Here is a 42,710-nt window from a genome sequence, read left to right as displayed (position 1 = left end):
GCGTCCATACACTTCATCACCCACCACCCACGCGGGCTTCAACCCCGAGGCCAGCGCTCGTTGCAGCAGGCCCTGCGCCAAGGCGGGCTTGGACTCGAAGCTCACCTCGTCTGGCACGCCTCCCGCTCTGCGACGCTCCTCGTCCTGCGCCCATGCCTCGGGCAGGTACAGCTCCCGGTCCACCAAGGCATGACCTCGGGGCGTCGGGTAGGAGAGGAAGACGCCTACCTGGGCATTCTCCACCTTGCCCGCGGTGCCGGTGTACTGGCGTGCCACGCCCACCGACTTCTCACCCTTCTTCAGGAAGCCCGTCTCATCCACCGCGAGGATGCCTCCTTCTCCGAGCGTCCTGCGTGCGTACTCCAGCACGCCGTCGCGCACCTCTTCCGAATCCCACTTCGCGCGCTCCAGCAGGTGCTGAAAGGCATACGGCGCGCGATGCCCCACGTCCTCGGAGAGGCCCCAGGTATTCTTGCGTTGTGCCCGCCCCAGCAGGGCTTTGACGTATTCGTGGGCCGCGGCATGCGCTTCGCGACGGCGGAAGTAGGGCGCCAACCAGGCACCCACTCCCTCCAACTCCATGGCGAGCTGGCCCACCAGTCGCACCTCTGGGGCCTGCTGCTTCGGGTCTGCCGAGGACTGCATTGGAAGCATCGCTCCTCCCCCTCCTGTTCCTTCGACAGAAGGGATGCTCACGCTTCTTCCGAACTACAACTGTAGGATTAGGTGCCGGATGCCGCTATGTTGCGCGGCTACTCCTGACATGCCCTGGGATTTTCGGACCACGTGAGGATTGAACGGATGCCGTTCCTGAGCAAGGTGTGAGTCATGGGATGGTTTGAGACGGTGGCCCCGGCTCCTGCTGAGCACCGCCTTCGTCACCTCATTCTGGTAGAGTCCGTCCACCCTATGATTCTCCGCGACGTCGTCGATGAGGACCTTCCTATCTTCTTTGAGCACCAGCGCGAACCGGAAGGGCTGCGCATGGCCGCGTTTCGTTCGCGCGAGCGCGATGCGTTCATGACTCACTGGCGGACCAAAGTGCTCCGCCCTGAGAACATCACTCGCACCATTGTCGTGGACGGCGTGGCTGTTGGAAACATCGTCAGTTGGGAGCAGGAATCCAAGCGCCTCATTGGCTATTGGATTGGACGCGAGCATTGGGGCAAGGGCATCGCGACCCGAGCCGTCTCTGCGTTTGTCGAACTTGTGCCCACCCGGCCGCTTCATGCGTGGGTCGCTCTCCACAACGTCGCATCCATTCGCGTCCTGGAGAAGTGTGGCTTCCGTGCTGTCCTCACCCAGGAACCGCATCGCCCGGATGAAGTCGCCGAGGTCCTGATGGAGCTTCGCTCGACGTAGTCGGGTTCTCGTGACATCCATCCGTGGGTCGGTCCCCCTGGCACACATGGCTCCTGAGAGAGACGCGCTTCTGCCGCTCGTCCCTGGCTCGCTGGCTTCACCTGCCGGGGAGCCTCGGTTCGGCACGTACCAGGGGGAACTGGCGGAGGTGGACCTCCCCAGCCTTCAGGGACCGTGGACTGTCTCCGCGCTGTATCGGCTCCATCGGGCGCGGTGGCACTCCGCCTTCGTGGCCACCCCCGAGGTCGCCGCCTTCTTCTCGGTCCTGAATCTGGGGTACAGCGCGAGCGCGTCCATGGTGGCGGTGGACCTGCGCGAGCGAAAGCTGCTGTGCGACGTGAAGCTTCCGGGTCGGCCCATCGAGTCGCCCGCCGCGGATGAGATGCAATTGATGAGAGACCGGCCTGGTACAAGCCTCGGAAACTCCCTGAGGTGCCCGGGTGCGAGCCTGTCGATTCATCGGGGATCGGCTGACGCGCCCTATCAGATGGACGTGGATATCAGTCGCATCCGTACCTTCAGCCCTCACGGCGTTCGATGGAGTGGGGCGCTCCATGTCGCGGGCGCTCCGCCTGGGCTGACGGTGATTTCCCCGGTGGACAGGGACCACTGCCGGGTGAACGTGACGATGAAGCGCACCCGCTTGTCATCGTCCGGAAGCCTGGACGCGGGTGGCAAGCACTTCAGTCTGGAGGGCGGCCTGGGCGGTATCGATTACACGCAGTACAGCCTGACGCCCCACACGGCGTGGCGCTGGGCCTTTGCCACCGGACGACTGGAGGACGGGACGCCTCTGGGACTCAACCTCCGGGAGGACTTCATGCCAGAGGGGCCCGTGGCGAATGAGAACGCGCTGTGGCTGGGGGACAGCGTCTACCCGCTGGCTCCCGTCACCTTCGAGTACCTCGACATGAAGTTGCTGTCCCCATGGCGGGTGAGGGCAGCGGATGGCTCGGTGGACCTGTGTTTCCAGCCCATCCATGTCCATTCCGAGAACCGCGAGGAGCCCCTCTGCCGCAGTCGGTTCGATCAGCCCTTGGGCCTCTTCGAGGGCACGGTGACCGTGGGCGGACGGACACACCAGCTCTCCAACATCCCTGGCGTCACCAAAAAGCAGCACACGACCGTGATGTAGCCGTCCACCTGCCTCACGTCTTGAAGCCCGCGGTTCGCCTGGCTTGGGTGACCAACGCCTCAAGGTCGCCCTGCCCGTGTCTGGCGAACCAGTCGCCCGTGCAGCGCACGCAGTAGCCGCTTGGATCCGTTCCCCAATCCAAGTCGTACCCTTTTCCTTGATGGGTGGGCTTGGCTCGGAGGTTCTCCTGGGCGATGGCTCGGCAGGAATCACAGAGCAACAGGGGCATCCCCCATCCATCCACGAGGATGTGGACCGAGATGAATTGATTCAGCTCTACCGCGTCCGCAACCTGCTCACAGGCGACCTGTACATCCTCCAATTCGTGGTGTGGACAGCGAACCATGGGCATTGTGTGCTCGTGCTGAATGCGCGTTTCGGATGAGCCTAGGCAAATACGTCAGTCTTCGCTCGCGGATTCCTCCAGGCTCACGGCCAGCTTTCGCAGGAGTGTTGCGAGGGTTGTTCGGTCGTTCTTCGACAGACCCCGGAGGAGCCTGGCCTCGACGGCCATGTCGGCTCGGAACGCTGCTTCGGTGCGGGCTCGGCCCTCGGGCGTCAGCTCCACGGGGAGGCTCCTTGCGTCCCCCTCTGCCTCCGCGCGACGAATCAGTCCTGCTCGGGTCAGTCGGGTCAGTCGGTCGGTCAGTCCTCCGGAGGAGATCATCAGCGACTTGTAGAGTTCGGTCGGGCGCATCCGGTAGGGCGGTCCCGCGCGCAGCAGCGTGGACACGACGTCGAACTCGCCCGTGTCCAGCGCGTACTCCTCGAACACCGCTTCGATGGCGGGACGCACGCTCAAGGTGATCCGCCGGGCTCGCCCCAGTATCTCCATGCCCTGGGTGTCCACGCCGGGCAGCTCCCTGGCCCACTGGGCCCGCAGGCGGTCGACCTGGTCTTCGGCTGTCTTGCTCATGGCTGGATTCTCGATGTCTTGACGTCGAGATACTTCGAGGCATACTGTCTCGACATCAAGATAACGGAGTTTTGAAGATGAGTCCGCGTCCTTTCCAGCCTGTCACCGTCGACCACCTCGTGCTGCGCGTTGTGGACCCGGAGCGGATGACCGCCTTCTACCGAGACGTGCTGGGCTGCACCGTGGACCGGGTGGTGCCCCACCTGGGCCTCACGCACCTGCGCGCGGGAACCGCGTTGATCGACCTGGTGTCCCTGGACGGGAAGCTCGGCAGCGCGGGGGGCGCGGCGCCAGGGCGCGAGGGTCGCAACGTCGACCACTTCTGCATCACCGTGCGGCCGTTCGACGAGGACTCGATTCGCGCTCACCTGGAGGCTCAAGGCGTGGCCATCTTCGCTCCAGGGGAGCGGTATGGCGCCACCGGCGATGGCCGCTCGTTCTACCTCCAGGACCCCGAGGGCAACACCGTCGAGCTGAAGGGGGCGTAGGCGTCACCGCCCCCCGTGCCTCAGTCCGGGACGAGGCCGGTAGCAGTCACATCGGAACAGCTCAGCGCGGAGGTCCCTGGCGTTCGCCGCCCGCCTCCGCGCTCCAGATGCTGCAAGCCCCAGACACGCGCGCATTCCACCAGCGGGAGCGCCGTGCGCCCGTACTCCGTCAGGTGGTAGCGCACCGGCGCGGGTACGGGCCCTGATTGCTCGCGCTCCACGAGGCCATCGGCTTCCAGCTCACGCAGTTGGTCCGTCAGGACCTTGTGCGAGATGGGCGCGGCTCGGCGCAGCAGGCCCGAGAAGTGGTGCTCCTCGTGCGCGAGCCAGTAGATGAGGGTCAGCTTCCACTTGCCTCCCACCGCCGCGAGCGTCGCGGTGAGAGGGCATTCCTCCAAGGGGTTGCGCCGCGCGGCTCGGGGATACGCACCTTCAGGTGCGTTCTTGTGGTGGGTCATCGGGGCTCCCTAGGGTCCTGGCGCTTCACACTCACCTCGAGAATGCCATGGACCATCCTGGACGCCCCGCCTCAACGCGCTGGTTCGCCAGTGCCCTGTGCGCCTGTCTGGCGCTTCCCTCATGCGCTCAACTCCCACCCCAGGTGTCGAACCCCGCGAAGGAGGCGCAGGCCGGCGACGACGGCAGCCATGACTTCGACTTCGAGATAGGGAATTGGAGGACGCACCTGAAGCGCCGCCTCCATCCCCTGTCCGGCTCCAACGCGTGGACCGAGTACGACGGCACCACCGTCGTTCGCCCGGTCTGGAATGGCCGGGCCAATCTGGTCGAGCTGGTCGTGGATGGCCCCATGGGCCATTTCGAGGGACTCAACTTGCGGCTCTACAACCCGCAGTCCCGCCAATGGAGCCTCAACTACTCCAATGTGAAGGGCGGCACCCTCACCCCGCCCATGTTGGGGAGCTTCAAGAACGGCCGGGGAGAGTTCCAGGACCAGGAAGACTTCGATGGGCGCAACGTCCTCGTTCGCTTCGAAATCATTCCGCTCGACGCCAATACCATCCGCTTCGAGCAGGCCTTCTCCGAGGATGGTGGCAAGTCCTGGGAGCTGAACTGGATCGCGACCGACACGCGGATGCCCTGAGTCCCCGCCGTCCTCCCCGAGGACGGATGTGAGGGTTTGAGGTGCGATGCCGGGCGACATGTCCAGGCCTGCCTGGTTGCCCGGCACGCGGTCGTGACGGAGAGGGCATCGCGCTGGCTGGCAAGCAGATTCGTCCCGGCCGCCAATGAGAGGCATGCGGCGGCCCGGGCCTCTCGCAAGCGTTGAGTGGTGCACAATCTGGCACCCCGGCCCCATGGTGTTTGCATTGTGATGGCCTTGGGGCCGGCAGGTGTTTGACGGACGACAGAAGGCAAAGGGCGCGGAGTGTTCGCTTTTGCCTGTCATTCGGCGCTGGCTCTGTTAGACCCTTGCGCCGCGCGCGACCCGCAAGGGTTTGGACGGAAATTCCTGCCAATGTGGAAGATTGACGAGGGCCTGGATGCATCCGGGCCGGGTTGGGTGTGCTGGGTATGTCAGGGATATGTGTTAGGGTCTGGACACGGAATCTGGCGGGGATTCCTTGAGGTTGCCATTGATGAATCCAGAACAGAATTCCAATTTCACGCATGAGAGGGTTGCCGCACTGGATCCTCTCGATGCGGTGGTGACCTTGCGGCGCCTGCCCGTCCTCAACCAGCAGCGTGACGTGCCTGGGGTTCTGGCGTTGCTGCGGGGAATCCTTCCCACGTTGGAGCAGGCCGAGCGGTGGGAGTTCCTCGAGGCCGCGGCGGCCATGCGCGACATTGGCTTCTTCCTCGGGTCGCTCAAGCGGCACGGGCACGAACCCGTCGAGGTGGTCCCTGGCCTGGAGCCTGTCCTGCTCGCCCTCGCTCGCACGACGCAGCTCCCGCCTCGGGAGACCTTGCTCCACGTGACGGTCTGGAATCCGTCCGCGGACCACCTGGAGCGCCGGTACACCACCTGCGCCGATGAGATTCACCTCTTGGAGAGCGTGCGCATCTCCATGGCGGCGCTGGATGACGCGATCCTCCGCACGGTGGAGCTGTACGACGTGCGGCTCGACTCCGCTGAGTTCGCGCCCCGCTGCGACGACATCACGGAGCTGCTCAAGAAGATGGTGGACTCCATCGTCTACGCGTACCGCAACATCTCGCCGCGCAACTTCATGCACGAGCTGCGGCCCTACTACGAGCCCATCCGCGTAGGAGGGCAGTCCTACCTGGGCCCTGGCGCCGTGGAGATGCCCCTCTTCGTGCTGGAGCATGTCCTGTGGGGCGCTCGCTCGGAGCATGCGAACTACAAGGACTTCAAGGAGACGTACCTGCCCTACGTGCTCCCTCGGTTCCGAGACATCTACCGCCAGTTCCTCGACCAACCTTCGGTGTTGGACCGTGTGCTGGAGGAGGTGGGTTCGCCTCCCGCGCTGACGGATCGGCATCGGGCGGGCTTGAAGTCGCTCGACAAGATTTTCGACGTGCTGCTGCGCTTCCGGGCGCCGCACGTGAAGCTGGCGGAGCAGGCCTATCTGTCGCAGCGAGAGGCCCACTCCGTGGGGAGCGGCGGCTACGCGCCCAGCATGCTCGATGAACTCCTCACGCTGACCCGAGACGCCCGGCTGCGGCTGACCCTGGCCTTGCGCGCGCCCTCGGTGAGCGAGGAACCCTTGATGAAGCGCAACGCGCGCTGAACTCGCGGCGCTCACTCCTCAGCAGCTCGACGTCCCATCCTTGGGAGAAATGCGGCCATGAAATCGACGGTCAATGAGGTTCGAGACAGCAATCACTACGACGTCATCATCCTGGGCTCGGGGATGTCCGGCAGCCAGATGGGCGCCATCCTCGGCCGGCAGGGTTTTCGGGTGCTCATCGTCGAGGAGGCGACCCACCCGCGCTTCACCATCGGGGAGTCCTCCATCCCCGAGACGTCGCTGATGAACCGCATCATCGCGGACCGCTACGGCGTGCCCGAGATTCAAGACATCACGTCGTTCTATTCGACCTTCAAGAAGGTCTCCTCCAGCACTGGCATCAAGCGCAACTTCGGCTTCGTCTTCCACAAGCCGAACGAGGAGCACAACCCCACGCACTTCACCCAGTGCGTCATCCCCGAGCTGCCCTGGGGACCGGAGAGCCACTTCTACCGCCAGGACGTGGATGCCTATCTGATGCACGCGGCCATCCGCTACGGCTGCACGGTCAAGCAGAAGACCACCATCAAGGACTACGACCTGAGCAAGACGGGCGTGGCCGTCACCACCACCCAGGGCGAGCGCTACACCGGGCGCTACATGATTGACTGTGGTGGCCCCCGCGCCCCGCTGGCGCTGAAGTTTGGCCTGCGCGAGGAGCCCTGCCGCTATCGGACCCACTCGCGCACCCTCTACACGCACATGGTGGGGGTGAAGCCTTTCGATGACATCTTCAAGCCCAAGGGGCAGCGCTGGCGCTGGCACGAGGGCACGCTGCACCACATGTTCCACGGCGGCTGGCTGTGGGTGATTCCCTTCAACAACCACCCGCGCGCCACCAACGGGCTGGTCAGCGTGGGCTTGCAGTTGGACCCCCGCGTCCACCCGAAGACGGACATTTCCGCGCAGCAGGAGTTCGACGAGTTCCTCGCGCGCTTCCCCACCATCGCGGCGCAGTTCAAGGACGCGAGGCCGGTGCGCGATTGGGTGAAGTCGGACCGGCTCCAGTACTCGTCCAAGACGACCGTGGGCGACCGCTACTGCCTGATGCTCCACGCGGCGGGGTTCATTGATCCGCTCTTCTCGCGCGGGCTGGAGAACACGTCGGTGGCCATCCACGCGCTGGCGGCGCGCCTCATCAAGGCGCTGCGCGACGACGACTTCTCGCCGGAGCGCTTCGAGTACATCGACCGGTTGCAGCAGAAGCTCCTGGAGCACAACGACGACTTCGTGAGCTGCTGTTACACGGCCTTCTCCGACTTCGAACTCTGGGACGCCTTCCACCGGCTGTGGGCCGTGGGCACGATGCTCGGACAGTTCCGGCTCATCCAGGCGCACGCGCGGTTCAAGGAGGACCGCAACGAGGCCCACCTGGACCACCTGGACGACAACCCGCCGCACCTGGGTTACCTGTGCGCGGACATGGATGACTATTGCCGTCTGTTCGACTCGGCGAAGGCCGAGGTGGACGCCGTCTCGGAGAAGCGGAAGTCCCCGAAGGAGGCCGCGGCCCGCATCCACGAGCTGATTGAGAAGGAGGAGTTCGCGCGTCCGCTCTTCAGCTTCGGCTACTGCATCACCGGCGCCAACCGGCACCTCAACAACTCCAAGTACAGCCTCGTGCCCGCCCTGCGGCTCCTCAACTGGACCCAGCGCGGCGCGCCGCCCGAGGTGCAGAAGTACTTCGACTACAACCCCATGTTCTCGCTGCTGAAGTCCTACGTTGGGCACCGATTGGAGCTGGCGCTGAAGTAGGCGCGCGCGGCCAGCGCATGGGGCGGGCACATCCACCACGAACTCGCGGGAGTGGGACACATGAGCGGCGACAGTCGCCAGGAGCAGGAGCGCATCCGACCAGCCCTGGGGGTGAATGACATCACCGGACAGACGGCGGCGAGCTGGTACGTCGCCATGCGGTCGGATGCATTGAAGGACAAGCCCGTCGCCCTCAAGCTCTTCGGGCAGCCGCTGGTGGCCTGGCGCAACGCGTCCGGCCAACCGGTCGTGATGGAGCGCTATTGCTCGCACCTGGGCGCGAGCCTGGCGAAGGGCAAGGTGGTGGAGGGCTGCATCCAGTGTCCCTTCCACAACTGGCGCTATGACAGCACCGGGGCGTGCAGCCACGTGCCGGGGCACAGCACCGCGGTGCCTCGGCTGGAGCCCATTCCGCCCACGGCCCGGCAGGCCGTCTACCCCACCACCGAGCGGTATGGCTTTGTCTGGGTCTGGTATGGCACCCAGGTGCCGCTGTTCCCCGTGCCCGAGATGCCCGAGGCGGAGCGGCCTCGGGACTTCATGCGCCTGAGCTTCGCGTATGAGACGCAGACCTCGGTGCTGCGCATCATCGAGAACTTCTACGACGCGCAGCACGCGGCCCCGGTGCACCAACTGCCCATCACGGCCTTCGAGCTGAAGCTGTATGACGAGTCGAGCCCGCCGGCGGATCAGGAGGCGCTGGCTCGGGAGGGCGCCTGGTTTGGCGCGGGCATCGACTTCCACGTCGAGCGCTACTTCGGCCCCATGGGTATCGTCTCGCGGGCGCTGGGCCTGAACATGAGCCGGATGAACCTCCACTTCGATGGCTATCCAGGAGGCTGCATCATGACGGTCAGCCTGGATGGCGACATGAAGTACCGGCTGTTCCAGTGCGTCACGCCCGTGGACAAGGACGAGACCGTGATGCACATGCTGCTGGCCATCAAGAAGGGGAGCGGGCTGGCGCGCAGCGCGGCCAACTTCGTCCTCTTCGGCCTCCAGACCTGGGGGGCCGCGGGCTACGACGTGGCCATCTGGAACAACATGAAGTCCGACGCGGGCGGGGCGTTCAGCAAGTACGACCAGCTCATCCTGAAGTACCGCACGTTCTACCGGCGCTGGGTCAACAAGGTCTCCCAGGAGCAGCCGGGGCCCGTGCGTGACAGCCGTGCGGACTCGCGGAGGAGTGCGCACGGCTGAGGCCGCGCGGTGAGGCGGTCAGCCGGCCTTCTGCCGGCCGGCCCCCTCCATGGCTCGAGAACCCCGCGCGTACAGCGCGGTCAGGTAGTCGTACTGAGAAGGCAGCCGCGCCATCATGTGCGAGGTCTTCTTCCGGACGTCGTCGAAGACTCGCTCCGCCTCCGCGAGGATGTCGTTGCGGTGCTGGAGCAGCGGCATGGGCTGGCGCGGCAGGTAGCCCACGCCGGCGAAGATGGATTGGAAGTTGCTGTTGGTCCAGAAGCGGTCGAAGCCCGCTTCAAACGAGGAGTAGAGCGCGTCGTTCGAGGCGTAGCTCCTGCGGATGGGGATGCCCGCCCGCTGGAGTTCGAGGATCTCCTTGAGCGTTTCGGGCAGCTTGAGTTCGTTCTGGTTGGCCCGCCAGTAGGGCGTGTCGGTGCGGGGAGACGTGCAGAAGTGCAGCACGATGAAGTCGCGCACGTCATCCACCATGTAGGAGACGCGCTCGTTGAACTTGTCACGCAGGGCGGGTTCGATCTGCTTGTTCGGGAAGCAGGCGACGAGCTGGTAGAGCGCGGCGTAGACGAAGTAGAGGCCCGTGGACTCCAGCGGCTCGAGGAAGCTGCTCGCCAATCCAAAGCTGACGCAATTCTTGACCCAGGAGCGACGACGGCGGCCGGAGATGAACTGGATGTGGCGCACGTCCAGGTTGTCTGCCTTCTTGCCAAACCAGGCGCGCACCTCGCGCTCGGCCTCCTCGGGCGTCTGGAATGCGCTGGCATAGACGTACCCGTTGCCCGAGCGGCCGTAGAGTGGAATCTCCCAGGTCCACCCGGAGCTGAAGGCGCTCGCGGTCGTGTAGGGGCGGATGCCCTCGGTCGCCGAGTCCGAGGGGATGTTGATGGCGACCGCGCGGTCGGTGAGCAGGCTGTCGTGGAAGGTGATTTTGGGTTCGCCCAGGGCCTTCTCGATGAGCAGCCCCGCGAAGCCGCTGCAGTCGATGTAGAGGTCCGCCTCGTAGACCCGGCCGCTCTCGCCCTTGAGGCACTTGATGCTGCCGTCCTCGGTGAGCGGGGTCTCGACGATGTCGTCGCTGATGTAGGTCAGGCCTCGCTCGATGGACCACTTCTTCAGGTAGTTGGCCATCAAGAGCGCGTCGAAGTGATAGGCATAATGGACGGCCTTGCTGCCATCCATGAACCGAGGCGACTTCAACGCATCACAAATGGGAGACGTGGGATAGCAGGCGTACTCCATGGAGTCCGTGCGGCCCTGCTTCTGTCGGCCATACATCCAGATGTGAGAGAGCGGGATGCCCTTCACCTCCGGCATCTCTCCGAAGTTGTGATAGTAATGGTCGCCGCCCTGCGCGGCGGGCTTCTTCCAGTTCTGGAATCGGATGCCAAGCTTGTAGGTAGCCTTGCATTCAGACATCCATTCCTCTTCCGGAATCTGTAGGAAATCGAACAGCTCCTCCTTGATGGTAGGAATGGTCGCCTCGCCCACGCCAATCCTGGGAATGCGAGGGGATTCGATGAGGGTGATGTTGGCGTTGAAGTTCAGGGCCTTATGCAAGTAGGCGGCCGCCATCCAGCCCGAGCTGCCGCCGCCAACGATGATGATTTTCCGGACCCGGTTGTCATTCTCTGGATAATTCTTGTCCATTGGTATTCCCGTGGGCTCTGTCGTGTGAGGAATAGGATGGGGCCGAGCGCGGCTGCCGCGTCTGGCTGAAGGGGGTCCCCGCCCGCCCCGCAGGGAATGAGGCGTCAATCACATCCCATGCATTGCTGTCTTTAGTCAAATAGTGGTGAATGTGCTCTGGCATTCAATTGGCTGTCATTTTGACTGTCAGGGCAGGTGGACGCTGGGTCAGCGATGTGGGCCGTCCTGCGCCCGTGGTAAGTGTTTCCCCTGATGACGCTGAGACTGGAGCCGATGGCCTCACTCACCGCGCTGTCCGCGGTGCTCGACCTCGCGAACGGGTTGGAGGGTGAGAAGAGTTTGTTGACGGGGCTGTTCGCGCTGGAGCTGGCGCTGGAGGGAGGTCTGCCCGCCGCCGACGCTCGGTCTGCTTTCTACGTGGGGCTGCTGCGGCACCTTGGATGCACCGCCTATGCCGCGGAAGAGTCGCGACTCGGTGACGACGTGCTCCTGCGCCGCAACCTGTTGCGAGGGGATGCGGGGAGCGCCGCGCACCTCCTGCGCTCGGTGGTCGAGGCGAACCGCACGTTGGCCGGGCGCGCGGCGGGGCTGTCTCGGCTGCTCACCGGGGCGAGCCGCCTGCGCGCGGAGTGGTTCGCCGAGGCGTGCGGGGCGGCGCGCCTGCTCGCCTCGGGGTTGGGGCTGGAGGCGCGGGTGCTGCAAGGGCTCGACGAGGTTCATGAGCGCTGGGATGGCGCGGGAGGGCCTCGTCACCTGGGAGGGGCGGACCTGCTGGAGATTGGACGGGTGGCCCAGGCGGCGCATGTGGCCGTGGTCTTCCTCGTGGGTTCGGGGCCCGTCGTCGCGCAGGAGGCCCTGTCGCTCCAGTCCGGCACCGCGCTGGACCCCACCTGGGCGGCGCGGGCTCGCGCGGCGGTTCCGGCGCTCCAGTCACTCTCGTCCGCGCGCATCGAGGCCGCCGAGGCGTGCCTGCTTCAAGTGCCTCCGCGCGCGGACGCGCTCGCGCTGGCGATGACCTTTGGGGACTTCGCGGACCTACAGAGTCCCTTCACGGCGGGGCACTCGCGGAGGGTCGCGGAGGTGTGTGGGCTTGCCGCGCCAGGGCTGGGCCTGGATGCCGAGGCGCGCACCACGCTCCAGCTCGCCGCGCATCTGCATGACCTGGGGCACGTGACGCTGCCGACGGGCCTCTGGCTTCGGAGCGCGTGGTCCGACGAGGAGCGACGGCTGTCACGGGCGCATGTCGAGGCGACCGAGCGGCTCCTCGCGGCGACGCCCATGTTGCGGAGCGTGGCGCGGCTGGCCGGTGAGCATCACGAGCGATTGGATGGGAGCGGCTATCCCCGCGGGTTGGCGTCGAACTCGCTGTCTCGGGCTTCTCGTCTGCTCGCGGTGGCGGATGTCTGGGTGGCGCTCCAGGAGGCGCGGCCACACCGCGGGGCTCGCGACGCGGCGGCGGCGAGCGAGGTGCTCAAGGCGGAGGTGAAGGCGGGACGCTTGGATGCGGACTGCGTCGCGGCGGTGACGGGCGCGAAGGTGTCTCGGCGCGCGCCCGAGCCCGGGCCCACTTCGTCGCTGACGCCTCGCGAGGTGGAGGTGCTGCGCCTCTTGGCCGGGGGCGCGACGAACAAGGAGATTGCCCGGCACCTGGGGGTGTCCGACCGCACGGTGCAGCATCACACCCTCCACATCTACGAGAAGCTCGGGGTGAACACGCGCGCGGGAGCCTCGTTGGTGGCCTCGCGTGCCGGGCTGGTGTGATCCGCCAAATGGCCGATGTGCCCTCCGCCGCCGCGTGGTGCCTTGGGGGACATGAACCTCTCCTCCCGCATCCTGCCGGTCCTGCTGGTGCTTGCCCTGGCTCAGGGTTGTGCGTCGTCCCGCGCGTGTCTCTCCCGTCCGGCCTCGGCTCCTGGCTTTGAGCGCACGGCCTCGGATGGGGTGTGTCTGAGCAGCGTGCGCTGGGAGCCCATGCAGCCACCCATGCGCGGCGTGGTGGTCCTCATCCATGGCCTGCGGGACTACTCCGACCGCTATGGTCGCCTCGCGGAGGCGCTGCGTGACCGGGGCTTCGCCGTCGTCGCGCAAGACCATCGCGGTCATGGCCATTCCGGTGGAGACCGCCAGCAGCTCGAGTCGATGCAGCAGCTCGTCGATGACGTGGATGGGATGGTCCAGGAGGCGCGCGCGCGGCATCCCGGTGTCCCGGTGGTGGTGTTCGGGCACAGCATGGGGGGGCTCGTGGCCACGCACTACGTGCTCCAGCACGCGAGCGAGGTCTCCGGGCTCATCCTCAGTGGCGCGGCCGTCGCGCTGCCGCCGGGGGTGTCAGGCTTTGATACGCGGCTGGCGAAGATTGCTGGCACCCTTTTGCCAGGACTGCCCGCGCAGGCATTGGACAGTCAGATGTTCCTGCACGACGGGCCGGAGAAGGACGCGTTCCTCGCGGATCCGCTCATCACGCATCGCAAGCTTCCGGCGGGTTCCGCCAAGGCGATTGTCGCGGGGGTCGAGGCGCTCGACGGGCGGTTCCCGGAGCTGAAGCTGCCGCTGCTGGTGGTGCAGGGCAGCGAGGATGTCATCACCTCCATCGAGGGCAACCGGGCCCTGGTGACGCAGGCGTCGAGCCAGGACAAGCGCTTCATTCTCTACCCGGGGCAACGCCACGACCTGGCCCACGAGCCCGATTCCGCGAAGGTCATCGCGGACGTCGTGGGTTGGGTGGACGCACACATCCCGGCGCAGTGAGGGCCCCGGCGAGGCAGTGCTCGCCGAGGCCCTGCGCTGGCATCACTTCAGACAGACCGCTTCGACGTTGTTGCCGTCCGGGTCCACGAGGAACGCGGCGTAGTACGTGGGGCTGTAGTCCGCGCGCAGGCCGGGGAGGCCGTTGTCGGTGCCACCCGCCGCAAGGCCGCTCGCGTGGAACGCATCCACGGGGGCGCGCTTCGTGGCCTGGAAGGCGACGTGCGTCCCCGGGTTCTTCACGCCCGGCGTCGCATAGAGCCACAGCGCGGGCTCGCCCTTGGGCCCGAAGCCCGCGCTCGAGGCGTCACGCGAGCACAGCACGTACCCCAGGGGCGCGAGCGCGGCGGTGTAGAAGCGCACGCTGGCATCCAGGTCCTTCACCTTCAATCCGATGTGGTCGAACACGTGGGTCTCCTGTTGAGAGAGGCCCGCAGAGTAGGGAAGGGGTGGGGATGCGCTCTTGGAGGAAGTTGCGATCGCCCCGCGCAGGGCCGCGCTACTTGTGGACGAGCACGTAGCTCGCGGAGCCCGCGTTCCAATAGCCATCCGCGTTGTTCCAGGGGCGCATCTTGAAGCGAGCCACGACGCGCCACGTGTACGCGTTGATGGGCACCGCGTAGCACTCGATGCGCAGCAGGGCGTTGTCCCGCTCGGAGCCCGGCTCCTCGAAGCCCATCTCGCGCGGCGCCACGAGGAGCGCCCAGTCATTCGTCGTGCCGGACGGGACGGTGATGAAGTCTCCGTCTGTAATGGTTCCGGACTGCGCGTTCTGCGCGGGGCTGGCGCTGGAATACAGACAGGTGCCGAGCGCGACCATCGCGAGGAGCGATGGCAGGAAACGTCGAGTCATGGGGCCTTCCTTGGAAACGAGGAGGGCGGAAGCTAGGGAGACCTGGCTGCGTTTCAACGGCTCCGCACTTCAGGGCGAGGGCTCCGTTCGGAGGGGCCCTCGCGCGGGCCACCACGCTTGGATTTTCACCTCACGGCCGGAAGGGCGAGGCGCTCCTGGAGGAACTTGCGCTCGCCGCGCGCTGCCTGTCGGAACCGTCCGGGAGACACACCCGCCGCGCGATGGAAGGTGCGCACGAAGTTGGAGAGGTCACCAAAGCCGACATCGAAGGCGACGTCCGTGATGGAGCGCGTGTTGTCCGCGAGCAGCCGCGCGGCACGCCGCAGCCGCGACCGCAGCAGGTACTGGTGAGGCGTCACGCCCACGACCTTGGAGAACAGCCGCAGGAAGTGGAACGCGCTGAGCCCGGCCTCCTGCGCGGTCGTCTCCAGGTCGATGGGCTCGTGCGAGTGCGCGTCCAGCCAGAGCGCCGCCTCCACCACGCGGCGACGGTCGAGCGCACGCGCGGAGGGGGCCTTGCTGACGCGTCCGGAGGTGACCTCGGCGAAGCGCGACGCGAACACCATGCCGACTTCGTCCATGCCCACGTCGCTGCGCTTCTCGGCGGTGGCCTGCGCCAGCTCTCCGAGGACCATCAGCTCGGGCAGGGGCGGGACGCCTCCGGCCTGCCAGACCTCGGGGCGGATCCCCATCTCATCGAGCAGCGTGGGGGACAGGTGGAACGACAGGCACTCGTCCCCGCGCGTGTGCTCGTGCGCGCACATGTACTCGTCACCGGGGCTGCCCACGAGCAGTGACCCGGTCACCAGCTCGAAGGATTCGCCCTGCGTCTTGTAGCTGAACGTGCCTCGGCGGACGTAGGCCACGGAGAAGTTGCGGTGCATCTCCGTGAAGGGCGCATCGTCGGGGCCGGCGCTGCACCGACAGTCCGTGATCCGGAGGGACTCGAGCTTCAGAACGGTCGATACCTGCATCCGGCGACAAACCTATGGCCCGGGTGGGGTGGCGGCAAGCCAATCGACGGGCGGTCCACGAGGCTGGGAGAACGCTGCGGTCCGGGTGGGGGGCTCAGCTCAGCGAGCCGCAGTCGGCGATGCGCTTCACCCGCAGCTCGGCGAGCCGGGCCATGGGCGCGGCGACCTCGGGGCCCTCGAGCAGCTCCACGGCGCGGGCAATCGCATCCAGTGTGGACATCCCGGCCGGGTGCGAGGTCTCGCGCAGCCGGAGCATCCCCGCGGGCGGCGGAGGCAGCACCAGGCGTGGCAGGGTGCGCAGCACGGGCAGTCGCTGCGTCATCCGCCGGGCTTGTGACCAGCTCCCATCCAGCACCACGAGCTGCCGGGGCGCGGGGGCGTCCGGGGGCGGGGTGGGGCCATCGGGAAAGAGCAGCCACGTCCCAGGCTCGGACAGGACGGCGACGTCGAGGAAGTCCGTGGGAGCGCCATGGGTAAGCAGCGCGGAGTTGGTGAGCGCCAACGCGGCCAGCCCACCCGTGTTGCTCTTCTTGCGAAGCTCCAGCGAGTGCATCAGGAGGATGAAGCGGGTGCGCGTCTCCACGCGGGGAATCTCAGCGCACAGGCACAAGTGCGTCGCGAGGTTGCAGCGTTCACAGCGGGGTCGAGGAGCGGCGCGAGGAGACATCTCGCGTCATCCTGGGCCGTCCCCTGCCGGATGAGAAGCGCTTCGTGCGGGGCCAGGGCCCGTCATGGCGCAGGGGAGGCACGCAAGGGACCGCGTGCATTCCGCCCCGCTGGGGCAGCGGATAGGCTGGGCGTACCGTGCATGCCCGGCAACTGACAGCGTTGAGCAAGTTCTTGAGCCTCATCCTGCGGCACCAGCCCGAGCGGGTGGGCCTCCGATTGGACGCGCAGGGTTGGGTCGAGATCGATGTGCTCGTCGCGAAATGCCGGGCACATGGAAGCCCCCTCACGCGGGAGTCCGTGGAGCAGCTCGTGGCCTCCAGCGAGAAGCGCCGATTCGCCATCAGCGAGGATGGGCGGCGCATCCGGGCGAATCAGGGGCACTCCGTGCCCATCGACCTCTCGTATCCCGCGGCGGTCCCACCGGCGGTGCTCTATCACGGGACGCCCGAGGCGAACGTGGAGCGGATCCGGAAGCAAGGTCTGCTCAAGATGCAGCGTCACCATGTTCATCTGTCGTCAGACCGGGAGACCGCGCGCGTGGTGGGCGTCCGCCGAGGCAGCGCGGTCATCCTGCGCATCCACGCGCTCGTGATGCATGAGGCAGGGCATGTCTTCTTTCTCTCCGCCAATGGGGTGTGGCTGGTGGACCACGTTCCACCGGAGTTCATCGCGTTCGCTGAGTCGTGAGGCGCCTACTCGTAGCACTGGCCCATCCGCAGGAAGTCCGCGCACGCGTCCCAGCTCAAGGCAGGGAGGTCGAGCGTGGGCGTCTGGAGCAAGCGGGGATCCGTTGGCGTGACCTTCCCCTGGTCGTCGATGACGGCGACGAGTCCCGGAACCAGCTCTCGGCCCGTGTCATCCCCGGGCTCCCATCCACCCAAGGCACCCGCGGCGCCGCACTCGAGATACGTGACGGGGTCGAAGTTGTACCAGCGCGCGCCACTTGGCGCGTCGAGCCCGAAGTAGCGAAGGTCGTTGGTGAGCAGGCCCGCCTCGCGCATCTCATGCAGATCGACGATCTGCGACAACACGACGGCCTCCCATTGCTCATACCCGGAGCTGTCTTCCTGTTGCGCATTCACGCGCGTGCGCCATGAAGGGTTGAACGGGGGCGCGGGGGTGGTGAACCCGGCCATCAGCAGGTGCGCGAACTCCGCGAGGCTCACGTCTTCGCGCTCGCGGAGTCGGGTGCCCAGCTCCCAGAGCGCGGTCAGGTACTCCTCCAGCGAGCGCTGAGGGGCTGGGTGGCTCTGGGGGAGCGTGGCAATGAGCAGGTAGAGGTCTCGATTCGTTCGCAGAGGGCTGTCCGTAGAGGGCATGGCTTTCTTCCTGGGCTTTGGCGGTGCAAAGCCATTCATGGGTTCTTTCGCGCCAGGATTTACGCCAGGGATGAATTCACCAGAACTATTATGTTTATAGGGTCTATCGCGCTGGATTAGCGTTCGTCTCCATGAACCATGAATGGCTCCATGCGTTCGTCGTGTTCGCGGAGCACCTGAACTTCACGCGGGCCGCCGAGCGGCTGAACATCTCGCAGCCCGCGGTGCACGTGCAGATCCGAAAGCTCTCCGAAGCGGTGGGCCGTCCGCTCTATCAGCGTGTGGGAAGGACCCTGGTGCTGACGCGGGAGGGGCGGCGACTGGCGGCCCATGGTCGGGAGGCGCTGGAGCGTGACCAGGGCGTGCTCCAGGAGCTTCGAGGCGAGGCGCACTCCGGTCCGGTCATCCTCTGCGCGGGGCAGGGCGCCTTCTTGTATCTGCTCGGGCCGGTCATCCGTCAGTTCCCGAAAGAGCGATGGCCGCTCCGTCTCCTCGCGCTTCCGGGGCCCGAGACCCTCGCTCACATTCGCGAGTCGCGTGCGCATCTCGGCGTCGTGGCGGGCGCGGTCTCTCCCGAGAACCTCGTGGTCGAGCCGCTTCGCACCGTCGGGCAGAGGGTGGTGGTGCCTTCATCCCATCGACATGCCCGAAGACGGACGTTGAAGCCCGAAGAGCTGGAGGGCGAGCAGCTCGTCGTGGCGCCCGAGGGGAGTCCCCATCGCACGATGCTGACCCAACTGCTTCGTGGGTCCGGCTGCACGTGGCGCGTCGCGGTGGAGGCCACGGGCTGGGAGCTCATGATGCATTTCGTGCGGCTCGGGATGGGGATTGGCGTGGTCAACGACTTCTGTCCCGTCCCGAGAGGCTTCGTGGGCATCCCGCTGTCAGGAGCACCTCCGACCGATTACGTCCTGGTGTCTCGCCCCGGCCCTCAGGCGGAGGGCGTCGAGCGGCTTCGCAGGCTCATCTTGGAGTCCGTCGCGCTGCCGACCGCTCCGAGATGAGGATGGGCCCGCTGCGGGGGCGCGTGCTCTATCGCGACAGGGCGCGGGCGTATTGCCCGGGGGTGACTCCGACGATTCGTCGGAAGTGGCGGTGGAGCTGGCTTTGGTCGTAGAGGCCCACGTCGGCGGCGACCTCGGCGGGACGATGGCCTTGCTCCAACAAGGATTGGGCCTTCCGGATGCGCAGGTGCGTGAGGTACTCGTGCGGCGGCAGGCCCACCTCGTCTCGGAACGCTCGGCAGAGGTGATACTTGTCGAGCCGCGCTTCGCTCGCGAGCATGTCCAAGGACACGGGCTCGGTGAGGTGCTCCACCAGGAAGGACTGGGCTCGGCGGACCGGCACGCGCCAGCCTCGGCGGGCAGGTTCGTCTCCGCGTCCCATGAGCGAGACATACGCGCCCAGCGCCTCGGTCAGCAGCGCTCGCTGCGTGTCCACTGGCGTCCCGGATGAGCGCAGGGCTTCGTGCAAGCGGAGCAGCGCGTGGGCGCGCGGGTCCTCGGACTTCAATTGCAGCACGCGCAGGTACCCGGACGCGGAGACTCCGAGCGCGTCTCTCGCTTCATCCACCAGCGCTGAGTCGAAGGCGATGACCTGGAAGGTTCCGGGCGTGTGCCGGCGCACGTCCCGGTAGACCTCGCCGGCTTCCTTGAATGAGAGCGTGCCTGGGGCCTCGGTGAGCACCTGTCCGCGATACCAGCGCTCGCTCACGCCTTGGAGCGTGAGGTGGATGGCGTGCACCGGCTTGATGCCTCGCCACAGCCGCTGCTCGCGCTCCCCTCGCACGATGCCCACGCCCGGAAGCTCGGGAGGACGCAGGCGGACGAAGGAGTCGAGGCCAGTGACGCGCGGCATGGGCGCCTACCCTAACCGCCTCCCGTTCAGCGCACCGCCAAGAACGCCCAATCTCGCCGCGGCCCGCGGACGCATCCTGCGCGCACCTCGGAAGGAGACACCGTGAAGAACACCCTCTGGAACGGATTGAACGTGGGCGTCATGGGCTTGGGTTGCATGGGGATGTCGGGAGGCTACGGCGCCGCCGATGACTCGGAGTCCGTGGCCACCATCCACCGCGCCCTGGAGCTGGGCGTCACGCTGTTCAACACGTCGGATGCGTACGGCGGCGGCGAGAACGAGAAGCTGCTCGGCCGTGCGCTCGCGGGCCATCGAGACCGCGCCGTCATCGCCACCAAGACGGGGGCCCGGCGACTCCCGGACGGACAGTGGGAGACCGATGGCAGCCCCGCCCACCTGCGCCGCGCGTGCGAGGCGTCCCTCACGCGACTGGGCGTGGAGCGGCTCGACCTCTTCATCCTCGCCCGCGTGGATCCGAAGGTGCCCATCGAGGAGAGCGTGGGCGCCATGGCGGCCCTCGTCGCCGAGGGCAAGGTCGCGCGGATGGGCCTCTCCGAAGCCTCGGCCCGCACGCTCCGCCGCGCGCACGCCGTGCATCCGCTCGCGGCCCTGGAGACGGAGTACTCGGTGTGGGAGCGCCACGTGGAGGCGGACATCCTCCCCACGCTGCGGGAGCTGGGCATCGGGCTGCTCGCCTACAGCCCGCTGGGCCGAGGCTTCCTGACCGGCAGCCTGCACTCGCCCGCCGCGCTGAGCGAGACGGACTTCCGCCGGCACTCGCCGCGCTTCCAGGGAGACCACTTCGAGCGCAACGCCGAGCGCGTGCGCGGACTCCAGGCCCTCGCGCAGGAGAAGCACTGCGGCGCAGGACAGCTCGCGCTGGCGTGGCTCATGGCCCAGGGGCCGGACATCGTCCCCATCCCCGGCACGCGCCGCCGCACGCACCTGGAGGAGAACCTGCGCGCCCGCGAGCTGGTCCTCACTCCCGAGGAGCGGGCCCGCATCTCGGCGCTCTTCTCGGACGGCGCCTCGGGCGAGCGCTACCCGCCCGTGCTGATGCGCGGCATCGACCGGTCCGGGTAGCGCGCGCGGCCCCAACCCTCGCGCAATCCCAACCGCCGCGATGCGAGGCTTTGTGCGGGAGCCTGTCTTCCATGCCGCGGCGCAGCGTGGACGTTCCCTGCGAGGGAGGTGTGCGGTGGGGTGCGACCATGTCGCCCCGGGGTGGGGCTCATGAAAAGGGAGACAACCTGCCGTATCGGCATAGGTTCAGATGACGTGGTGGGTTATAACGGCCGGGAACTGACCGGCCGGCGGGAGGTCCGCGAGGGCGCGGGTCCCTCGCCGGGCCACACGCGCAAGGTTGATGTGGTGAGAACCCACCCCGAAGGTCTTGTCGCCTCCAGCCGTCTCCGCCCCGCCCGGAGCCGGAAGGTGCCCGCGCCGGAACTCGCCCGGCGGCGAATCGAGCGGAAGCTGTCCCTCAGCGTGGGCGTGGCCGCCAAGGCCGCGCGCATGCGCGCCGGGTTGACCCAGGCGGACGTCGCGGACCGCATCGGCATCGCCTCGGAGGTCTACGGGCGGCTCGAGCGCGGAAAGATGATGCCCAGCGTGCCCACGCTGTTCCGCCTGTGCCTGGCGCTCCAGATGTCCGCGGACGTCTCCATGGGGCTCGTCACGGCGGCCGCGGCGGGCGCCGCCGTCTGGGAGGAGGACTCTCCAGACAAGGATCATCTCCCGGAGATGCGACGGCTGCTGCGCACCCTGCGCCGGTTGCCGCGCCACCAACTCAAGCTGGTGACGCTGGTGGCCTCGGCCATCCTCCCCCCGCGCCGGTGAGGCTCAGGGGCCGCTGCCTCCCACCGCGGGGTTCGGGTCCTCGACCACCCAGGCCCACGTCGCGAGCGAGCGGTCGTAGCGCCCCGTGGCGAGGTCAATCACATACACGGACAGCTCGTGGTCCCCGGGGGGCAGGTCCCCCAGATGAAAGGTGGGACCACACGACTGGAACGCCGCGCCGTCCAGGGCGCAGCGATAGCGGGGCTGCGCCGCGTTGGAGTCGAAGCGGAAGTCCGCGGTGGAGGAGAGGCTCTGCTCTGGAGGTCCGTCCAGGATGAGGGTGTCCGGGGCATCGCGGTCACCCGCGCCCGCGACGGACAACGGCACGAGCCCCGCAAGCAAAAGGAGACTGCAGACCGTGGGAGCCACCATGCCTCGCGGCAGGTGACCCAGGCCGGGGGGAGGAATCATGGCGTCCTCACCGCGAGCTGTTCTGGGCCGGAAGGATTGGGAGGGGGCGCGGGAGTCTCATGAAGTTCCGGTTTAGGGGGGAAGTCGAACGCAAGGTGGGGAGCGGCCCCGGGCGCGTCCTCCCGCCCCAAGGGACGGGTTCTCTCTCCAGTGGTGGACGGGTTCGCCTGCCAGGTGTTGAGCAGTGAATGGTGGCGGCCGGGCAGACAGGGTGTGTGTGTTCCCCTTGTCAGCGGTGCCCTGCCCCTGGCCTCATGCGCGCAGGGCCGGGGCATGGGACACCTGACGACATGAGGGGACAGGCGAGGACGTCCTGGCGCGGGGGGGCGCTGGCGCTCGGGGTGTGGCTGGGGCTGTGGGCGGCCGGGGTGCGCGCGGAGGAGGGCGCCGCGGACGCGGGCATGGCGGTGGAGGTGGCCGTCCAGCGCACGGACGCGGGCTGGGCGGCGACGCCGGGCGACTCGGTGGACGCGGGTGTGACGACGGGGGCGCTCGTGCCCCCCGTGCTGCTGGAGGATTCACCCGCGCCGTACCCTCCCGCGCTCGCGGCGGAGGCCGTGGGGGGCACGGTGCGTCTGGAGTTGTTGTTGGATGACGCGGGAGAGGTGGACTCGGCGACGCTCGTCAGCGGAGTGCATCCGCTGTTGGACGAGGCCGCGCTGCACGCCGCGCCGCGCCTGCGCTTCTCTCCCGCCACGGTGGATGGCCAGCCGGTGGCCGTGCGGCTGTTCTTCGAGTACCGCTTCGAGGCCCCCGTGCTCGCCGCGCCGGATGCGGGTGTGAGTGAGGGACCCATCACCCTGCGGGGCTGGGTGCGCGCCAAGGGCAACCGTCGTCCGCTCGTGGGCGCGACGCTGCTGTCGGACGCCGCGCCGGACCAGCCGGTGCAGACGGACGCGGCGGGCCACTTCGAGGCGCGCTTTCCTTCAGGAGGGCAGGCCGTGCGGGTGACGGCGCCCGGCTACAAGCCCAGCGTCTATCGCGAGGCGCTGCGCACCGCCGAGTCCTTGGAGGTGGTGTATGGATTGGAGCCGCTCGTCATCAACCCCTATGAGACGGTGGTGCGAGGGGATCGCGAGCGCACGGAGGTAAGCCGCGTCACGCTGCATGACGCGGAGCTGCGCGAGGTGCCCGGCACGATGGGCGACCCGTTCCGCGTCGTGATGCTGTTGCCCGGCGTGGGCAGCATGCTGTCCGGCGTGGCCTACCCGGTGGTGCGCGGCAGTCAGCCCGCGTCCACGGGCTACTTCCTGGATGGCATCCGCGTCCCCATCCTCTTCCACCTGTTCCTCGGTCCGGCGGTCATCCACCCGGACTTCATCGACGCCATCGACTTCTATGCGGGCTCGCCGCCGCCGCAGTACGGCCGGTTGATGGGGGGCGCCATCGATGGGCGCCTCAGTCGTCCGCACGATGACCGCGTGCATGGCAGCGCCTACGCGGACCTCATCAACGCGGGCTTCTTCCTGGAGACGCCGTTCCCCTCCTCGCGCACCAATGTCAGCCTCGCGGGCCGGTATTCCTACACACCGTGGCTCATCGCGCTGGCGGCCAATCAGCTCCAGACCCCGCCCGCGCCGGGGCGGCAGAACCCGAAGGTGGTGCTCGACTTCTGGGACTACCAGGCGCGGGTGGAGCAGGAGGTGGGACGGGGCAGGCTGCGCCTGTTTGCCTTTGGCTCCTCGGACACCTTCGGGACGAAGGCCATGGACTCCTTTGGAGAGACCGCGCTCCAGTCCATCGTCTTCCACCGGGTGGACTTGAGGGACCGGAATCCCCTGGGGGCGGGCGAACTGGAGGTGGGCGGCACGTGGGGCGTGGACCGCTTCTCCGTCATCGCCCAGCAGCCAGACAGCAGCGGCGAGGTGCACATCCAGCAGACGAACTGGGCGGCCCGCGCGGGCTACCACGTGCGGCTGGCGCCCGAGGTGGACCTGCGCGTGGGGTCCGACGTGGAGAACAAGCGCGCGGTGGTGGAGGTGCTGGATGGGAACGCGCGGTCCGATGACCCGGGGGCTTCGCCAGGCGAGCGCGTCAGCGAGCCCGTGGCGCTGGCCACCTTCGCGGGCGCCTTCGCCGAGGTCGTCTGGACGCCGTCACCCTCCTGGAAGGTGGTGCCCGGCCTGCGGCTGGACCACTACCACCTATCCCCTGGCTTCGATAACACCGCGCTGGAGCCGCGCCTCACGGTGCGCCATGCCGTGAGCGACACGCTGACCCTCAAGGGCGCCGCGGGCGTGTTCCATCAGCCGCCCACCACCCTCATCAGCCTTCCGGTGGTGGACGTGGGCAGCCTCATCCTGGGATTGCAGACGGGCGTGCAGCTCTCCCTGGGCGCCGAGTGGACGCTGTGGAACCACCTGGAGCTGGGATTGGATGTCTATTTCAACCCCCTGCTGCGCACGGTGGAGCTGACGCCCTTCTCGGACGAGGAGCTGGGCAGCGTCAATTCGCTGTCTCGCCGCGCCTCCCAGCTGGGGGATGACGTGGACCTCGATCGCAACCACTTGGACATCCCGGACTTCGAGAGCCATGGCCGGGCGTATGGCCTGGAGTTGCTCGTGCGCTATCCGCTGGGCAACAACTGGTTCGGGTGGCTGTCGTACAGCGTCCAGCGCTCCACGCGCTCCACGCGCTTCTACCGCCATGATGATGCGGGCAACGTGGTGGGCGATGCGCGGCAGCAGCTCCCGTTCGCGTTCGACCAGACGCACGTGCTCAACCTGGTGGTGAGCCACAAGTTCGCCAACAACGTCACGCTGGGCGGGGTGGTGCACTTCAACACCGGCCGCCCGGAGTACGGCACGTTGAGCACGCAGACCCACCGCGAGGGAGAGGACGGCAGCGGCCGGCCCGCCTGGGTTCAAGTGGACCGCGATCGCGTGGACCGGCTGCCGCCCTTCCTGCGCTTCGACGTGCGGCTGTCCAAGGCGTGGGCGTATGACACGTTCAGCCTGGAGGCCTACCTGGACATGCTCAACGTCACGATCAGCCAGGAGACGGTGGCCTTCGAGTACACCGGAGGCGGCATGGCGGGTCCTCTGCGCAAGAAGGCGGTGGGGTTGCCCATCGTGCTGCCCATCCTGGGGATGAAGGGGCGTTACTGAAGGACAGACACCCACGCCCTCGCGGCGGGGAATGGGGCGCGGGGCGGGGCTCGCAATCCGACACACCGGAGCGCCCCACCTGCGCCGTCTCATGCTCCAGGGCTTGTGCAGGGCTCGGGGAACGAGCGCGCGCGCCTTCGCGCCCGACATCCCACCTGTCCGGTCGGGAAGGCGCGGGTCCGTGGGAGGGCAGTGCTCACGGGTGAGCAGTCCGTGGACGTGCGGCCCTGAGGGGTAGGGCTCCGAGGGCTCAGTCATGGCAAGGTGGCCTGACGCGTGTCCCCGCCTCCGCGTTGACGCTCCGGTGGCCAAGGGGGAGGGACGAGGCCCGCGCCGGGGGGAAGTCCATGATGGGTTTGTCGTGGGTCCCAGGGCTCGGTCCGGTGGGCGCAATTCCCACGGGAAGCGAGCCACCATGCATCGTGCTCGAGCCTGTCCTGGGGGATGAGGGGCAGGTGCTCGACCTGCGATGGACGTCGCTGAGTCCCTCGGCGGAGGTCCTGGTCGAGGCCTTGGACCTCGGCCGGGATGTCTCGGGCTGGGTGCGCGAGGGCATTCCCCTGGTGGACGTGGCGGCCTGCGCGCGGGTGGTGCGGACGGGCGTGCCCCACGTCGCGCCGTGGCGCTGTCCGCTCGGTGCCACCGAGGGCGACAGCCAGGTGGTGGTGGTGCGCCATGAGCAGGGCCTCGCGCTGTGGCTCGTCTCGCAGGAGGGGCCTCGTCAGGGCGCGCCCGCGCCGCGCGAGTCGCTGGAGGTGGCGCTCGCCGCGAGACGCGAGGCGGAGGAGGCGCGCGCGCTGGCGCACTCGCTCCAGGCCCGCGAGGAGTTGCTGCGCTTGGCGTTGGAGACCGCGCGCATGGTCGCGTGGGAGTGGACCGAGGCGCGGCGCAGCGTGACCTGGTCCGCGGACGCGGAGGCCTTCTTCGGGCAGTCGCCGGGGACCCTGTCCACCACGCTGGCGGGCTTCCTGCCTTGCATCCTTCCGGATGACCGCCCCCGGGTGTCTCGCGCCATTGAGCAGGGATTGGTCGCGGATGGCCCCTACACCTTCAAGTTCCGCTGCCGCTGGCCGGACGGCTCATTGCATTGCTACGAGGCGGTCGGCCAGACGTTCCATGGGAACGAGCGCACCCACCGCATGCTGGGGGTGGTGGTGGACTGCACCGAGCGGGAGCAGGCCACCGCGGCGCTGCGCGAAGCGGAGGAGCGCTACCGCTTGGCCGCGCGCGCCACGCATGACGTGCTCTGGGATTGGCACTTCTCCACCACCGGGCGCGTGAAGTGGGACCCCGGGACGGGGGATGCCTTTGGCTATGGCGACCTGTTGGAGTGGCACGACCTGGACTGGTGGGGCGAGCGTGTCCACCCGGAGGACCGGGGCCCGGTGGTGCAGCGGCTGAAGCACTTCGTCGACTCGGACGAGGACGCGTGGCAGGCGGAGTACCGCTTCCTGCGCGGCGATGGGAGCTGGGCGCACGTGCTCGACCGCGGCGTGCTGGCGCGCGACGACCAAGGGCGCCCGGTGCGAATGATTGGTTCGATGATGGACATCACCGAGCGCAAGCGCGCGCTGGAGCGGCTGGCGGAGGAGGCGGAGTTTCGCGAGCGCTTCATTGGCATCCTGGGCCATGACCTGCGCAATCCCTTGAATGCCATCTCCCTGTCCGCGAGGGCGCTGCGCCGCCGCGCCTCGCTGAGCCCCGCGCAGCAGCAGCTGGCGCAGCGCATCGAGTCGAGCGCGGGGCGGATGGGGAACATGATCTCCGACATCTTGGACCTCACCCGCGCGCGGCTGTCCGGGGGCATCCCGCTCAACCTGGGGCCGGTGGACCTGGGCTCGGTCTGCCGGCAGGTGGTGGAGGAGCTGTGCGCGGCGCATCCCGAGCGGCTCATCGCGCTGGACGTGGACGGTCGCGCCGAGGGCGTCTGGGACGCCGAGCGGCTCGCGCAGGTGCTGAGCAACCTGGTGGGCAACGCGCTGGAGCACGGCGCGTCGGACTCTCCCGTGCTGCTCCATTGCTCCGCGCGCGGAGACGAGCAGGTGCTGGAGGTGCACAACCCCGGCACGCCCATTCCCTCGCATCTCCTGGACAGCATCTTCGACCCGTTCCGTCAGGCGGGGCTGGGCCGAGGGCGCCGGCGCGCGGGCCTGGGGTTGGGACTCTTCATCGTGAAGGAAATCGTCCTGGCGCATGGCGGCACGGTCTGCGTCAGCTCCTCGGACCACGAGGGCACCACCTTCACCGTGACGCTCCCGCGTGACGCCCGCCCGGCGGCCCGGGGCGCTGGGACCCAAGGCGAAGCCCGCTCTGCGTGACAGCCACCCTGTACCGCTGCCACCCCGAACGTCTTCCGTCTGTCTTTCGTGAAGGTGAGCGTCGTGCGCCTCACGGACCCCATGTTTTCCGAAAGACCGATTCATATGGAAAACATGAAGGGTCACTGTACGCGATGACCAGGCGTCACTACCCGTTGTCTTGGCCAGACACCCACCTGGCCACCCCCAACGTGGAGGCAGCGCCATGAATTCTCATGTCACGGGAGTCTTGTCTCATTCGTCGGTCGTGTCCGCCCCGAGCGGCTGGCGCGCACGCTCGCGCGCGGGGGTGGCGTCGGTGGTGTTGGGATTGACGTTGGTCGGGTGCGGCGGGGGTGTCGGTGACGACAGGGATGAGTCGCTCGGCTCCCGTGCGGATGAGATGGTTTCGACCAATGGGCTGTCGACGAATGGCTTGTCGACGAATGGCCTGAGCACGAATGGCTTGTCGACGAATGGCCTGAGCACGAATGGCTTGTCGACGAATGGCCTGAGCACGAATGGGTTCAATACGTGGTTCAGCTCGAACCCGGTGCTCTCGGACATGGTGATGCAGTACGTCGCGAAGTGCGCCATGTCGGAAGGCCAGACGCTGACCTACACGTCTCCGACCACGGGGCAGACATACACGTGGCAGGGGTTGCTGGGGCTCGCGCCCTCGTGGTCCAGCGCGACCTCTCCGATGCCGCCGACGGAGGCGGAGCAGCACGTGGTGAGCGCGTGTCTGGCGGCGCACGCGAACAAGTACGGGGTGCACGTGAGCATCTCGGTGCTGGGCAAGAACGCCCAGGGCACGGCGCTGCCGCTGGCCACGGACGAGCTGTCCACCTACACGGAGCCGGAGGCGTGCTTCTTCGGGAACCTCTTCAACAACGAGGGCGTCTTCGCCGCCAATGACGGCGAGTACCTCACCTATGACCAGAGCACGGTGCGCACCTGCGGGCTGTCGACGTGGAGTGACAACTCGTGCCTGCCCATCACCCACGTGGGGGCCTGCCGCACGTACTGCACGTTGGACTCGACGCGGACCTACTACACGCGCTGCACGTACAACGGGAAGCAGTACCGCCCCATCACCACGCGCATCCGCTCGTCGGACATCTACCGCTGCGGTGACGGCACGTGCCAGCTCACCGAGCACTGCGGCACGGGCACCACGCCCGAGAGCTGCGCGGCGGACTGCGGCGCCTGTCATTGACGCCGGAGGTGGCGGGCTGAGGTGTGTGGCGCGCCGCACGGCTTGAGGCTGGCGCGCCCGATGAAGGGTCGTCGGATGAAGCGGTGTCGCGAATCAGTCCCGGAGCGCGTCTTGGGGGTTCGTCTCGGCGGCGCGCTCACGCAGGCGGCGGCGGAGCGTACCGGGCGTTTCTCCCACGTGGCGCCGGAAGGCCTTCACGAAGGCGCTGTCCGTCTCGTAGCCCACCTGTCGCGCGACCTCGGAGGTCGAGTGGTGCGGGGCCAGTGCCATGATTTGGGCGGCCCGGTGAATCCTCCACCGTGTCAGGTAGGTGAGCGGCGCGTCCCCCACGAGTGACTTGAAGCGGGCGGCGAAGACCGAGCGCGACATGTTGGCCACGCGCGCGAGGCGCTCGACGGTCCAGGGTTCCTCCGGCTTGTCGTGCAGGTGCTGGAGGGCCGTGCCCACCTGCGGGTCCGAGAGCGCGCCCAACCAGCCCCCGCGCTGCGCGGGCTGCGTGGCGACGTGTGTGCGCAGGGCCTGCACGAAGAGCATGTCCGCCAGCCGGCTCGCCACCGCTTCGTAGCCGGGTTGCTCGGCATCCAGCTCCTGCGCCATGAGCTGCATGGCCGAGTCGACCCACCGCGCGGAGACCGCGCTCTTGGCCTTCACGTGCATCAGACGCGGGAGGCTGGCGAGCAGCGGGCTGGTGGGGGAGGCGCCTTCGAACTCGAACGTGCCGCAGATGACCGTGGTCTGCGCCCCCGAGCCCCCCGCGCGGACGGTGCCGCCGCAGCGCCCGCCCAGGTAGGCATAGACGACCTCGGCGGGGAGGGGACGCGTCTTCGGGCTGTCCCTCAGCACGTACGAGACGCCGCCGAGGATGAAGACGAAGTCCCCGGGCCCCAGCTGCAGCCGGGTGCCCTCGGCCTCCAGGAGGCAGCTTCCTTGGGTCATCACATAGAAGGTCGGCACGTCGCGCGCGAGCACGCGCATGCCCCACGGCGCGAAGCCTTCGAGGCGACCATTGAGCTTGCTGCGCAAGCGGATGTGGCGCAGCGCATCGGCGAGGACATCCATCCACGAGGCTCCGGGTTCAGGACGATTGAACCATGAATCCGGATGATGTGGCGGTGTTCGTCCTGAAGCCGACGATTACCTTCCGCCCGCGTCAGGACATTCCACGCGGGAGACAGCACCATGAAGGCAGTCCAGTTGCGGCGGTTGGGCGGACCCGAGGAGCTTCGCGTCGAAGAGGTCGCCACACCCGTCCCGGGAGAAGGGGAGGTGTTGGTGGAGGTGCGCGCGGCCGGCCTCAACTACGCGGAGCTGCTCTTGCGCGCCGGACAGTTGCCGGGCCCCGCGCTGCCGTATGTGCCGGGCTTCGAGGCGGCGGGCATCGTGAGCGCGGTGGGGCAGGGCGTGTCGCAGGTGTCGAAGGGCGCGCGGGTGGCGGCGATGCTCCCCACGCAAGGCGCGTTCGCGGAGTACGCGCGCGTGCCCGCGGCCCAGCTCGTCCCCATCCCCGAGTCGCTGTCCTTCGCTCAGGCCACGGCGCTGCTGAGCCAGGCGCCCACCGCGCTCATGGCGCTGCGCGACGCGGCGCGACTGCAGAAGGGCGAGTCCGTGTTCATCCCCTCGGCGGCGGGCGGGGTCGGGTCCTTCCTGGTGCAGTTCGCCCAGCGGATGGGCGCGGGGCGCGTCATCGCGGGCGCGAGCACGGCGGAGAAGCGCGAGGTGGCGCGGCGGCTCGGCGCGGACGTGACGGTGGACACCTCCGCCACGGATTGGCCCGAGCGCATCCGGGAGGCGACGGGCGGGCGCGGCGCGGACATTGTCTTCGAGCGGGGTGGCGGAGAGGTCTTCACGCTCAGCCTGCGAGCCCTGGCGCCTCGGGGGCGGCTGGTCACCTTTGGCGTGGACAGCATGCGGGGCGCGCGGATGACGGAGGAGCAGCTGGCGGGGTTCATCTTCCAGAACCAATCGCTGGTGGGCTTCGCCACCGTGGGGTTGCCTCCCGAGGTCCAGGCGGCCGCGCTGCGTGATGCCATGGATTGGGTGACCTCGGGCCGGTTGGAGATCCTCCTGGGGCGGACGTTTGGTTTGGAGGAGGCCGCCGAGGCCCACCGCGCGATGGCCGAGCGGCGGACTTCCGGCAAGGTGGTCATCGTCCCCCACGCCTCCGCGGCCTGAAAGAATCCCAGACATCTGGGATTCAGCGGGGCGGCGACCGCGAGATGGGGTTTGAGCGCCTCACCCACACCATCCCAGGAGAAATACATGCAGATGAAGGCATGGGCGTTCGCCGCGATCCGCCTGCCGTACTGCGGCACGGAGGACAGCTTCCGCATGGACTCCTACAGCGAGGCGACCCTCACCACGCGGGTGGGGTGGCGGGCTTGTCGTTGCGGCGGGTTCTCTTCCTCGTGGGGCCGCACCACCCAGTACCGCGTGTACACGGCCGGCGAGACCTGCTGAGACGTTCGGGCTGGCGCAGGGCCGGCTGCCCTGGCTGTTCGTGGCGGATGACCACGCGCGGCTGGTGTCACCGCCGCGCGTGATGGAACATCGCCGCGCGGCCTGTCGCTCCTCGCCAGGCCGAAGCGCGACGAGGCAGTCCCGATGACCGACCTGATGGTGCGCAATGCGCGAGTCACCACCCTGGACCCAAGCCAGCCCGAGGCCACGGCCCTGGCGGTTTCTCAGGGGAAGGTGCTGGCGGTGGGCAGCGACGCGGAGGTCCTCCGGCATGCGACGGCGGGGACTCGGGTCGTCGACGCGAAGGGACGGCGGCTCATCCCGGGGCTCAATGACAGCCATCTCCACCTCATCCGGGGAGGTCTGCACTACAACCTGGAGCTGCGCTGGGAGGGCGTGCGTTCGCTGGCGGATGCCATGGAGTTGTTGCGCCTCCAGGTGGCCCGCACGCCCGCGCCGCAGTGGGTGCGCGTGGTGGGCGGCTTCACGGAGCACCAGTTCGTGGAGAAGCGCCTGCCGACGCTGCAGGAACTCAACGCGGTGGCGCCCGAGACGCCCGTGTTCCTCCTGCACCTCTACGACCGGGCGCTGTTGAACCAGGCGGCGTTGCGCGCGGTGGGCTACGGCAAGGACACCCCCGAGCCGCCGGGTGGACGCATCGAGCGGGACGCGGCTGGCAATCCCACCGGGCTGCTGCTGGCCCAGCCCAACGCGCTCATTCTCTACGCGACGCTGGCGAAGGCGCCTCGGCTGCCTCGCGAGTACCAGCTCAACTCCACGCGCCAGTTCATGCGCGAGCTGAACCGGCTGGGCATCACCTCGGCCATCGACGCGGGCGGCGGCTTCCAGAACTACCCGGACGACTACGAGGTCATCCAGGCGCTGCACGCGGCGGATGAGATGACGGTGCGCGTCGCCTACAACCTGTTCACCCAACGCAAGGGTGAGGAGCTGGCGGACTTCGACCGGTGGTCGCGGCAGCTCTCGCCGCGTCAGGGAGACGCCATGCTGCGCCACAACGGCGCGGGCGAGATGCTGGTGTTCTCGGCGGCGGACTTCGAGGACTTCCGTGAGCCGCGCCCCGAGCTGCCGGGGGACATGGAGGGCTCGCTGGAGCAGGTGGTGCGCCTGCTCGCCGAGCGGCGCTGGCCGTTCCGCCTGCACGCCACCTACGACGAGAGCATCAGCCGCGTGCTGGACGTCTACGAGCGGGTGAACCGCGACGTGCCGTTCGAGGGGCTGCACTGGTTCCTCGACCACGCGGAGACCATCTCGGAGCGGAACATCGAGCGCGTGCGCGCGCTGCGCGGAGGCCTCGCCATCCAGCACCGCATGGCGTTCCAGGGCGAGTACTTCCTGGCGCGCTACGGACGCGAGGCGCTTGGGCGCACGCCGCCCGTGCGGAAGATGCTGGCGGCGGGCGTGCCCGTGGGCGCCGGCACGGATGCCACGCGCGTGGCCAGCTACAACCCGTGGGTCGCGCTGTCGTGGCTCGTCACGGGCCGCACGCTGGGCGGGCTGGCCATGTATGGCGAGGACAACCTCCTGGAGCGCGAGGAGGCGCTGCGCTTGTGGACGCAAGGCAGCGCGTGGTTCTCCCAGGAGGAGGACGTGAAGGGCGTGCTGCGCGCGGGCCAGTACGCGGACTTCGCGCTCTTGTCCGCGGACTACTTCCAGGTGCCCGAGACGGACATCGCGGACATCACCAGCGTGCTCACGGTGGTGGGCGGCAAGGTGGTGCATGGCACCGGCGAGTTCGGTCCCCTGGCGCCTCCGCTGCCTCCGCCCATGCCGGACTGGTCTCCGGTGACGCGCTTCGGGGGTGGGTTGTCGGGCGAGGCGGCCGCCGCGCGGAGTGTGCTGGCGCCGCCTCGCGCGTGCGCCTCGCATGGGACTCCGGGGCACGTGCACGCCCGCGCGCCGTGGGACTTCTGGGGCGCGTGGGGCTGCGCCTGCGCGGCCTTCTGAGCGGAGGCGCTCAGCGCGACGGCGGGTACTTCTGGAGCTTGCGCTGGAGCGAGCGGCGGTGGATGCCGAGCTTGCGCGCCGCCTCGGAGATGTTGCCCGCCGAGTCCGCCAGCACGCGGTGGATGTGCTCCCACTCCGCGCGGGCCAGGGACGGGGCCTGGAGCGTCTCGGGCGCGGCCACGGCGGGCTCGTGCGTGGCGCGCGCGAAGGCGGCGAGGATGTCGTCCACGTCCGCGGGCTTGGGCAGGTAGTTCACCGCGCCCAGGCGGATGGCGTCCACGGTGGTGGCGATGCTCCCGTAGCCGGTCAGCACCACGATGCGCGTGGCGGCGTCCACCGCGAGCAGGTCCCTCACCAGCTCCAGCCCGCTGTGCCCTGGCATGCGCAGGTCCACCACCGCGTACTCGGGGGACTCGCGGCGCGCGGCGACGAGTGCCCCCTCGTAGTCGCCCGCGGTGGTGACCTCCCAGCCCCGCTCGCGGAAGGCCCGGCCCAGGCGCTCGCGCAGGGTGGCGTCATCGTCCACCAGGAGCACGCTGGGGTGGTGCTCGGTGCCTGTCGTGCTCATGCCGCGGCCTCCGCGCCAGGCTCGGTCGAGGTGCCGGGCGCGAGCAGGGGCAGGTGGAGCCGCGCCACCGTGCCTTCGCCTGGTGTGGAGCGCAGCTCCAGCGAGCCGCCCAGTTGCTCCGCCAGCGAGCGGGCCAGGAAGAGGCCCAGGCCCATGCCCTCACCGGGGGCCTTGGTGGTGAAGAAGGGCTCGCCCGCGCGCGCGAGGATTTCCGCCGGCATGCCCGCGCCCGTGTCGCGCACCTCCACCCGCGCTCCGCTCGCTTCGGCGCGCACGCACAGCTCCACGGAGGCGTCGCGCGGCGAGGCCTGGAGCGCGTTCTTCACCAGCCCGCGCAGCACGCGGGAGAGCGCTCGCGGTGGGCCATGCACGCGCGACGCGGCCATCTCCGGAGGCAGGTCCACTTGGACGCGCTCGGGGGTGGGCAGCTCCGCCAGCGTGCGCTCCACCAGCGCGCCGAGCGGCACGGCGAGGAAGGCCTCGCCCATCGTCTGTCCCGCGTCCGCGGACATCTGCACCAGCACGTCCCGGCACCGGTCCACCTGTTGACGGATGAGGCGCAGGTCGTCGCGCACCGAGTCCGACGCGCCCGCCGTGGACAGCGCGCGCTCCACTTCCTTGGCCACCACCGCGATGGTGGACAGCGGGGTGGACAGCTCGTGCGCCGCGCCCGCCGCCAGCGTGGCCAGTGACGCGACCTTCTCCCGTCGTGAGTGTTGCGCGCGTGCCAGCGCCAGCTCCTGCTCGCGCTCGCCCAGCGCACGGGTGACGCGCTGGACGAAGTAGACGATGAAGCCCGCGGCCACGGCGAAGGCGACCCACATGCCGTTGAGGTGCAGCCGCATCAGCTCCGCGTGGTCCGGCCGCACCAACCCCGGAATCAGGTCCACGTCCTGGAGCACGAACAGTGAGCCGAAGGCGCCCAACGTGAAGGCGAGCAGTCCCCACGTCCATCGCGCCGGCAGCAGCACCGTGCCCAGCGCCACGTTCACCAGATAGAGCGTGGTGAAGGGGTTGTGCGTGCCACCGCTCAGCGCGAGCAGTCCGGTGAGCACCAGCGTGTCCCAGAGCATCAGTCCGGCGATGACGCTCTCGGCCACTCGGGGCGCGCGCGTGAGCCAGGCGCGCACCGCCGCGTTCGTCACCGTCTCGGCGAGCAGGAGCGCCGCGAGCGCGGACACGGGCAGCGCCAGCTCCAGGCCATACGCCGCCACGGCGATGACGAGCGCCTGTCCCATCAGCACGCCCCACCGCAGCCGCAGCAGCCACTTGAGGTTCAGGCGCGCGCGGGCGCTGGGGTCGCCTGTCTCGGGGGTTCGCGTGGGAATGGCGGACGTCGTCATGGCACTGGAGGGGACATGGCCACGGAGCGGGCCACGCTGTCCAGGGCCTCCGTCGCCGCGTTCGCCGCGCCCAGGTCCACGCCGTCCAGCCACGTGTCATACGCGAGGGTGAGGACGCGCTCGGCCCGAGGGCTCTCGGCCGACAGCGTCAGTCCATCCAGCGCGACCTCCACCGTGGCCACGTTGGACGACACGAGGAGGAAGGGCCGAGGCTCGCCTCCGCCGGCCGGGCTCACCGTGCCCTCGAGCCACAGGCTGCGCCCCGCCATCTCCAGGTCTACCGAGGCCGCGGGCAGGCCCTCCGCGTCGTCATCCGCGGGCTCGAAGCCCACGCGCGCGCGGCAGTAGCGGCCGGGCGGCGGACGCAGCGTGCCCAGCTCCAGCACCTGTCCATCGGGCCGCGCGAGGTCGATGACATGGGGCGCGCCCAGTCGCTTGGGGCTCTCGACGCTGTGCGCCTCCGCGGTGCCGATGGGCGACAGCGCGCGCAGGAGGCGCCACGCCGCGCCCTCCGCGCAGGGCTTCAGCTCCACGCTGCCCACGGTGACGAGTCCGCGCGTGAGCACCACCCGCTCACCGTTGGCGCGCCTGAACTCGCGCGCGGTGCCGGGCTCCTGCGCGCGCGTCTGTCGCGGCGAGAGCGACAGGCCCACGGTGAGCTGGAGTCCGTCCTCACGCTCACCACAACTGGCGAGGCACAGGAGCGTGAGGGCGGCCAAGGGCTTCACGGGAAGGGACCTCACAAGTCGTAGGCGAGGGAGAGCTGCGCGATGGGCGTGGTCGCCACCCGGCCGCGCAGCTGGTTGAGGAAGGGAACGCGCACGCCCGCCTGGAGCGTGACGTCCATCGTCGGGCTGAAGAGGAGATCCGGCGAGGCGTAGGCGATGAAGCCCCCGCCGTTCTCCTCGCGCACGCCATGCGTGTCATTGGCGGCTTCGAGGCGACTGTCCACGCCCAGGCGCACGGCCCAGCGCGTGCCGGGCTGGTACTGCGCGGCCAGCGCGGTGCGCAGCGAGGCGCCCGCCCGGAAGCCCTCGCGCCCGCGCGTGGGGAGGAAGCCCATGGCGGTGGCGGCGAAGGACCAGGTGCCTCGGAAGCCCTGCCACGACAGGCCGGCCATGGGGTCCACCGAGCCGCTGCCCGGCTGCGCATCCAAGCCCAGCACCGAGCCGTCGCGCGCGTGCAGCACGGGCGCGGTGGGCAGCTTCACGCCCGCCACCACGCTGACGAGCTGGTCGGGCGAGAACTCCTTGTCCTTCCACACGAAGGCCTTGGCGCTGACGTCCACCTCGCCCACGCCCCAGCCGCGCTCGCGGGTGAGGCTCACGTCGCGCGTCTCGCGGAGCTGGAGGGGGAGGTTGGCGGCCAACACCAACCAGGAGCGAGGCGCGTAGGCCACGGCCACGTCCATGCGCAGCTCGCGCAGGCGCAGCGCGTCCTCGCCGTCACGGCCCATGGTGTGGCCCCACGCGCGCATCGTGGTGGACAGGCGCAGGCGTCCCTGGAAGGGCTGCTCGTCCCCCATGGAGGTGAGCGTGGGGTCGCCACACGCGCATGTAGCGCAGGCCCGCGCGGAGGACATGGGCGCGAGCACCAGCGCGCCGCTCAGCATTGCGATGAAGGAGGAGGCTTTCACGACGAGCGGCAGGATAGCGACGAGCCTGCTCGCTCCGCTGTGGCGTGTTGTCGCAGGCCGGGCGGGGGTCCACCGGGGAACGTGAAGGACGCGGGAGTGTCTGGAGGGCGACCGGCCGCCCAGGCGGTGCCTGCCGCCTCGCGCCTCGCGGTCCATCTTGGACAAGAGGACCGCCCATGCGCGCGAGGAGGGCGGGCGGCGGGAGTCTCACGGAGGACGTCATGGGCCTGCTCGCACCGATTGGCCGGCTGCTGTTTTCGGCCATCTTCATCACCAGCGGCCTGAGCCACTTCATCCAGCTGGATGCGATGACTGCCTATGCCCAGAGCTCGGGCATCCCGAATCCACGCAACGCGGTGTTGGCCTCGGGCGCGGCGCTGGTGCTGGGCGGGCTGTGCGTGCTGCTGGGCTTCTTCGCGAGGCTGGGCGCCGCGGTGCTGGCCGTGTTCCTCATCGCGTCGGCCTTCATGGTCCACAAGTTCTGGCTCATGGGCGACGCGGTGCAGGCGCAGGACAACCTCATCCACTTCATGAAGAACCTGTCCATGGCGGGCGGCGCGCTGCTCATCGTCTACTTCGGCCCCGGGCCGTACAGCCTGTCGCGTCGTCGGCGCGAGGACGGACTGGGCGGCCCTCGCATGGGCTTGCGGCACTGAGCCGCCGCGCTCACCCGGTCGCGGCCATCGAGGCGGCGTGCAGCGTGAAGAAGGCGACCTCGGGCGTGCTGCCTCGGCGCAGGTACGGGCCGCCGAAGCCGAAGCCCAGGCCCTGGTTCACGTAGAGGTGATTGCCGTTCACGCTGTAGTGGCCGCGGATGTACGGCTGGCCCGCGCGGCGGAACAGCGCCTCGGTGAGGCCGCGCACGATGAACTGGCCGCCGTGCGTGTGTCCGGAGAACTGCACCAGGCCCTCGCCCGCGGGGAGCTTCTCCACGGTGGGCGGCGTGTGGGCCAGCACCAGTCGCGTGCCCGAGGCGGGCGCGCCTCGGAAGGTGCTCGCCACGTCGTCGTTGCCCGTGAGGCCATCATCCACGCCCAGCACGGTGACGGGCGCGCCGCGCACGCTCACCACGCGGTGCTCGTTCTGGAGCACCGTGTAACCCAGCTGCTCGAAGCCCTCGCGCAGATAGGGCGCGTTGACCCAGTGGTCGTGGTTGCCCATCACGACGAAGACCGGGCCCGCGAGTCCCGCGAGCAGCTCGCGCACGCGCGGCAGCGGCTTGGGGCTGTGCGTGACGTAGTCGCCCGTGAGGAAGACGAGGTCCGGGGCCTCGGCGTTGACGGCGGCCACGGCGCGGCGGATCCGCAGCTCGGAGGTGGCCTGCCCCACGTGCACGTCCGAGAGCTGGGCGATGCGCAGCCCGTGATGCGCGGGGTGGATGCCTCGCAGGTGGAGCACGTGCTCGGTGAGCGCGAAGTGGTCGCGCCAGCGCAGCCGGTCCGGGCGCAGCGGATCCACTCCGTTGCGCGCCACGACCTCGTTGCGGCCTCGAGTGCCTGCTGTCGCGGGGGCGGACGCGTCCTTCCGGGAGAGGAGGGACGAGGCGGGGGTGCGGCGGCGGATGAGTCTCAGGCGCATGCGGTGTCGTGTCCTCCGGCGCACGAGGTGAACAGGGGCCGAGTCTAGAGATCCGACCGGGGTGGGTTGAAGTCGGGAAAGCGAGGCACGGTCGCTGTCCGGACAGCCGGCTCGGGAGGCTCGGGACAACCCGGCCCCGGCCGCGAACATTTCCCTGCCCTGGGGGGCGCGGGATGGCGAGGACCTGGCGCGGCGGGCGCCCGAGCGAGCGTCCGCCGCGGGGCCCGGCGCGACGAGGACGGCTCAGTAGCCGCGCAGCACGTACACCTTGCTGTTCACCCGGACGAAGAGCATCGAGGGCGTGACGGTGGCGTCGTAGAGGAGCTGCTGGATGCCGCCGCCCTTCACGCCGCTGACCTTCTCCAGCGTGCGGTCCGGTTTGATGCGCCACAGGCCATCGCCCTCGGTGCCCACGAAGAGCGAGCCGTCATCCGTGGCCGCCAGCGAGCTGATGCCCCGACCGCCCAGCTCCTCCACGCGCGTCGTCGCCTGTACCTTCAGCGTGTACGCGCCGTTGGTCTGTTGGCGACGCTGCGTGTCCAGCCGGAACAGGCCCTCGGTGTGACTGCCCACGTAGTAGGCGCCGTCCTTCGTCTGCTCGAAGGCGCGCCAGAAGGCGAAGGGCACTTCGCCGCTGCGGTACGTGTCATCGCCTCCGTTCACGGGCTCGACGAAGGTGTTGAGCGAGTAGAACGCGCCCTTGTCCTCGAAGTGCCACAGGGCCATGTCCGAGTTGGGGACGATGATGCCAATCTTCCAGTCGTTGCCGATGAGCACCGAGCCGTCCTGCCCGATGCCCAGGCCATACGTCAGGCCCGTGCGCTGCGACCAGCTCCCATCGTCCTTCTTCACCCAGAACACCGGGTGGCGGTGGCTGCTGTACGTCAGCCCGCGGATGCGCGTCACGCCGTGGTTCGTGCCGATGTAGACCTCACCGGCATACGGCCCGCGCATCACCCGCGCGCACGAGTAGATGCTGCGGTCCTCGTCGTAGTGGTAGTCGTTGCTGTTGTGGATGCCCAGCGGCACGTTCCCGGTGGGGCGGCTGCTGCCCGTGGATTGGTACAGGTGCTCCTGGAGCGTCACGGCGCCCTGGAGCGCGTCCCACTGGACCACGTCCACGTCGCCCTGCTGGTAGTAGTTCCAGTTCGCCGGGTCGTAGCCGGGCTCGCCCTCGCTCGCGATGCGGTTGCCGCCCGGGATGTCATCGCTCGAGCGGTAGCCCACGTACGCTTGTCCCGCCGCGCCGCCGCAGATGACGGTGGAGGTGTAGCCCTTGCCCGCCTGGCCCACGTTCTGGGTCCACACGACCTTCTTCGTGTCCGCGCTGAGCATGCCGATGCGACTGCCGGCGAGCAGCCAGATGTTGTGCGCGGCATCGACCGTGAGCGACTGCACATGGTCCAGGCCGTAGCGGTCCGTGTAGTTGAGCACGGGGTCCTGGGGCCAAGGGCCCGCGGGGTCCACCGGCGGCGGGCCCGCATCCGTGCCCGCGTCGGGGGCGGGGCCCGCGTCCGGAGGCTCACCCGCGTCGGGGATGCCCGCGTCCGGAGGCTCCTCGCCCGCGTCGGGATCCGTCGTCGGCTCCTCCACGGGAGGCTCCTCTCCATGGGGCCTGTTGGGGGGTTCTGAACTCCCACACGCCCATGCGCCCGCGACCACCAACCCGATACACGCGCCCAGCACTCGTCGAATCACCGTGACCTCCCCTCGGAGGCCGCAGAGCAATCGGTGTACCGGGGGCGGAGCGGGTGGGGAGGCCGCATGGCGTGGGAACGCGCGTGCCCACGCCGAGGCAGCGCGTGGGCATGGCCTGGGTACCTCCTCGCCCCGGGATGCGCCGAGGCGTGCCTCAGTCGACGACGTGCATTGGCGCGTTGGCGCCCGGGTTGGAGCCGCTGGGGCCCGACGGGGTGCTGGCGGTGACCTCCACCGCCACGGGGGAGTCGCCGTTGAGCTGGAAGCGCGCGCGCACGGGCAGGCCCTCGGGGATGGCGTCCGCCTTCACCCGCTTGCCGTCGAGCCAGATTTTGGTCTGGTCCTTCACCGCGAGCTGCGCGGGCGGCAACCCGGAGCGCTCCACGGTGATGTGTCCGCGCCTGGCTTCCTTCACGGTGCCGTGGAGGTCGAAGGCGGAGGCGGCCTGGAACGTCTCCGCCTCGCGCTGCTTGGAGTCCGCGTCCTGACCCACGACCTTCTTGGCCGTGTCGTTGATGGCCGGTCCCACCTGGGTGGCGTCCACGCCCGTGCCGTGACTCGAGCTGCTCGACTGCGCCAGCGCCGTCGTGGCCAGACACACGCCCAGCAGGCAGAGGTGCTTCTTCATGTGCTCGCTCCCGTCAGTCTCGAAGTGACTGTCGAGAATGACGGTGGGCAGGCGTCACGGCCGCGCCAAGCGACGGACGGGGCGGCACGATGCGCCGCGCCGGCACGCAGACGAGAGAGCGAGCGCTCGGGCGGCTCAGGCGCAGCGGTCGCAGACGCCGCGCAGCTGCACTTCGACGTGACGCTGGGCCACGGCGCGAGGCACGCCCCGCGCGGAGGCGATGCGCACGGACTCGTCGGGGAGGCACGTGACGGTGCCGCAGTCCGTGCACGAGAAGTGGGGGTGCGTGCCCGCGTGCTCGGCGCCCGCGCGCTTGAGCTCGAAGCGCCAGACATGGTCGCCCAGGTCGGCGCGGTTGACGAGCCCCGCCTCGGTGAGGTCCGTCAGGTTGCGGTAGAGGGTGACGCGGTCGTAGCCGTCATCGCCCAGGGCCTCCACCAGGTCCGCGTGGCTCATGGGCGCGGTGGCCCCTTCCAGCTCTCGCAGCACGGCCACCCGGGGCGCGGTGCTGCGCAGGCCCGCGGTGCGGATGCGTTCCTGAATGTCGGTGAGCTTCATCGGCGCGGCGTTCTTCTTGGCACCCATGGGGCGTCCGCATAGCGCACCTGCCACGCGGATTCACGCGGCTTGAGGCGCGACGGCGCGATGAAGTCCGATTGCCTCCGTAGGAGAGGTGTACTTGCAGCCCGGTTGCTGCTGCGGTCCGTGTTGCCGGAGCGCGCGCCCGGCGCAGGGGGAGGCGGCGGTGGCCTCCGGTTCACGCCTGGGTCCTCGGGCGAGGGACGGCGCGGACCCGGGTGGGGTGATGACGCGCACGGACACTGCGGAGGCTCGGCCTCGCGGGGCGGTGTCAGGTAGTTCCCATCGGACGGGAACTGGGACCGGAGTCTGTATGCCTTTTCGGCGCATTTCCCGTATCCACCCACGAATGTCCAGCCGGGTCGCGAGCGCCTGAGGGACGAGGCTGGCGGGGCAGTGTGCCGAGGAGGTCTCGATGATGCCGGCAGCACACCAGGTTCCCGAGCCGTCGGCCGTGGAGCAGCCCTCGCGGCGGCGGCTGGTGTGGGTGGGGAGCATGGGGGACGCGTGGTTGTCGCTCTCCCGGGTGGCGCGGTTGCTGGACTGCGAGCCGGTGGCCACGGGCTCGCTGGCCATGGCCCGCCGCGAGGTGCAGAACTCCCGCCCGCGCATGGTGCTGGTGCACTGGAAGCTGGTGACGCCGGGAGGCCCCGGGCCGCGCACGCAGCTGGGGCTCTCGGGGGTGCCGCTGGCGCTGGTGGTGGACCGCGACGCGCCCGCCGAGGTGCTGGAGGCCGCCGAGCGCGACGGCGTGGAGGACTGCCTGGTGGCGCCCGTGCGCGCCTACGAGGTGGCCGCCCGGCTCGCGGCGCTGGCCGGAGAGCGCCCCGCTCCCGAGGCCCGCGTGGTGGAGCGGCACAGCCCTCGGCTCCTGCTCGTGCTGGGGCCCGGTGGCATCCGAGGCGGCGGCGGCCTGGGCTCGCTCCTGGAGTCGTGTGGCCACCTCCTGCTCTACGCGTCCACGCTGGAGGGGGGCGTGGCGCGGGTGGCGGAGGGCGGCGTGACGCCGCACCTGGTGCTGCTGTGCGAGGACGACGTGCCGCCCGGCGCGTTGGCGCGGCTGCGAGCGGGCCTGCGCGCGCAGCCGGGGTTGGCCCGCGTGCCGGTGGTCCTGCTCACGTCCAACACCGTGGGGTGCGAGGAGGGCTCGGACGGGGTGGTGCGGCTGAGCCTGCGCGCGCTGCGGCCGGCCGCGCTGCTGGCGCACCTGCACGCGATGCTGGGCCGCGAGCTGGCGCACCTGCGGATGGAGGAGCGGGTGTCGTTCTGCTGTCCGCTGGAGTTCCGCGCGAGCGGGCCGCGCGCCGGAGAGTGGGTCTCCGGCTTCTCCGCCGGGGTGAGCCCCGGCTCGCTGTTGGTGCGCACGTGGGTGCCCGCGAAGGCCGGCGCGGCGGTGTCGCTGCGCATCCACCTGCCCACCACCCGGGACGTGCTGGAGGCCGAGGGCGTGGTGGCCTGGGCCCACCCGTACGCGCCCCGGGGCCCGCTCTCCTATCCCCGGGGCATGGGCGTGCAGTTCCTCGGCATGGGGTCGCAGCGGCTGATGCACCTGCGGCAGCTCTGCCGAGCCACGGAGTGACCCTCGCTGGAGGACCCATGCGACGCAAGAAGGTACTCCTCGTCGATGATTCGTCCACCGTGTTGCTGTTGCATCGCCTGATGCTGATGGAGCGCGGTTACGACACCATCACCGCGCGCGACGGCATGGAGGCGCTGGAGCTGGCGGCGGTGGAGCGCCCGGACCTCGTCTTCCT

At 69.1% G+C, this 42,710-nt stretch carries 43 protein-coding genes (1 of these 43 cut by a window edge); 22 read left to right on the top strand and 21 right to left on the bottom strand.

The window, feature by feature from the left end:
* The coding region (locus JGU66_23490) for an IS701 family transposase (protein MBJ6763746.1) at window positions 1–645 on the bottom strand (645 nt) is incomplete at its 3' end.
* A 264-nt stretch (window positions 646–909) separates the two neighbouring features.
* Here JGU66_23490 and JGU66_23485 point away from each other — a divergent pair.
* Complete coding sequence (locus JGU66_23485; protein MBJ6763745.1) at window positions 910–1,362, top strand: GNAT family N-acetyltransferase; 453 nt, start codon at window positions 910–912, stop codon at window positions 1,360–1,362.
* 46 nt (window positions 1,363–1,408) lie between these two features.
* Window positions 1,409–2,497, top strand: coding sequence for a DUF2804 domain-containing protein (locus tag JGU66_23480; protein ID MBJ6763744.1), 1,089 nt, complete (start codon window positions 1,409–1,411; stop codon window positions 2,495–2,497).
* Window positions 2,498–2,510: 13 nt separating this feature from the next.
* On the opposite strand, the gene JGU66_23475 is transcribed toward JGU66_23480, so the two are convergent.
* Entirely contained in the window at window positions 2,511–2,843 is a 333-nt protein-coding gene (locus JGU66_23475; GenBank protein ID MBJ6763743.1) for a hypothetical protein, read from the bottom strand.
* 54 nt (window positions 2,844–2,897) lie between these two features.
* Window positions 2,898–3,413 carry a MarR family transcriptional regulator gene (locus JGU66_23470; protein MBJ6763742.1) on the bottom strand — a complete coding sequence of 172 codons (516 nt, stop codon included), beginning with the start codon at window positions 3,411–3,413 and terminating at the stop codon, window positions 2,898–2,900.
* A gap of 77 nt (window positions 3,414–3,490) precedes the next feature.
* On the opposite strand from JGU66_23470, the gene JGU66_23465 reads away from it, so the two are divergent.
* Window positions 3,491–3,901 (top strand): VOC family protein, encoded by a 411-nt coding sequence (locus JGU66_23465; GenBank protein MBJ6763741.1) that lies wholly within the window; start codon window positions 3,491–3,493, stop codon window positions 3,899–3,901.
* A 20-nt stretch (window positions 3,902–3,921) separates the two neighbouring features.
* Here the strand turns inward: JGU66_23465 and JGU66_23460 are convergent, their stop codons facing one another.
* Window positions 3,922–4,359 (bottom strand): helix-turn-helix transcriptional regulator, encoded by a 438-nt coding sequence (locus JGU66_23460; protein ID MBJ6763740.1) that lies wholly within the window; start codon window positions 4,357–4,359, stop codon window positions 3,922–3,924.
* Window positions 4,360–4,406: 47 nt separating this feature from the next.
* On the opposite strand from JGU66_23460, the gene JGU66_23455 reads away from it, so the two are divergent.
* The 4 genes from JGU66_23455 to JGU66_23440 all read left to right on the top strand — a co-directional run bounded on the left by JGU66_23455 (window position 4,407) and on the right by JGU66_23440 (window position 9,567).
* The gene (locus JGU66_23455; protein MBJ6763739.1) at window positions 4,407–5,003 is read left to right on the top strand and encodes a hypothetical protein; all 597 of its coding nucleotides are present in this window, start codon (window positions 4,407–4,409) and stop codon (window positions 5,001–5,003) included.
* A gap of 562 nt (window positions 5,004–5,565) precedes the next feature.
* Window positions 5,566–6,612 (top strand): DUF1864 family protein, encoded by a 1,047-nt coding sequence (locus JGU66_23450; GenBank protein ID MBJ6763738.1) that lies wholly within the window; start codon window positions 5,566–5,568, stop codon window positions 6,610–6,612.
* A 57-nt stretch (window positions 6,613–6,669) separates the two neighbouring features.
* Entirely contained in the window at window positions 6,670–8,367 is a 1,698-nt protein-coding gene (locus JGU66_23445; protein MBJ6763737.1) for a tryptophan 7-halogenase, read from the top strand.
* A 60-nt stretch (window positions 8,368–8,427) separates the two neighbouring features.
* Entirely contained in the window at window positions 8,428–9,567 is a 1,140-nt protein-coding gene (locus tag JGU66_23440) for an aromatic ring-hydroxylating dioxygenase subunit alpha (GenBank protein ID MBJ6763736.1), read from the top strand.
* Window positions 9,568–9,585: 18 nt separating this feature from the next.
* Here the strand turns inward: JGU66_23440 and JGU66_23435 are convergent, their stop codons facing one another.
* Window positions 9,586–11,211 carry a tryptophan 7-halogenase gene (locus JGU66_23435; protein ID MBJ6763735.1) on the bottom strand — a complete coding sequence of 542 codons (1,626 nt, stop codon included), beginning with the start codon at window positions 11,209–11,211 and terminating at the stop codon, window positions 9,586–9,588.
* A gap of 252 nt (window positions 11,212–11,463) precedes the next feature.
* Here JGU66_23435 and JGU66_23430 point away from each other — a divergent pair, with 252 nt between their 5' ends.
* Together JGU66_23430 and JGU66_23425 are read left to right on the top strand one after the other, a co-directional pair.
* A complete protein-coding gene (locus tag JGU66_23430) occupies window positions 11,464–12,972 on the top strand; it encodes an HD domain-containing protein (protein ID MBJ6763734.1) in 1,509 nt (502 codons plus the stop codon).
* 51 nt (window positions 12,973–13,023) lie between these two features.
* Entirely contained in the window at window positions 13,024–13,959 is a 936-nt protein-coding gene (locus JGU66_23425) for a lysophospholipase (protein MBJ6763733.1), read from the top strand.
* A gap of 42 nt (window positions 13,960–14,001) precedes the next feature.
* On the opposite strand, the gene JGU66_23420 is transcribed toward JGU66_23425, so the two are convergent.
* The 4 genes from JGU66_23420 to JGU66_23405 all read right to left on the bottom strand — a co-directional run bounded on the left by JGU66_23420 (window position 14,002) and on the right by JGU66_23405 (window position 16,450).
* Complete coding sequence (locus JGU66_23420) at window positions 14,002–14,364, bottom strand: VOC family protein (protein ID MBJ6763732.1); 363 nt, start codon at window positions 14,362–14,364, stop codon at window positions 14,002–14,004.
* Between the two features lie 91 nt (window positions 14,365–14,455).
* Window positions 14,456–14,809: a hypothetical protein gene (locus tag JGU66_23415; GenBank protein ID MBJ6763731.1), complete on the bottom strand. Its 354-nt coding sequence runs from the start codon at window positions 14,807–14,809 to the stop codon at window positions 14,456–14,458.
* Between the two features lie 125 nt (window positions 14,810–14,934).
* A complete protein-coding gene (locus JGU66_23410; protein MBJ6763730.1) occupies window positions 14,935–15,783 on the bottom strand; it encodes a helix-turn-helix transcriptional regulator in 849 nt (282 codons plus the stop codon).
* A gap of 94 nt (window positions 15,784–15,877) precedes the next feature.
* On the bottom strand, window positions 15,878–16,450 hold the full coding sequence (locus JGU66_23405; GenBank protein ID MBJ6763729.1) for a DTW domain-containing protein: 573 nt from the start codon (window positions 16,448–16,450) through the stop codon (window positions 15,878–15,880).
* Window positions 16,451–16,602: 152 nt separating this feature from the next.
* Here JGU66_23405 and JGU66_23400 point away from each other — a divergent pair, with 152 nt between their 5' ends.
* Window positions 16,603–17,139 carry an RNA 2'-phosphotransferase gene (locus tag JGU66_23400; GenBank protein MBJ6763728.1) on the top strand — a complete coding sequence of 179 codons (537 nt, stop codon included), beginning with the start codon at window positions 16,603–16,605 and terminating at the stop codon, window positions 17,137–17,139.
* A gap of 5 nt (window positions 17,140–17,144) precedes the next feature.
* Here the strand turns inward: JGU66_23400 and JGU66_23395 are convergent, their stop codons facing one another.
* The gene (locus JGU66_23395) at window positions 17,145–17,771 is read right to left on the bottom strand and encodes a hypothetical protein (protein ID MBJ6763727.1); all 627 of its coding nucleotides are present in this window, start codon (window positions 17,769–17,771) and stop codon (window positions 17,145–17,147) included.
* A gap of 131 nt (window positions 17,772–17,902) precedes the next feature.
* On the opposite strand from JGU66_23395, the gene JGU66_23390 reads away from it, so the two are divergent.
* Window positions 17,903–18,775 (top strand): LysR family transcriptional regulator, encoded by an 873-nt coding sequence (locus JGU66_23390; GenBank protein MBJ6763726.1) that lies wholly within the window; start codon window positions 17,903–17,905, stop codon window positions 18,773–18,775.
* A gap of 28 nt (window positions 18,776–18,803) precedes the next feature.
* Here the strand turns inward: JGU66_23390 and JGU66_23385 are convergent, their stop codons facing one another.
* Window positions 18,804–19,628, bottom strand: a complete 825-nt coding sequence (locus JGU66_23385) for a helix-turn-helix transcriptional regulator (protein MBJ6763725.1) — start codon at window positions 19,626–19,628, stop codon at window positions 18,804–18,806.
* 141 nt (window positions 19,629–19,769) lie between these two features.
* On the opposite strand from JGU66_23385, the gene JGU66_23380 reads away from it, so the two are divergent.
* Together JGU66_23380 and JGU66_23375 are read left to right on the top strand one after the other, a co-directional pair.
* Window positions 19,770–20,711 carry an aldo/keto reductase gene (locus JGU66_23380; GenBank protein ID MBJ6763724.1) on the top strand — a complete coding sequence of 314 codons (942 nt, stop codon included), beginning with the start codon at window positions 19,770–19,772 and terminating at the stop codon, window positions 20,709–20,711.
* Between the two features lie 150 nt (window positions 20,712–20,861).
* On the top strand, window positions 20,862–21,467 hold the full coding sequence (locus JGU66_23375) for a helix-turn-helix transcriptional regulator (protein ID MBJ6763723.1): 606 nt from the start codon (window positions 20,862–20,864) through the stop codon (window positions 21,465–21,467).
* A 3-nt stretch (window positions 21,468–21,470) separates the two neighbouring features.
* On the opposite strand, the gene JGU66_23370 is transcribed toward JGU66_23375, so the two are convergent.
* Window positions 21,471–21,878: a hypothetical protein gene (locus tag JGU66_23370; GenBank protein ID MBJ6763722.1), complete on the bottom strand. Its 408-nt coding sequence runs from the start codon at window positions 21,876–21,878 to the stop codon at window positions 21,471–21,473.
* Between the two features lie 290 nt (window positions 21,879–22,168).
* On the opposite strand from JGU66_23370, the gene JGU66_23365 reads away from it, so the two are divergent.
* From JGU66_23365 to JGU66_23355, 3 genes are all read left to right on the top strand, one after another.
* Entirely contained in the window at window positions 22,169–24,985 is a 2,817-nt protein-coding gene (locus JGU66_23365; protein ID MBJ6763721.1) for a TonB-dependent receptor, read from the top strand.
* A gap of 422 nt (window positions 24,986–25,407) precedes the next feature.
* A complete protein-coding gene (locus JGU66_23360; GenBank protein ID MBJ6763720.1) occupies window positions 25,408–27,303 on the top strand; it encodes a PAS domain-containing protein in 1,896 nt (631 codons plus the stop codon).
* A gap of 205 nt (window positions 27,304–27,508) precedes the next feature.
* The gene (locus tag JGU66_23355; protein ID MBJ6763719.1) at window positions 27,509–28,501 is read left to right on the top strand and encodes a hypothetical protein; all 993 of its coding nucleotides are present in this window, start codon (window positions 27,509–27,511) and stop codon (window positions 28,499–28,501) included.
* A 93-nt stretch (window positions 28,502–28,594) separates the two neighbouring features.
* Here the strand turns inward: JGU66_23355 and JGU66_23350 are convergent, their stop codons facing one another.
* Window positions 28,595–29,560, bottom strand: a complete 966-nt coding sequence (locus JGU66_23350) for an AraC family transcriptional regulator (GenBank protein ID MBJ6763718.1) — start codon at window positions 29,558–29,560, stop codon at window positions 28,595–28,597.
* 120 nt (window positions 29,561–29,680) lie between these two features.
* On the opposite strand from JGU66_23350, the gene JGU66_23345 reads away from it, so the two are divergent.
* The 3 genes from JGU66_23345 to JGU66_23335 all read left to right on the top strand — a co-directional run bounded on the left by JGU66_23345 (window position 29,681) and on the right by JGU66_23335 (window position 32,926).
* Window positions 29,681–30,673, top strand: a complete 993-nt coding sequence (locus JGU66_23345) for an NADPH:quinone oxidoreductase family protein (GenBank protein MBJ6763717.1) — start codon at window positions 29,681–29,683, stop codon at window positions 30,671–30,673.
* Between the two features lie 87 nt (window positions 30,674–30,760).
* Complete coding sequence (locus JGU66_23340) at window positions 30,761–30,958, top strand: hypothetical protein (GenBank protein MBJ6763716.1); 198 nt, start codon at window positions 30,761–30,763, stop codon at window positions 30,956–30,958.
* Window positions 30,959–31,102: 144 nt separating this feature from the next.
* Window positions 31,103–32,926 (top strand): amidohydrolase, encoded by a 1,824-nt coding sequence (locus tag JGU66_23335; protein MBJ6763715.1) that lies wholly within the window; start codon window positions 31,103–31,105, stop codon window positions 32,924–32,926.
* 10 nt (window positions 32,927–32,936) lie between these two features.
* Here JGU66_23335 and JGU66_23330 read toward each other — a convergent pair whose 3' ends face one another.
* From JGU66_23330 to JGU66_23315, 4 genes are read right to left on the bottom strand one after another with little or no spacing between them, the layout of a single operon-like run.
* Window positions 32,937–33,494 (bottom strand): response regulator, encoded by a 558-nt coding sequence (locus JGU66_23330; GenBank protein MBJ6763714.1) that lies wholly within the window; start codon window positions 33,492–33,494, stop codon window positions 32,937–32,939.
* On the bottom strand, window positions 33,491–34,837 hold the full coding sequence (locus JGU66_23325; protein MBJ6763713.1) for a HAMP domain-containing histidine kinase: 1,347 nt from the start codon (window positions 34,835–34,837) through the stop codon (window positions 33,491–33,493). The genes JGU66_23330 and JGU66_23325 overlap by 4 nt, the downstream gene beginning before the upstream one ends.
* Window positions 34,834–35,565 (bottom strand): hypothetical protein, encoded by a 732-nt coding sequence (locus JGU66_23320; GenBank protein MBJ6763712.1) that lies wholly within the window; start codon window positions 35,563–35,565, stop codon window positions 34,834–34,836. The genes JGU66_23325 and JGU66_23320 overlap by 4 nt, the downstream gene beginning before the upstream one ends.
* An 11-nt stretch (window positions 35,566–35,576) precedes the next feature.
* Entirely contained in the window at window positions 35,577–36,362 is a 786-nt protein-coding gene (locus JGU66_23315) for a transporter (protein MBJ6763711.1), read from the bottom strand.
* 332 nt (window positions 36,363–36,694) lie between these two features.
* On the opposite strand from JGU66_23315, the gene JGU66_23310 reads away from it, so the two are divergent.
* A complete protein-coding gene (locus tag JGU66_23310) occupies window positions 36,695–37,129 on the top strand; it encodes a DoxX family protein (GenBank protein ID MBJ6763710.1) in 435 nt (144 codons plus the stop codon).
* 10 nt (window positions 37,130–37,139) lie between these two features.
* Here the strand turns inward: JGU66_23310 and JGU66_23305 are convergent, their stop codons facing one another.
* The 4 genes from JGU66_23305 to JGU66_23290 form a co-directional block, all read right to left on the bottom strand.
* On the bottom strand, window positions 37,140–38,051 hold the full coding sequence (locus JGU66_23305) for a metallophosphoesterase (GenBank protein MBJ6763709.1): 912 nt from the start codon (window positions 38,049–38,051) through the stop codon (window positions 37,140–37,142).
* 243 nt (window positions 38,052–38,294) lie between these two features.
* Complete coding sequence (locus tag JGU66_23300; GenBank protein MBJ6763708.1) at window positions 38,295–39,644, bottom strand: hypothetical protein; 1,350 nt, start codon at window positions 39,642–39,644, stop codon at window positions 38,295–38,297.
* 259 nt (window positions 39,645–39,903) lie between these two features.
* Complete coding sequence (locus tag JGU66_23295) at window positions 39,904–40,377, bottom strand: hypothetical protein (protein MBJ6763707.1); 474 nt, start codon at window positions 40,375–40,377, stop codon at window positions 39,904–39,906.
* Window positions 40,378–40,512: 135 nt separating this feature from the next.
* Complete coding sequence (locus JGU66_23290) at window positions 40,513–40,962, bottom strand: transcriptional repressor (GenBank protein ID MBJ6763706.1); 450 nt, start codon at window positions 40,960–40,962, stop codon at window positions 40,513–40,515.
* A 409-nt stretch (window positions 40,963–41,371) separates the two neighbouring features.
* On the opposite strand from JGU66_23290, the gene JGU66_23285 reads away from it, so the two are divergent.
* Both JGU66_23285 and JGU66_23280 read left to right on the top strand, forming a co-directional pair.
* Entirely contained in the window at window positions 41,372–42,535 is a 1,164-nt protein-coding gene (locus JGU66_23285) for a PilZ domain-containing protein (GenBank protein ID MBJ6763705.1), read from the top strand.
* 17 nt (window positions 42,536–42,552) lie between these two features.
* Window positions 42,553–42,710: the beginning of a response regulator gene (locus JGU66_23280; GenBank protein ID MBJ6763704.1), read on the top strand. 214 nt of this gene lie beyond the right edge of the window; the window shows 158 of its 372 coding nt (coding positions 1–158); it begins with the start codon at window positions 42,553–42,555; its stop codon lies off the right edge, out of view.

This window comes from Myxococcaceae bacterium JPH2 (assembly GCA_016458225.1).
GTDB lineage: Bacteria > Myxococcota > Myxococcia > Myxococcales > Myxococcaceae > Citreicoccus.
The sequence above is the reverse complement of the archived record's forward strand: the minus strand, read 5'-3'. Positions and strand labels throughout refer to the sequence as shown.

Excerpts from the sequence above, each read along its gene's own strand:
- JGU66_23485 (MBJ6763745.1), top strand. The coding sequence starts at position 910 with ATGATTCTCCGCGACGTCGTCGATGAGGACCTTCCTATCTTCTTTGAG.
- JGU66_23480 (MBJ6763744.1), top strand. The coding sequence starts at position 1,409 with ATGGCTCCTGAGAGAGACGCGCTTCTGCCGCTCGTCCCTGGCTCGCTG.
- JGU66_23475 (MBJ6763743.1), bottom strand. The coding sequence starts at position 2,843 with ATGGTTCGCTGTCCACACCACGAATTGGAGGATGTACAGGTCGCCTGT.
- JGU66_23470 (MBJ6763742.1), bottom strand. The coding sequence starts at position 3,413 with ATGAGCAAGACAGCCGAAGACCAGGTCGACCGCCTGCGGGCCCAGTGG.
- JGU66_23465 (MBJ6763741.1), top strand. The coding sequence starts at position 3,491 with ATGAGTCCGCGTCCTTTCCAGCCTGTCACCGTCGACCACCTCGTGCTG.
- JGU66_23460 (MBJ6763740.1), bottom strand. The coding sequence starts at position 4,359 with ATGACCCACCACAAGAACGCACCTGAAGGTGCGTATCCCCGAGCCGCG.
- JGU66_23455 (MBJ6763739.1), top strand. The coding sequence starts at position 4,407 with ATGGACCATCCTGGACGCCCCGCCTCAACGCGCTGGTTCGCCAGTGCC.
- JGU66_23445 (MBJ6763737.1), top strand. The coding sequence starts at position 6,670 with ATGAAATCGACGGTCAATGAGGTTCGAGACAGCAATCACTACGACGTC.
- JGU66_23440 (MBJ6763736.1), top strand. The coding sequence starts at position 8,428 with ATGAGCGGCGACAGTCGCCAGGAGCAGGAGCGCATCCGACCAGCCCTG.
- JGU66_23435 (MBJ6763735.1), bottom strand. The coding sequence starts at position 11,211 with ATGGACAAGAATTATCCAGAGAATGACAACCGGGTCCGGAAAATCATC.
- JGU66_23430 (MBJ6763734.1), top strand. The coding sequence starts at position 11,464 with ATGACGCTGAGACTGGAGCCGATGGCCTCACTCACCGCGCTGTCCGCG.
- JGU66_23425 (MBJ6763733.1), top strand. The coding sequence starts at position 13,024 with ATGAACCTCTCCTCCCGCATCCTGCCGGTCCTGCTGGTGCTTGCCCTG.
- JGU66_23415 (MBJ6763731.1), bottom strand. The coding sequence starts at position 14,809 with ATGACTCGACGTTTCCTGCCATCGCTCCTCGCGATGGTCGCGCTCGGC.
- JGU66_23410 (MBJ6763730.1), bottom strand. The coding sequence starts at position 15,783 with ATGCAGGTATCGACCGTTCTGAAGCTCGAGTCCCTCCGGATCACGGAC.
- JGU66_23405 (MBJ6763729.1), bottom strand. The coding sequence starts at position 16,450 with ATGTCTCCTCGCGCCGCTCCTCGACCCCGCTGTGAACGCTGCAACCTC.
- JGU66_23395 (MBJ6763727.1), bottom strand. The coding sequence starts at position 17,771 with ATGCCCTCTACGGACAGCCCTCTGCGAACGAATCGAGACCTCTACCTG.
- JGU66_23390 (MBJ6763726.1), top strand. The coding sequence starts at position 17,903 with ATGAACCATGAATGGCTCCATGCGTTCGTCGTGTTCGCGGAGCACCTG.
- JGU66_23385 (MBJ6763725.1), bottom strand. The coding sequence starts at position 19,628 with ATGCCGCGCGTCACTGGCCTCGACTCCTTCGTCCGCCTGCGTCCTCCC.
- JGU66_23380 (MBJ6763724.1), top strand. The coding sequence starts at position 19,770 with ATGGGCTTGGGTTGCATGGGGATGTCGGGAGGCTACGGCGCCGCCGAT.
- JGU66_23375 (MBJ6763723.1), top strand. The coding sequence starts at position 20,862 with ATGAAAAGGGAGACAACCTGCCGTATCGGCATAGGTTCAGATGACGTG.
- JGU66_23370 (MBJ6763722.1), bottom strand. The coding sequence starts at position 21,878 with ATGATTCCTCCCCCCGGCCTGGGTCACCTGCCGCGAGGCATGGTGGCT.
- JGU66_23365 (MBJ6763721.1), top strand. The coding sequence starts at position 22,169 with ATGAGGGGACAGGCGAGGACGTCCTGGCGCGGGGGGGCGCTGGCGCTC.
- JGU66_23355 (MBJ6763719.1), top strand. The coding sequence starts at position 27,509 with ATGAATTCTCATGTCACGGGAGTCTTGTCTCATTCGTCGGTCGTGTCC.
- JGU66_23350 (MBJ6763718.1), bottom strand. The coding sequence starts at position 29,560 with ATGGATGTCCTCGCCGATGCGCTGCGCCACATCCGCTTGCGCAGCAAG.
- JGU66_23345 (MBJ6763717.1), top strand. The coding sequence starts at position 29,681 with ATGAAGGCAGTCCAGTTGCGGCGGTTGGGCGGACCCGAGGAGCTTCGC.
- JGU66_23340 (MBJ6763716.1), top strand. The coding sequence starts at position 30,761 with ATGCAGATGAAGGCATGGGCGTTCGCCGCGATCCGCCTGCCGTACTGC.
- JGU66_23335 (MBJ6763715.1), top strand. The coding sequence starts at position 31,103 with ATGACCGACCTGATGGTGCGCAATGCGCGAGTCACCACCCTGGACCCA.
- JGU66_23330 (MBJ6763714.1), bottom strand. The coding sequence starts at position 33,494 with ATGAGCACGACAGGCACCGAGCACCACCCCAGCGTGCTCCTGGTGGAC.
- JGU66_23325 (MBJ6763713.1), bottom strand. The coding sequence starts at position 34,837 with ATGACGACGTCCGCCATTCCCACGCGAACCCCCGAGACAGGCGACCCC.
- JGU66_23315 (MBJ6763711.1), bottom strand. The coding sequence starts at position 36,362 with ATGGGGGACGAGCAGCCCTTCCAGGGACGCCTGCGCCTGTCCACCACG.
- JGU66_23310 (MBJ6763710.1), top strand. The coding sequence starts at position 36,695 with ATGGGCCTGCTCGCACCGATTGGCCGGCTGCTGTTTTCGGCCATCTTC.
- JGU66_23305 (MBJ6763709.1), bottom strand. The coding sequence starts at position 38,051 with ATGCGCCTGAGACTCATCCGCCGCCGCACCCCCGCCTCGTCCCTCCTC.
- JGU66_23295 (MBJ6763707.1), bottom strand. The coding sequence starts at position 40,377 with ATGAAGAAGCACCTCTGCCTGCTGGGCGTGTGTCTGGCCACGACGGCG.
- JGU66_23290 (MBJ6763706.1), bottom strand. The coding sequence starts at position 40,962 with ATGGGTGCCAAGAAGAACGCCGCGCCGATGAAGCTCACCGACATTCAG.
- JGU66_23285 (MBJ6763705.1), top strand. The coding sequence starts at position 41,372 with ATGATGCCGGCAGCACACCAGGTTCCCGAGCCGTCGGCCGTGGAGCAG.